We start from the raw sequence: 57671 nt of genomic DNA, 5'->3' as shown, positions 1-57671 counted from the left end.
TGCTCAAGCGGAAGCGGCGGGAGCAAGAATGCAGAGAATACCAAAGGAGAAGCCGCGCAGAGTTCGGCGGGAGGGTCGACCGATACGTTGGAGGCCTGGGGCAAAACCATCAAAGAGAAATACAGCGGCCAGGAGATTAAGCTGGCTTTTGCCAGTCATCCTTCGACAGAATCTTTCCAGAAGATGACCGGAGATTTTGAAAAGCTTACAGGCATCAAAGTGAAATGGGAGGTTATGGAGGAAACGTATCTCAAAAATAAGCAGCTGCTTGATTTCACCGGCAAAACAGGTTCCTATGATGTGCTGATGGTCGACGGCTTCTGGATGAGTGAATATGGAGCCAAAAAAGTAGTGGAACCTCTTGATACTTTTATCGGGAATAAAGACTTAACCCCGGCATGGTTTGATTATGAGGATATTGTGCCTGCCTACCGTAATGGCATCAGCAAATACAACGACAAGATCTATGGTATACCTACAGCGGGTGAGACCAGATTTGTGGCTTACCGCAAGGATCTTTTCGAGAAATATGACAAGCAGCCGCCCAAAACGATGGCGGAGTTCCTGGAGCTGGCTAAATTCTTCAATGGCAAGGAAAGCGGCTTGTACGGTGTATCCATGCGTGCCCAGCGGGGGATCCATGCGGCATCGGGATTGATGACGGTCATGTACAACTTTGGCGGCGGATTCATGGATCAGAAGACGGGCGCAGTGACGATGACAGACCCCAAGACGGTGGAAGCCATGCAATTTTATGTAGACCTGCTGAAGAATGCGCCGAAGGATGTGGCCTCCTACACTCATGAAGAAGCGCTGTCTGCATTTACAAGCGGCAAAGCAGCCATGTGGCTGGATGCAACAGCTTTGGCAACCAGAATCTTAGACCCGTCAAGCTCTCAGGTGTATGACAAGGTTGGATTTGTTCCAACACCGGAAGGACCGGCCGGCAAAGCAAGCGCGTTAGCAGGCTGGAATATGTCCTTGTCTGCACTATCGAAAAATAAAGAAGCTGCATGGGCATTTATCGTGTACATGAACAGCAAGAGCAATGCGAAGACCTATGTACAAGGCGGCGGGGTGCCCGTCCGGACATCCATCTATAAAGATGAAGAACTGGTTGCTGCTGATCCCTCCTATCCTGTACAGCTGGAAGCCCTCAATGATGCGAACGTACTTGTGGAAAAAGGAATCTCGTGGATTCCGCCACATGAGAAGCTCGGCCAAATCCTTGACCGTGTCGGTTACTACGTGAGTGCAGCGATGACAGGCGAGATGACGGTACAGGAAGCGGCTCAAAAATCACAAACAGAGCTGGAAGATATTGTAGGGAAGTAAGTGTTAAGGTTCAGGCCGCTCAAGCGGCCTGGCATGCTACTTGGGGGAAGGTGATAACATGATCCGCACTTATTTTCAAAAAAATCCGCATCTTGCTTACATTATGCCTGCCATGATCATTCTTGGGACACTTACCTTTATTCCAACCTTGTTTCTATATGTGCTGAGTGTTTCGGATTACGAGTTGGGCTATCCGGCCTTTCAATTCGTAGGGCTCGATAATTTTATCCGGTTATTCTCTGGAGGAGATGCGGAATTCTGGTATTCCGTTACGATCAGTCTTGGCTTCATGGGTATTGTAACGGTGATAGAGCTGCTGCTTGGATTTTGGCTGGCTGTCCTGCTGGACCGTGAATTCAAGCTGAAGTTTCTCGTGTTCGCCTGCATGATTGTCCCGATTGCTATGACACCAAGCATTACCGGGCAAGTGTGGAAGCTGATGATGAATGCGGAGTCCGGAGTACTTAATTATCTCCTGCATTTTATTGGAGGCAAGGTGATCTGGTTATCGGGAGAGAATGCATTTTGGTCAACGGTACTTGTGGACGTATGGCAGAATACGCCGTTCGTAGCACTTATCATCTATGCGGGAATCCGCTCGCTGCCAACCGATCCTTACGAGGCGGCGGCAATAGACGGTGCAAGCCGTGTTCAGATTTTCCGTAATATCACTCTGCCGCTCCTTTGGCCTATGATATTGCTGGCTGTGATCTTCAGAGCGATTGATTCTTTGAAAACATTCGATATCCCGTACTCTCTGACACAGGGAGGACCCGGAAGTGCTACTGAATTCTTAAGTCTGCATGTCTATCGTCTTGGCTTTGCACAGACAGGCTGGGTGGGGCGGTCTGCAGCGGTATCCGTTATTCTGCTTATTCTGACCACAGGGATCAGCATGCTGCTCATCAAGGCTTACCGGAAGGGGGTTGAGAATAAAGGATGAATCTGAACGGGCATAAAAAGCTTAGTGTAGTGACTGCTATTATTCTGCTCCTGGTGTGTATCGCTAGCGTGTTCCCATTGTTCTGGATGTTCATTATCAGCCTGAAAACAAAGACGGAGACCTATAATCCTGCAATTTGGTTCTTTACCCCGACCTTCGAAAACTACAAATCCATATTTGAAAATAGAAATGCTATTAACTATTTGAAGAATAGTTCGATTGTTGTCGTGCTGACTACCCTATTCTCTATTTTCATTGGAGGTTTGGCGGCTTACGGATTTGCCAGATTTGAATTTAAGAAAAAGGAGAACCGGGCGTTCTGGGTGCTCAGCCTGAGAATGCTTCCACCTATGGCGTCGGTGATTCCTATCTTTGTAATGGCCAGCTTTCTAGGACTGCTGGATACTCATGTGGTGCTTATTGTTTCTTATATGCTTTTTAATATTCCGTTTACGATATGGATGATGCGCAGCTTCTTCGAGGAGATTCCCGTGGCGCTGGAGGAGGCGGCCTTTGTTGATGGTGCTTCACGGTTTCAGGTGTTTATTCAGGTGATTTTGCCGCTGGCTCTGCCCGGACTGATTGCGACTTCCATATTTTGCATTATTAATTCCTGGAATGAATTTGTATTCGCCTTGTTCCTGACAAGCTCGGATGCAAGCACTTTACCAACCACGGTCACTTTGTTCTTATCTGTCAGCGGCGTGGTATGGGGTGAAATGTCCGCCATTGGGATTGTAACGATTATGCCTGTGTTAATCTTTGCGATGGTTGTGCAGAAGTATATGATCCGTGGACTGACCTTTGGCGGCGTGAAATAAAGGATTCTAATAGGGTATGAAGGGTGATGGAAACATGACGGTTATTAAAATGGGTATAGTAGGAGCAGGAACCTGGGGAGAAACCCATGCATTTATCTATAATGATCATCCCGGTGCGGAGGTGACTGCCGTATGTGATATGAACATTGAACGGGCGAAAGCGCTGGCCGACAAGTTCAATATCCCTGGCAATCATGTCTTTACGGATCATAAGGAGATGCTTCGCAGTGCAGACATCGATGCTGTTGCCATTGTAACCCCCGACTTTGCCCATACGAGGATTGCGGTGGATTGTGCGAATGCCGGTAAGCATTTTATCATCGAGAAGCCCCTGACGACCAGCCGCGAGGAAGCTGACGAGATCGTAGAGGCGGTGGAGCGGAACAATGTGCGGATGATGGTCGATTTACACAGCAGATGGAGTCCGCTCGTGGCAATTCCCAAGAAGAGTATTGTTGATGGTGATATCGGCAAGCCATATAGCGCTTATTATCGGCTGAATGATATTAAATGGGTTGCGACGGACCTGCTTCCTTGGGCGGCCAAATCTTCTATCCTCTGGTTTCTGGGCTATCACAGTGTAGACGTTCTGCGCTGGTTGTTTGATGATGAGGTTGAACGCGTCTATTCCGTCTCCCGTGAAGGCGTACTGCAGGGCGAGGGTGTGGATACGGTGGACATCTATCAGACGATACTGGAATTCAAGAATGGTGGCATTGCCACGATGGAGAATGGTTGGATTACCCCGAACTCTAATCCGAATGTAAATGATATGAAGTTGAACATCACGGGAACCAAAGGCATGTTCAATATTGATCCAACGCATAGCCAAATGATGGAGCGGTTCACGGAAATGAAGGCAGACCGCCCGGATCTGCTTGTCCGGCATTTTATCCATGGCAAGCCCAAGGGGTTTGCTTACGAGAGCATCCGCCATTTTATAGACCATTTGATATCGGGGGAACCCTTCTATGTCTCGATGGAGGACGCCTACAATACAACAATGGTTATTCTCGCCATTATGGAATCTGCCAAGACCAGAACTCCTGTGAATGTTGTGTATTAAATAGTACCGGAAAAATATGAAGACCCTGCTGACACTCCTTACGGGACTGTCAGCAGGGTCTTCTTCCTGTTGAGAGGAGCTATGAATACAGGTTGCAGATGCGTTCCACACTTCTACATAAAATCAAAAAAATAACGGATCACATGGAAAAACACCGGCGAGGTGTAGGCCAGACTGTCCACGCGGCTGAGGTAGCTTTTCTGCAGGGCTGCGAACTTGTCGTCATCCCCGATGAGCAGATCGCGCTTCAGTACGGACACCGTCAAGCTGCCGAAGAATCCGGCCAGGCTGATCAGCACGCCGGAGAAGAACCCGAATACCGGGGTCAGCGGCGTCAGGTAAGGGTAGATCAGATATGAGACTCCGGTAGTGACCGCAAATGCACAGGCGAAGCCTTCCCAGGTCAGATTCGGGTTGGCGGTCGGCACGACCTTGCGCTTACCGAAATAGATCGAGGCCAGGTAGTGTACGGCATCATTCAATTGGGTCAGCACTACCAGGAACAGCACGAGCCCTGCGCCGTACTCCGGTGTGGCAAACTGGAAGTAAGCCAGATGGCTGAGACCGAAAACCATGAGCATCAGCCCCCACTGGGTGGCGCTTACGCTCCGCAGGAAGCCAAGGGTGCCTTTGTTGATCAGCCGGGGCAGCGGCAGGAGCAGGAAGACGTACACCGGAATGAAAACGATGAACATGCCGTACCATTCGATATAGATCCAGTAGAACTGCAGCGGAATGGACAGGTAGGCCCACAGGAACAGCCTCCGGTCCGCTTTTCGCGTACGGATCATGGAGAAATATTCTTTCAGTGCGAAGAAGGCAAGCACCATCAGGGACAGCAGGGATACGACCGGGTTGAATAACGTGGCCAGGCAGAAGATAAAGACCATGCCCCACCAGGTTTTGATGCGGAAGCCGATCCCCGTGTAGTCCTTGTCTTTCTGCAGTCTGCTCACCAGCATGTAGATCAAATGGACCGCGGATAAAGCTGCGAATATAAGTATTAATGTAACCAACGAGCTGTTCAAGCCATCACCAACTTGCTGCAGGATAGGATTCCAACAAAGGGATCATATGTTAGAATAGAAAAAAGCACAAGCTGCATGTTAAATTTTTACACTGCGATAAGGGGATATTCTGTACATGGAAGCAGATCATTCGGTCTTTATTTTGCTTACGAATACGGGAACGCTGTTTACAAAACTCATTCAAGGTTATACCAAAGCACCCTACAATCACGCCTCAATCGCGTTTGACCGGGAGCTTAAGGAGCTGTACAGCTTCGGCCGGAAGAATCCGAGCAATCCCCTGAACGGCGGTTTTGTGCATGAAGATCTGCGGACAGGCACCTTCAGCAAGTATCCGGATACCACCTGTGTAATCTATGAGCTGCATGTCTCTGAACGCGAGGTGGAGAAAATGCGGCGGGTCCTGCACGTTTTTATCCGCAGCCGCCAAAAGTACCTCTACAATATGCTGGGGGTCATCGGCATCGCCCTCAAGGAGCCTGTTGAATTCAGCAACTCCTATTTCTGCTCGCAGTTTGTTGCGGAAATTCTGGACCGTTCCGGCATCAAGCTGTGGAACAAGCTGCCCGCACTCGTCACCCCGGATGATTTCCGGCAGAGCGACCGGCTGGAGCTGATCTATCAAGGGAAGCTGAGAGAATATGCGCCTCGGCAATAATTGCCCGTCAACCCTTCTATAACCGGTTCTTCTCCATCCATGCAGTGGCCCAGTCCACCAGAGGACGCTGCTCCATAAACCGGATTTCGGCCTTTCCGGCCTGATGAACCTTGAGGTTCATTTCTTTATCGTATTCTTCGCCCAATCGGATAAAATCCTCGTCGTTCACAGCCTGGGTTTCGTAAGTCACCCACTTGCGTCTGCCCTCCACCATGACCGCACTGCTGTCATAGACCCGCTTCTTGGCGGGGAAATCAGCCCGGGCTTCTGCCAGATGCAAGGATGTGTTTTTATCATGGCCGACGCCTGCCAAGAGAACATAACCATTTAAATGATACAGCTTATCCAGCGGTGAGCCAATCCCAAAAATATTGCTGAGGTCATGGTTTTGCGTCAGATATTCCGCATGTTTGCCCACGGCGGCGACGGAGCGTGCGGGATGGTCTGATCTTGCGGCCCCCGGCCATTTGCGGAACATTTCCGCCACCACGCCCATCCCTATTGCCGGAGTAATTTCTTTATCATAGGCAGGCCAATGCTGCCGGATCATCGGCCACCATTCGGCGGACTCTTCCCAGTGGACGCCAGTTGAGGGATCGAGATTTTTCCAGGTCTGGGACGGCATCATCAAGGTTCCTTCTTCGCCCACAATCTCAAGCAGAGCACGGATGAATGTTTCGGCTCCGCCGATAATAAAACCAAACTTGCTTAAGGATGTATGCACCAGGATGTGCTGTCCTTTGGTTAGCCCGCAGCTGGTAAATTGCTTGATCAAATCCTCTTTCGTAAAGATCATTCTGGTTTCATTGCTTCTGGTCAATGTGGACCTCCACCTTTTCATCAGAATAAGACAACCCCGCTGCAAGCAGCGGGGTTGTCTCCAGCGTAGCCAGGGATCAGTGCCCTTGAATTAATTATCCATACTATACCAGCCGGATTCATTTACGGCAATAGCGGACAAGCCAATTTTAGGCATTGGCATGAAAACGGATACAGACCGGTATCATAATGAATCCGGCACCACCACGCGAATATGGCGGGGAAGGACGCTCAGCCTGATCGGCAGAGCCGGTCCTTCTTCACCGTCCACATTGGTTCGTACGGTATCCGATGAGCTTATTGTGACTTCGCCCGCGGTGAAATATTCCACGTCCTTATGGTTCTTCAGATTGCCCAGCAGTACGGAAAGGCTGACTGTAAGCGTGTTGAAGAAATGAAGATCCTTAATGATGTAGCAATGAATCAAGCCGTCGTCGACAGCGGCTTCGGGAGCCAGTTTCTCGAAGCCGCCTACCGAGTTGGTCAATGCGGCGAGGAAAAGCGGAGTCTCCCCCGCCCAGGTCTCCCCGTCATGCTGTATGGTGAGGGGGTGGGATGCATTGCCTGCAAGCTCTTTGATGCCCTCCTTGAAGTATGCCAGCGCGCCGAGTCTGGACTTGTCATCCGAAGATACGGAGGTGAGCGATTCAGCAAGCTTCCCTGCGGCGACCACGTTGATGAACAGGCCGTTGTTCAGCCTGCCTGCGTCCACTAGCTGTACCCGGGTGGAAGCCAGCGTCCGGACGGCTTCTTCGGGAATCAGCGGGATCTGCAGCGCGCGGGCGAAATCATTCACCGTGCCGAGCGGAATAATCCCCAGCTTCGGCTGATGTGCCTGGCCGGAGAGGCCGTTGATCGTTTCATGAAGCGTGCCGTCCCCGCCGATGGACACGATCATGTCGGCCTCCGCTTCGCATGCAGCGATGCTGTAACCGGTGGCATCGCCTTCTTTTTGCGTCTCCTTGACCGTAACTTCATAGCCATGACTCTGCAGCAGCTCTTCCACACTCCTGAGATAGTCGAGCGCTTCCTCCTTGCCCGAAGAGGGGTTAACAATGATCGTGGCCTGCGTCATATACAGTTTCCTCCCTGTTTGCAGATGTGTTGTACTTACCATTACCCCAAAGGAAGCCGTTGAACGATAGCAGACGCGGCGTCAGCGCGCAATATGTACAATCCGGTTGCGCCCTTTATTTTTGGCCTGATAGAGGGCCTGGTCCACATCTTCAAAAAGATTGCTGTTCAGCGAGAAATCATTGATAGTCAGGAGCCCCATGCTGATTGTAACCGTTACCGGATCGGCAGCATTGGCAATCGTGATCTGGTTCATTTCCACCGTTGCCTTGAGTTGTTCGGCTACATGCAGTGCCTCGGCTTCACGGGTATCTGGCAGATAGATAATGAACTCTTCTCCCCCGTACCGCGCTAAAACGTCAGTTTGGCGTAATTCCTGCTTAAGCACCTCCACCGTCTGGCAGATCACTTCATCCCCGGCCAAATGGCCGTAAGTGTCATTCACATTCTTAAAGAAATCGATATCCAGCAAAATAAGCGCGAAAGGAATGTGCTTTTCCCTGTTCAGGATCACTTCGTCTTCAAGCTGCTGCGTCAGATAATGGCGGTTATAGCAGCCGGTCAGGCTGTCGGTGATGGCCATTTGCTGCAGCTGACGGTTCGTCTCAGACAGCTCTTTTTGCACGGCAATCAATGAATGGTTGCGTTCCTGAAGAACCCTATTCTGTTGATGGGTTTCATGGATCAGCCTCTGCAGCTCCGTAATATCCTGGAACGTGACGATCCGACCCGCCCGTAACCCGCCGACCATAATGGGCGTTGCCTGAATTTTAAGATAACGCCGGATAACCGTATGGAGGATTTCAATTTCCATTCTCTCCAGCGGCCGTTCATGGTATCCCGATATAAACGCTTCAATCGCAGGCGAGCTTTCCGGAAAAATAATCCTGATATCGAACCGCTCCCCCCGGTGCAGATGCATATGGGGACCCAAGAAACGGTTAATCTCGACCACGTTGTCATATTCGTCAAGTACAAGGATGCCATGTCCGATCGTATCCATCACATCCTGATGGGCTATGGTCGCTATATCAAACACTTTGTCGCGGTTAATGGAAACCACAAAAAAGACAGCAGACAGTAAAATGCCCAGCGAGGTCATCCCCGGAATCACCGGCAGATAGGGGTCCAGGACCACATTCAGCACAATATCCAGCAGGATAAACACGGTTACCGCAAGAATCCCTTTCAGCACAAGCATCATTTGCTTTCGCACGCGGGGAGCCAGTTCCTGGACCAGGGCTGTAGAGATGACGTACAGTGAGATAACCGCCTGAATGATGATTACGGCTATGAAGAGCCAGAAGAGAGGACCATAGGTTCTTTGAATATATTCCTCATTTACCGGCTGCACAAACCAGCTGTTGGGGCTGAATAGAATACAGGCTGCCGAAAAAATAGCTGGAGCCGACAGCAGCAGCAGCATTTTCCGCCGCAGAAACCGGGTTTGTCCGGTCAACAGAATGGTGAAAAAGACCCAGCCCGTACTGAGAAGCGCCGAATCTACGAATGCAGCCTTAACATAAAATAATTGATATATGGGATTATCGGTAGTTTTGATGGCAAATTGGCAGAAGGGCCAGATCATCATTGTGAAGTGGAAGGCTAAATAGACTTTGTGCAGATTCGTGATGTTAACCGAAACGAAAATATAGACGAAAAGTGCAAACAGAACGAAAAATAAAATCAGATCAATCCATACCACAAAACCCAACAAGTTACACCTTCCTGCTATTATTAGTCAATTATGCATGGTTTTTGGGCCTAAAGTCTTGTATCTTGCTTCTAATATATAATTAGCTTGCCAAGAATACAACCACTTTGCAAGGCGCGGCAGGAGGAGCTGGAGGGGGTGAAAGTAAAATAAGCTGCCCCGTTAGACCGGGAACAGCTTATTCTGACAATGAGTGCAAGCGGCATAGGAGACAGCCGGATTGCCTTACCGGAGCTTAGTGCAGATTGGCATCCAGCCAGGGCTTCAGAAGGGGCAGGACATGCGCCGGCTGCATCGCCTGGGTATGATCCAGTCCCTCAAGCACCGCCACATCCCAGCCTAGCGCTTCGAGGGCAGACCGCTCTCTGATAAGCGGTCCGGCGATATCGACCCGCACGGCTCCCCAGCGTTCGCCATACTCGATAAGATCGGCGCTGCCGGCAAAGCAGAGGCGGGGGCAGGTGATCCGTTCCTGGGCCGTCCGGTCATTGAATGCCTGAAGCGCCTGGTACAACGTGACGAACTGTTTGGTCTGCGCCTCGCTCATCGTGACTTCAGCCTGTGACCAGTCGAATTCATCAGCGTTCTCGTCCCATGTGGCGGGGGAGGGGTCCGGGTTCTTCTGTGCCGAGACAGAGAGATGATAGGCAGCCATCGTGACCTTCAGCATTTCCTTATACGGACCGCTGACAGGCGGGAAGCCGCCCATCACAAGCGCCGATAGCCGGTCTGTGCGCAGGGCCAGCTGCATGCCGGACAAGGCCAGCCAGGAATAGCCGTAATAGGCGAATTGCTGCGCGGAAGTCGCATCGGCGATGGCCAGAAAGTCGCTGGACAGGTTATCCGGCGTCAGGGTATCGGGCTTGGCGCAGCTTTGAACATGGCCTTCATAATCGAAGGCGATGACCCGGCAGCTGCTGCTAAGCTGGTCAATCAGGGAGCGTCCGAGCGCCGGATCAACGCCCCACTTCATCATCTCGTCTGCCTGTGGTCCATCTATGGGCCGGGGGTTCACCGGAAGCAGCAGGCAGGGGCCTTCTCCTTGAATCTCCACCTCGATCCAGCTTGCATCATGCATTTGTACTCTAAGCATCGTTAGCCTCCTAATTCAGCATTTTGTTCATAAATCCTGTATATCTATCAATATATAACATTGATGCAAGTGGGAAGGTTCTGCCGATAAAGACCTGAGTATACTTGAGAAATCCGGTTACAGGTTTGTTAAAGCACTTAAAGGTTTTATGTGAAGGTTTGCAGGCGGTGCGGGTCTTTGGTAGGTTAGTATCATGCAGACTGCGGGTAACAGGAGGTGATTGCAATGCAATATTACAAGCCGGTTGAGATTGCATCGGTGCTTGGCATCAGTACCAGCGCTTTGCGGCATTATGAATCCTGGGGTGTGGTTCCTGCGCCGGAACGGGCAACGAATGGCTACCGTATGTATACGGAGCTGCATCTGGCCTACTTTCGCTGTCTTCGCGCCATGATTCCGGGGTTTGGCTACAAGATAACCTATGATGTGCTGCGCAACATCCAACAGGGGGACATGGATCAGGCCTTGTGGCTTGCAGGGGCAGAGCAGGCCAGGTTACAGGAGGAAAAAGCTGCTGCCGATCAGACGCTGGCGCTGCTGCAGGACCCGGAGATTAGCTCCATCAAAGGCAGACCCGTCAGCCACCGGATGTCAATCGGAGAAGCAGCAGCGATTGCGGGAGTTCAGCCCTCGGCCATTCGCCACTGGGAAAAGGAGGGGCTGCTGACTCCGCTAAGAAACCCGGAGAACGGCTACAGAATGTACACTGCGGTGCATTTAAGGCAGATTCTGCTGATCCGCACCTTGAGACGGACGGTATATTTTCTGGAGAGAATGAAGGAGCTTGTGGAAGCTGTGGAGCAGCACAGCCTGGAAAAGGCCAAAGAGGTAACCGAGCACGCGCTGGGCCGCATTCATCAGCGCAACCGCCAGCAGTACAGCGGCGTGCATCAACTGATGGAGCTTTGCGCTCAGGCGGGACTATTGAGGCCGGAGGATGCAGCCTCCCCATCCATGTCGACGTATCAAGGGAAGGAGAGGTGAATGCGTAGAAGTGGATAGTTACTCGGCAGGCCATACCAACACTTGTCCGCGAAAGGAACACACATCAGAACCTTCTACGAGAAAGTATGGCTGAGCTGGAAGGGTTGACAGTATATTATTTACAAATTATAGCACCTGTAGTATAATATGAATAACAGATCTCGCCACGCATACCTATTCAAGGTTGCGCACCAGGGCGAGACAATTTTTTTATATGGAGAAATTTATGATTCGTATATCCCATAGTCATAAACCATCTAAGACAGTTGAAGAACAATTGCAGATTTTTCAGTCCAGAGGCTTAATAATTGAAGATGAAGAGAACGCAAAGGAAATACTTAGTCGTATAAGTTACTACAGGTTTACTGCATATACTTTGTCGCTGAAAACCAATGATAAATTCTACGATAATGTTACCTTTAATCATATTTTTAGGCTGTATGAGTTCGATCTGAAATTCAGGTTGTTGCTAATGGAGTTAATTGAAGTTGTTGAGGTATCAATGAGAACTCACATTTCATTAGTTTTTGCTGAGAAATATGACGGTATGGGATATATTGATTCGGCTAATTTTTATGATTCCTTGAAACATGCAGATTTTATTAATGAATTAGAGAAATTACTTAAGCAATCCAAGGATGTTTTTGTGAAGCACTATTATGATAAGTACGCAGGAGAATTTCCTATTTGGGTAGCAATTGAGGTAACGACTCTTGGCATCTTATCTAAACTATTCAAAAACTTGAAGAAAAGCGATAAAAATGATATTGGAATGAAATTTTACTCAGGACTATCGGGCGAATTTATCGCAAGTTGGTTACATGCAATAAGTAATCTCAGAAATATCTGTGCGCACTATGGGCGTATATATAATAGGAATTTTCCAATTGCTCCAAAGTTATTTGCTCGAGACAAGAAAGGTATTATTGATAATAACAAGGTATATGCAATAGTCTACAATATGAAATATCTGATCAGTGACAAAAAGTATTGGAACAGTTGGGTTGAAAGATTAAGATCTCTGATAGATGAATATTCCGAGGTCGATCTTAGGCTGATAGGTTTTCATCAAAACTGGTACAATTTAATAAAGAAGTAGAGCAGACTCTGATAGGGTCTGCTCTTTTATTTTCTGAGTTAACTTTACTATGTGTACGTCAATCCTGCCCATTTCGCTCAAACAAAGCATATCCCGATTTTTAGTTGGGACGAATATTCTGCCAGCTGATTTGACCTGAAGCCAATAGAGCGTTAACAATTCAATGTTACGATGGAAAGACGCGCCCTGAATGAGGCGGAGAGTACCGGGAGAGGGAGGAATTTAGGTATGGAGACGGGAAGTCAGAGGCCGGTGGAAGCTGGCGGGACAAAGGGCAAAGGGGCAGCTCTGCTGGAGGTACTGGGTGTCTCCCTGAAGCTCGGGCTCACCTCCTTCGGAGGGCCGATTGCCCATCTGGGGTACTTTCATAATGAGTATATCCGCCGCCGGAAATGGATGGATGAACGCAGCTATGCCGATCTGGTGGCGCTCTGCCAGTTTCTCCCCGGACCAGCGAGCAGCCAGGTGGGGATTGGCATCGGTGTGGTCAGGGCCGGCTTGCTTGGGGGATTCATAGCCTGGCTGGGATTCACTTTGCCTTCAGTGATCGCTCTGGCCGTGTTTGCTTTAGTACTGCAGGGCGTTGACATCGCTGGTGCGGGCTGGATTCATGGACTGAAGATTGTAGCGGTGGCGATTGTGGCGCAAGCGGTGCTGGGAATGGGGCAAAAGCTTACACCGGACAGAGGAAGAGTTACCATTGCGGTGATAGCGGCAGTTTTTGCGCTGTCCTGGCATGCTGCCTACGCTCAAGTTCTAATCCTCGCAGCTGCCGGAGTGATCGGCCTTTGGTTGTATCGGGGTCAACCGGACCGGGGGCCTGACCTGCCTATCCGGATCAGCCGGACCGTTGCCGTCAGCTGTCTGGCGTTGTTTTTCCTTCTGCTTATAGCGCTTCCTCTTCTTAGAACGTCTGCAGGTGCTGGGGAATTTGCGCTTTTCGACAGTTTTTACCGTTCCGGTTCACTGGTATTTGGTGGAGGACATGTTGTGCTTCCGCTTCTGGAACATGAGGTTGTACCTGCCGGATGGGTCAGCCGGGAGGACTTTCTGGCCGGCTACGGAGCGGCACAAGCCGTTCCGGGGCCGCTGTTTACCTTTGCCAGCTATCTCGGGATGATGGCCGCAGGGTTCAAAGGCGGCATCATTGCGACGCTGGGCATCTTCCTGCCTGCATTCCTGCTGGTCATCGGTGCGCTTCCTTTCTGGAATGGGCTTAGAAGCAGTCCGAACGTTCAAGGGGCGCTCGCGGGCATCAACGCTGCTGTGGTGGGAATTCTGCTGGCAGCTCTATATGATCCGCTGTGGACCTCCGCCATTCTGAAGCCGCTGGATTTCGCGCTGGCCGCAATCTTGTTTGTGATGCTCTTTTTCTGGAAGCTCCCGCCTTGGGTGATTGTTCTGGCCGGTGCTGCGGGAGGAATGCTGATACAGCTTATCTAGACTATGTTCACAAGAGCGGTTTTTCGTACACATCCACCTCATTGCCGCGCTGATCTTGAGTGCTTTTGACGATGACATAGCCGTTCTTCTGCCAAAAGGCTGCGCCAGCCAGGTTCTCCAGCTGAACAGCCAGTCGGACCTGCGCTGCATTTTCCTGTCTCAATCTCCGTTCCAGAGCATTCAAAGCGATTGAACCAATCCCCCGCCCGGCGCAGCCGTGATGAAGAACAAAAAGACCGATCCAGCAGTGCTTGTCACCAGGATGGCTGGGCAGATAGGTAATGATGCCAATGTGCTTACCCTTTTCCACAATGAGCAGCATTTTCTCCCCCATCTCCTCCAGATTCTGCTTGTTCTCCTCGCGGATTTCCTCCGGGGTGAGATGCTCTTTATGCTGCACCATCAGATTGAACGTGGGCTGGGAGTTAAGAATTGCGGCCTGAAGCTCTACACTTTCTGCGGACATTGGGTCCGGTACGGCTTCTAAAATGATCATTAGTTACACCTTCCTTAAGTAAAAAGGGATTTGAATAGCAGATAATTCAATATATATCTAATTAGATATTAATTTAATTTACGTGTAAGTTCAAGTGGTATGCTACAATAAGAAGAATTTATGAGACGATGCTGTCGATAAGGAATGGAGAATGTGATCATGAATGAATTGCCAAACTGCCCGCAGTGCAGCTCGGAGTACACGTACGAGGACGGGATGCTGCTGGTTTGCCCGGAATGCGGACATGAGTGGGCGCAGAGTGCGGGAAATGCAAGCAGTGAGGAGAGCAAGGTAGTGCGGGACGCCAATGGCAATATTTTGAATGACGGGGATTCGGTTACTGTCATCAAGGACCTAAAGGTCAAAGGCAGTTCCTCCGTGCTGAAGATCGGTACCAAAGTGAAGAACATCAGGCTGGTCGAGGGCGATCATGATATTGACTGCAAAATCGACGGTTTTGGAGCCATGAAGCTCAAATCCGAATTTGTCAGAAAAGCATAATTGCATAATAAAATACGCTCGTATGGGGAGAACAGCTGTGATTTGGATGGCGGCTGTTCTTTTTTTCTGTTAAAGAGACATTTGCTGCATCTCGCCCCTATCGTACACAAATGCAGGTGATATCTTACTTGCGCTTGACTACTGTTCAAGCTCATTGTAAAATATAACTAGTTAGTTATAAAAGGAGGTAGCAATCATAGTATCAGCAGAGGGCAAACGAAGTTCGAAAATTTACGATGCCGCCCGAACCCAAGGGATCATCCTTGACGCTGCCGAGAAGATATTTGCCGAGCTTGGCTATTCGGCGGCACGGATTGATGTGATTGCGAAGGCGTCCGGGTACAATAAAAGCCTGATCTATCAGTATTTTGGCGACAAATTGGGTCTTTATACAGAAGTGGTCAAACGTGCGGATCAGATTGGCGAACAAATTACAGGCTCGTTTATTGCCGAATTATTGAAGAACGAGAAGCTTGTAACAGACCCTGCGGCGTTTAAGAGTTTTTTGGAAGCTATGACCCGTGAAATGGTATCCTTCCTTCTGGAGCATCCGAGCTATCTGAAAATTCTATTCTGGGAAGCCGCCGATGATTGGAAGACATGGAATCAAATCACCTACCGTCCGGACGATGGCACCCAGTTAAACGATTTGGCCATAGCCGCCAAGAAGAGCGGAATCCTCCGGCAGGATTTGGCCCCCGAGCTGTTTCCCATTCTGATTATGAATGTGACCACAGCTACCCTGCAATACACCTCGCGGTATGAACATTTGCTGGGTAAAAGGGACTCACCGCAACTAAAAGAGCGGTTGATTGAACAGATTGCAAAGTTTATCATCCATGGTGTAATGGAGCCGTCATTGCTGTAGGAGGCGGCTATTTTTTTAGAGAAAATATAAACAACTAGTTAGTTTTAAAATAGAATGGGAGTGATTGAATGGGCGCAATGATTCAGACATAAGGATTGACCAAGCATTTTGGGAGCAACCATGCTGTGAATGGACTGTCGCTGGAGGTGAACCAAGGAGAGATCTACGGATTTCTGGGGCTGAACGGAGCAGGTAAAACGACAACCATCCGTATGCTGCTGGGTATGATCCGGCCTGATTTGGGGTCCTCATATGTGTTCGGAGAGCGGGTCGATGCCGACAGCCATAAACTGTGGGCTAGTGTAGGCTACATGGTGGAAACACCGTACTCCTATCCTGAACTTACCGTCCGCGAGAATCTGGAGATTATCCGCAGGCTGCGGGAGAGGAGAATACACATTTACAATCTCTAAGCCGCATCCTTCCCTATCTCACTGGTGGCATTGGCATCGTAGGAACCTTAGGCTGGTGGCGGTATGCCGATCAAAAGTAAATCAGCCGGAATCTTATCATTAATGGAGGGGAATAGAATGGAGAAGATACCAAAGGGAACAATTCTAATCATGGCCATTTTAATTATCGGGTCTATGGTGGGACTGCTGAATCAATCCTCACTCAATACGGCACTCCCGAATATCATGGGGGATTTCGGGCTATCAACAAGTACAGCCCAATGGCTTACAACGGCTTTTGCACTGGTTACCGGGATTGTTGTCCCGATTACGGCTTTTCTTATTCAGAGATTCACAACCAAACAAGTATTTGTCTTTGCCATGGGAATGCTTACTGCTGGAACGCTCCTGTGCGCGGTTTCACCTAACTTCGGGCTGCTGCTCACCGGAAGAATGGTGCAGGCGGTTGGAGTGGGGATCATGCTTCCCTTGGTGCAGACGCTGACCTTCATCCTGATCCCGGTTGCCAAACGGGGGTTCACGATGGGAATGATTGGGCTCGCTATTAATTTCGCTCCGGCCATCGGACCTGTGCTGAACGGCTGGCTTGTAGAGGATCATTCCTGGCGCTTATTATTCTATGCTCTGTTTCCTTGCGCTCTATTGATTACCATCGTTGGATTATTTTTCGTTAAGAATGTTACCCCGCAGGTGAAGAGCAAAATAGATGCGTTATCCATGACGCTGTCCTCTCTTGGGTTTGGCGGCGTATTGTATGGGTTCAGCGTCTCCGGCAGCAAAGGGTGGGGGAGCACAGAAGTTCTGATTTCTTTGGTCATCGGGTTCATTGCACTTGGCCTGTTTGTATGGCGGCAATTGACCATGGAGAATCCCCTGCTGGAAATAAGAGTATTCACAAGCCCAGCTTTCACAATGGCTACAGTAATCAGTATGATCCTGATGATTATCATGCTGAGCGCCCAACTGCTGCTGCCTCTCTATATGCAGACGATGCTTGGTTATTCATCGCTCAAATCAGGCCTCATGCTGCTGCCCGGTGCGATTCTCATATGCGTTATGTCACCTGTAGCCGGGAAGCTTTTCGATAAATTGGGTGCCCGGATGCTGGTCATCACAGGGCTAAGCTTAACGGTAGTCTCCACCCTGCTGTTCACTAATTTAACGGAGAATACCTCATATGCCTTTTTGATGATCGGCTATTCCTTGCGGATGATTGGAGTCAGCCTGACCCTGCTGCCGGTCATAACCAGCGGTATGAATTCACTGGCGCCTGATCTGATCCGGCATGGGATTCCCGTTAACACCACTCTGCGGACAGTAGCCGGCTCCATTGGAACAGCGCTGCTTGTGACCATAATGACCCATAGCGGCGGCGGGCTGGGACAAACGAGTGATGTCCACGGCTTAATACACGGGATGAATGTGGCTTCAATGGTAACCGCCGGGAGTGCCGTTATTGCGCTGATCCTGGCCTTCTTTATCAAACGCAAGGAAGCTCCGGTCAAGAGTCCGGCGAACAGTATTCCGGTAAAATGATGTTAATTCCATGTTGGTTTACCTCAAGTAAAATACCTTTTCCTTCAGCAGATCGAGCGCCCGCTCGATCTCTTTGCGCTGCTCTTCTGTTAAATCCCCGATCCGTTCGGTGAACCGGATAGCGATATGCTGAAACGCTTCGTTCATCATGGCCTCTCCGGCGGGGGAGAGGGTAATCCCCTGCTTGCGGCGGTCGGCAGGATCGGTGATTTTGTCGCATAGCTGCTTCTCGCTGAGCTTCTTCAGCTCACGGCTGGTGTTCGGCATCGACATATGCATGCAATCGCTGATCTCGCTGAGGGTGACGGGCTGGCTGACGGCGATATATTCGAGAATTTTATATTGAAGGGGGGTCAGTGCTTCGGGTTTGATATCTTTGCTGATATCACTTGTAATTTGATGGACGGCGGTCGTAAAAGCTACAAATTTCTGAAATAATTCGTTGTCCATAAAGTTCACCTCAAAAGAAACCTTAACAAAAACATTATCAAATAACAATTATCATTTGACAACTAAAATAAAACCGTGATACCCTTTCGTTATCAAATGATAATTAAAGGAGTGGCGGCATGAATACATTGGTTATCTACACCCATCCGAATCATCAGAGTCTAAACTATGCCTTTTTACAGGAGGTGCTTCGGGGGAGCCGGGAAAATGCGAAGGTAAATGAGATTCAGGTGCTTGATTTGTATGAGGAGGGATTTAATCCGGTGCTGGTATTTAATGAGCATAAGCGGAGAAGGGACATGCACAGTGATCCCGCACTGGCTAAATACAGGGAGCAGCTGCTGTGGGCGGATAAGATCGTACTGGTCTACCCCATCTGGTGGGGGCGGCCGCCAGCTATGCTTATGGGGTATATTGACCAGATGTTTGCCTCGGGGTTCGCATACCGGGATAAGGGCGGACTGCTGCCGGAAGGGCTGCTGAAGGGGAAGTCGGTAGTGTGCATTTCCACCATGCAGGGTCCAACCCACTATCCGCTGCTGATGCTGCATAATGCGCACAAGGTATTAATGCGCAAGGTGCTGTTCAACTTCGTGGGCATCCGCAAAGTTAAGTTCTTTGAGTTCGGCAGCATGGAGAGCAAGCGGGGCAAGCACGCCCAGAAGCTGGAGCGGATCTACCGGTATTTCCAGACAGCTAATTAGTACGGTTTTCGACCACCCAGTCGATCAGTTTGCGGGCAATGCTGACAGGGGACGGAATGACAGGCAGGCGGTCCAGTTCGAACCAGTCGGCATGATCCAGCTCCTCCCCATCCACAGTAATTTCTCCGCTCTCATACTCGGCCAGAAAGCCTACCATCAGAGAGTGGGGAAAAGGCCACTGCTGGCTGGCAAAATAGCGGATATTCTTGACCTTGATGCCGACTTCCTCCATAGTCTCACGCTGTACGCAGTCCTCCAGCGTTTCGCCCGGCTCCACGAATCCGGCAATCAGCCCGTACATATTGTTCACAAAATGCGGGGAGTGTGCGAGCAGAATCCGGTTGTCCTTAAGAATCGCGGTAATGACCGCCGGGGCAATCCGGGGATAGCTGACCAGTCCGCAGGCCGGACAACTGCGTGAGTGCTCGGTCTGAACCAGCTCGGTAGCGGTCCCGCATCTGCCGCAGAACTGGTGGGTTTCATCCCAGGCCAGCATCTGAATGCCCTTGCCTGCGAGATGGAACAGATCTTCATCCAGAGATTCATACAAGGAGCGCAGCGGGCGGAAAGCCATCCCTTCGGGCTCAGGCGTTTCTGCCTGGACCTGTGCGGCGAAGCAGGCGATCCCTTCAAAGGTTCCCAGATACAGGGTTCTTAAGGGAGTCATGGATATCTGCTCAAGCGCAGGTATGAATGGGATGCCGGTGATCCCGGCGTTTTCGGTAACCAGCAGCCTGCCGGAATGAAAAATCAGCCAATAGGCGGAGCCGCTGAACTCTAGCGGTGGAGTGACGGCAGGAATATATCGCTTGTAAATGCTTGCTCTTGGTTTAGACATGGCGCAGAACCTTTCTGATTGCAGATCATTTCTTTTTTCAATTAAGAATAACAAAAACCGGCAATCCTAACAAATATCATGACGGGTCCAGTTTTACAGACCATACGGTGACATGAAAAATAGAAGCGCGCTCTTCAGTGAGCCGTTTTTTTATTTGACATTTCATTATCTTGTAACTATATTAGTTACAGGAAGAAAATCTGCAGCCGCCGCCCCCGGCCCCCGCAGGAACGACTATAAATGATATTTACTTTAGGAGGAAAAGAAATGAAGATTGCATTAACAGGAGCCACCGGACACTTCGGTTCCATCGTGGCCGAAACTTTACTGAAGTCAGTAGCGGCAGAAAACCTGGTAGTCAGCGTCAGAAACCCGGAAAAAGCGGACAATCTCCGCACACGCGGAGTAGACGTCCGTCATGGTGATTTCGACCAGCCGGAGACACTTGATACAGCATTTGCCGGTGTGGACCGACTGCTGATCGTATCGGCTGACGGGGACAACGACACACGGATCCGCCAGCACAAAGCAGCGGTCGATGCCGCAGTGCGCGCGAAAGTCGGCTTTATCGTCTATACCAGTGTCGGTCATGCCGACAGCAGCTCACTTTTCCTGGCACCGGTTCACCGTGCGACCGAGGAGTTCATCCGTGAATCCGGGATTCCGTACTCCTTCCTGCGCAATAACTGGTATCTGGAGAATGAGGTTGGCTCCATTCAGGCAGTTCAAGCCGGAGCCCCATGGGTGACCTCGGCTGGCGACGGCAAGGTGGGCTGGGCAACCCGCCGTGATTATGCAGAAGCGGCAGCAGCTGTATTGGCGGGCGAAGGCCATAAGAATACCGTATACGAATTGTCAGGCACACCGGCAACACAGGCTGAGCTGGCAGCAGTTGTCGGCAAGCTGCTGGGCAAGGAGGTTCCGGTTCAGCAGGTGGATGATGCCGTGTATGCCAATATTATGGCAAAAGCAGGCGTACCGGAAGCTGCACTCCCGATTGTAGTCGCTATTCAACAAGCGATCCGCGAAGGCGCGCTCGACATCGCCAGCAGCGACTTCACGAAGCTGCTGCAGCGCCCGCTTACACCGCTTAGTGAAGGTGTAAAGGATCTGCTCGGGAATTAAGGCCTAAGACAGTGTCCGGCCTTACTCCGCCGGAAGGCGGGCCGGATAAGCATAGTGAGCTTATCCTAATTATAATGAAGAGGCTTCCCGCAGACGGTCAATGGACTGGCGGGAAGCCTTTTTCTATTTAGGAAATTCCGATTTTCTTCTATTGTGGATAATGTGGGTAAGATGTGTATAAGGTTGGGGATAAGTGCTTTTTGATTGAATGCCGTTGCTGGAGCGCTGAAGGCCAGTTTGCCCGGAAACAACGGCAGAAATACCGTTGTTGGAGCGGTGAGGGCCGAGTTCTGAGGGGGTAGCCGGTCTAAATATCCTAATTCCAACTAACAAGTACTTACCGGTTTCTTCGCAGGTGCTAGTTGGAAAAAGGGAACTTATTTTTCCGAAAATCAAGAAATCCTGAGAGTTAAGTGGAAAAAGTAAACTTAATTGGGCTACATTTCTTGCCCAATGGCGAAATGGGCTGAATTAGTGTCCCTTTTTCCACTTCATCTGCCCGAGGATAGGGTACTTCGGCAAATTAGTGTCCCTTTTTCCACTTAAAGAGTTGCCGTAGGATTGACGGGCAATCGTTCTCCAGGTAACGTTAGAACCAAGACGGCTGTGCTGTCCCGTGGAGGACGGCACAGCCGTTTTGGTTCTGGGATTTTTTTACTGAAACTTAGCTGGCGCGGCTTCGAAATAGCCTCCCAGCAGCTCCCGGACCGCTTCAGCAACTGCCGCGCCGTCCCCGGCCTCCAGCCATTCCTGAGGAATCACAGCATAGCTTCCGGAGCTGCCTGTCAGATAGCTGTATATGATCTGGGCTTCATCCAGCTTATGGCGGCTGATTTCACCCGGCTCTCCGTGCGGAGGCTTGCTGAAGCTGTCCTGGACGGCGGCTTGTATGATCCCGCACAGCTGCTCTGCGTTCATCTGCCCGGCGTCCAGCCTGGCGCGGTCCAGAATCTCGCTGCCCCGGATCAGGATCAGCTTGAGCACCTGCTCCTGCATTGGCTCCAGCACCACGATGTTTTTGTTCTGCTCGGTGAAGCCGATCACCTTCTCCTTCTGCAGCAGGGAGCGGACGGCTGTGCAATAATCGCGGTATTTGGCGGCGGTTTCGAACTCGAAATTCTCTGCTGCCAGATCCATCCGCTGCTGAAGCTCCTCCAGAATACGGGGATCATTCCCGTTCAGCAGCCCGGCCACACTGTCTATAATCCCTTCGTACCGCTCCAGAGCCTCCCCGCCCCCGCACATACCGAGGCATAGACCCAGCGAGTGATTAAGACAAAGCGCGTTCCTGGCATGGGGTGTGCTGCAAAGGATTCTCTGGCTTTCTTTAATTCCCTGCACCGCCCGCTCAACCGTGCTTCTGCTGGTATAAGGGCCGAAATACAGGCTGTCCCCATACTCGGCCGGGTCATAGGTCACCGCCAGCTGCCGGTAGGCAGTATCCGTGCGAATCACGATATAGCTGTAGGCGAGCGGGTTTTTCATTTTTTTATTATACATCGGCTTGATTTCTTTGATCAGCTGGCACTCCAGCATGAAGGCTTCAAACTCCGTATCGGTCAGCTTGTAATCGAAGTCCCGGATGTTTCTGACCAGCTGCTTTACTTTAGGGGAATGGCCCTTGGCGTTATAAAAGTAGGACTGGACCCGTTTCTTCAGCTGTTTGGCTTTGCCGACATAGATAATATGGCCCAGACTGTCCTTCATCAGGTAGACCCCGGGAGATAAAGGAAGGGCCGCCACCTTCTCCGCCAAATTCATGAGGTTCACTTCCCAATCGTAGGTTCTTGTATTTTTTAGTATAAACGATCAACGATAGATTCGTCCTCTTCATGTGACATAATCCACAAACCCCCCTGCGGAAACCCTCTATCATAAAATACAGGATAAGATAGAGCTGCAAAGCTGGGGGGCTTTTATGAAATATTCTATCGGAGAATTTGCCTCGATCCTGGGTGTGACGGCGGATACCTTGCGGCTCTATGAGAAGCATGATATTGTGCGCCCGATGAAGGATCAACACAATAACTACCGTTATTTCAGTGATTTGGATGCGAGGAATTTATTGTCGAGCCGGTGGTACCGGAGTATGCAGATTCCGCTGCAGGATGTAGCCGGGCTGATCAACGATGCCCCTGCGGAGCAGGTCATCCAGTCTATTGCCGGCGCACGGCAGCAGCTGGAAGAGGAGATTAAGCGCAGTGTCATGCTGCTGGACAAAATCAATGAGATCCACGCGGAGCTTGGACGGATCGGGGAAGCCCTTTATGCCTGCCGGATCAGGGAAGTGCCAGGCATGTACCGTATTCAGCAGACCGACAAAAATCAGCTGCTGCAGAAGGAGTGTCTGAAACGGACGGTTCAGGCTTGGATGGAGCTGCTTCCCTTCACGTTCTATTCCTTCAGAATCGAAAACCCCGAGAGCGTTCTGGGAACGGAAGAGCTGGAATACAGCTGGGGGCTGGCCCTGCTGGAGACGGATCAGCGGAAGCTGGAGGTCGGCGTGAATGAGAGTATGGAGTATATCGGGCCGTCCACCTGCATATCCGCAGTCATTGCCAGCGCGTATGAGAAGGAGCTTGGCCGGGAGTCCTTTCAATTCATGCTGGATTTTGCCGGGGCAGAAGGCCTCGCCATCACCGGCGATATCCGCGGCAAGATTCTGTTCACCGAACGAATGAGCAGGGGAAATCAAACCTATCTGGAGATCGACATCCCCCTTGAGAATAATTTCACATAACATTCATTGACCTTGGTGCCGCACCAAGGTTTACACTCTGTGCGTAATCCGGCGGTCCTTCCAGAGAGAAAAGGGCTGCATACCAACCATACAGGGGGAGAACCAATGCGCAAGCAAGCACAGAGCAAAATATTCACGTTATCCGTGTGCCTCATCATGATGCTGTCGCTGATCAGCGGCTGCAGCGGCAATAATACTGCTGAACCGGCAGCTTCCGAGCAGCCGTCGGCGTCGCCCGAGGCGACTCAGCAGGCGGGGGATGACAACGGGGTGCCGGCTTCTTTTAAAGCAGGAACCTATAAGGCGGAGGCCGATGGAAAAGACGGAAAAATTCAGGTGGAGGTTACCCTGGATGCCCAATCCACAATCACCGACATCAAGGTGCTCAACCAGAAAGAGACGGCCGGAATCGGCGTTGAAGCGATCAACAAGATCAAGGATGAGATCATCTCAGGCCAGACGCTTGCGATTGATGCGGTCAGCGGGGCTTCCGAATCCAGCGCGGCCATTCTGACTGCTGTTGAGGATGCACTGAAGCAGGCGGGCGGCAACGTAGAAGCATTCAAGTCCCGGAAGGTAGCCAAAGCCGGTGAAGGCAAAACCGAGCAGCTGTCGGCAGATGTTGTCGTTGTAGGCGCAGGGGCATCCGGTGTTTCAGCAGCCGTATCAGCGGCTGACAAAGGGGCCAAGGTTATTATTATTGAGAAAACCGCCACCATTGGCGGAGCAAGCAACCTGTCCTGGGCGGGCAAGTTCTACAATTCCTCGGCTGCGGTCAGCAGCGGGCTTAAAGTGAGTGTGGAAAAGGAAATCTCCGACTGGATTGTGAATAACCACTGGAGAGTCGATGCGGCGGCGATCCGCCAGTATGTAACGAAGTCGGGGGAAACCTATGACTGGCTGAACAAAAAAGGCTACAAAACCACCTTCATCAACTTTGCCGGGGAACAGCTGCATATGCTTCCGGCCTACGAAACCCGCCAGCCCACACTGCGGGCGATGCTGGCAGCTTCGGTGGAAAAGGGCGGCGGACAAGTAATCACCGAAACGACTGCCAAAAAGCTGATGACAGGAGCAAACGGTGAGGTGACCGGTGTAGTTGCCGAGAAAGCAGACGGCACGACGCTTGAAATTACCGGAAAAAGCATTATTATGGCAACCGGCGGCTATGCCGGCAACAAGGAAATGGTCAAAGAGGCCTTCGGTTTTGAAGGTGTCAACGGGGGACTCGGCCAGAATATCGGCGAAGGCCTGAAAATGGCCTGGGATGCCGGAGCCAAGGTTCCTGATAACTTCGGCGGGCAGATGCTGCATCAGACCCTGGCCAGAGCCACGGAGAAGCTGAAGGCTGAATACACGCCGTTCGAAGCCAGCTATCCGCTGATGCTGTCCTACCTGCCTACCCTGATGAATGTCGGTCCTTCAGGAGCGAGATTCAGAGACGAGGCGGCGACGCTCACCTCCGTAGCAGCTGCCAATACCAGTGCTTTTAACGGAGCTTATCATCTGGTCATTATTTCGCAGGCGCAGATCGATGCTCTGAAGGCGAAAGGAATGAACGGTGTAAAAGCACCTTCCCTGCCGGGAATGCCGCCGGAATTCTACGCCACTTTTGCCGATCAGTTCAAGCTGGATACGCCGTGGAAGGATGCGGACAAGGTATTTGAATCCATGGTTGCCAACGGCGATGGCTACAAAGGCAGCACCATTGCAGAGCTGGCCCAGAATGCCGGTCTGGATGCAGAGGTGTTTGCACATGATTTCAACCAATACCAGGAAGCAACGAAGACCGGGGTAGATACCGAGTTCGGCAAAGCAAAGGAATACCTTATTCCTATGGGACAGAGCGGTCCATATTACGCGATCATCGCCGAAGTCAACAATCTGGGTTCGGTCGGGGGATTGCTGGTCAATACCCAGTTCCAGGTGCTGAATGACAAACGTGTGCCGGTCAAGGGGCTGTATGCGGTTGGCCTCGAATCCGAAGGCGTATTGTTCAATGATACCTATGTCGGCAACGGCGTAGGCCTGGGTTATTCCTTCACCTCCGGCCGTCTGGGCGGGGAAGACGCAGCAGCAGGGGCTTTGGCAAAATAAGCTTTAACCTTTTTTATGGAGAGCCCTATAGGAATTGACAGCATTCGACAACATTCTTCTGATAGAAATGGTATGGTGATCCTAAATTTCTCAGGAGGATCTGTGATGAAAAAAGTGTTGGCCAGAATTGCGGTGGCCCTGCTGGTGCTGACCATTGTGGCGATCGTCTTGTGCTTCTATTTTGACCATTTTATGTATGCGTACTCCTTAATTCTGGTGTTGTTCTTCATTTTTGCCGGAATGGGCCAACTGTACAAGCTGAAGAACGATGAGTATATGCACCGTAAATTGAATCAGCGCGATGAGTACGAGGATTATACCCGATAAGAGTATTTTTGCACCATATCCCATTCCAAACGCAATGTTCAAGCCAAATCTCCGGCAATACTCGCTTTTATAGGAGGCTGCCGGGGGTTTTGGCTTTTTTTATTGATGAATGGGAAGGGGCAGGCGGTATAGCGTAATCTCAGTCCGCAAAACCTATGGTCCTGCTCCATGCCGGGCATGCATCTCCGAAGCTTAAGTAATCGTTCTGTCCCGGCCGATATTAAGGATAACTTGCACTTTAGTGAAGAGAGGAGGAATGCTGTGTGTATATTCCTATTACAGGGATCAGCGGAGTTTCTTTGACCCGGCCGCCGCAGCAGCCAGAGAACCATTCGTCCACCCCGGCCTCTGCGCTCAGTTTTAACGAAACCCTGGCGGCGGTCAACGCGGCGACAATGGATCAGGCGGAGCGGCTAAAGCGGAAATATGGAGTTAGAGTGCGGATTCAGGCCGTGTCCAAGGGCGGAAAAGAATTGGAGCATTCCGGGATGAGCGGCGACGAACGGGAAATAATCATTGCGCCCAACATTCTGCAGCAGATGGCTAAGGACCCAGTCATGCGCAATAAAGTGTATGGAACCCTTGATCCATACGTTACTCAAGAACAGACAAGCCAGAATCCATTGCAGCCGCTGAAGGGCGGGAAGGGCTTAAACCACAGCCTGATTGTACATAAGGACGGTTCAGTTGCCCTATGGTCTGCTGCAGCCTCTCCGAGGGAAGCAGAGACAGGCAAGCATTTGGATATGGAGAACCGGAATGAACAAGCAGAGGAAAGCAGGACGGCTGCCGAGAGACGGCATGCCTGGGAGGCGGCCCTCCCGATTTTATCTAAAAATCTGCTTTCGGCTGCAGAAGCCTCTCTGCAAGGACAAGAGCCTGCTGCCAACCCGGTAGACGGAGTAGCTGCCCATGACTGGCTCCACCAGCTTCAACTGGTGCGGGCCAGAAGGTCTAACAAATTGCTGTAAAATGCATGGATGAACAACCGCCTATTCTCCCGCATACCCTATAGGACCAACCTGCAGGGTGAAGAGAGGGCGTGTTCAATAATGGGCATTCAGCTTACTGCGATACATTGGGTTTACCTGACCTTTATTGTGTTCATTATGGTGCTTATGATCCGGCGGCGCGATACGACGATGATCTGTGTGGCCGGGATTTTTGCCTTGGGGTTGCTTGCTGCTGAGTCGCTCAGCGGCTCGGTATCAGGGATTTTTAACTCTTTTGTCTATGCGACCAAGGAACTGCTGGGAACGATCATGATCATATCGATTATTGTGGCCATGAGCCGGATTCTGATGATTACCGGTATTAACGAAACGATGGTTGCCCCGCTTACCCGGTTCATACGCACACCGTGCATGGCGTACTGGGGCATTGGACTGATTATGATGGTCACCTCCTTTTTCTTCTGGCCTTCGCCTGCTGTTGCACTGGTGGGTGCGGTTCTGCTGCCGGTAGCTCTCCGGGTAGGGCTGCCTGCACTTGGGGCAGCGGTGGCGATGAACCTGTTCGGCCATGGAATCGCCTTATCGGGAGATTATATTATTCAAGGGGCTCCGAAGATCACGTCAGATGCTGCGGGTCTTCCGGTGGCCAGCGTGATGGAAGCGAGCATCCCGCTGGTGATTGTAATGGGGCTTGTGACTACAATCGCTGCATTCTGGATGATGCGCCGCGACCGGCAGAACGGCACCTGGAGAGACGGGCTGGTTTCCGTCCAAGGCAGCACAGGCAGGCTGAGGGGACCGGACGCCGCAGGGGGAGAAGAAACGCCTGTTCTGTTGCCTGCCCGTCTCCGCCAAGGGCTCGCCGTTGCCATACCTCTGCTTTTTCTGCTTGATGTGGCGGCGATGTTCGCGCTGAATCTGCAAGGCGGAGACGCGACGGCGCTGATTGGCGGCACCGCCGTGCTCATTCTGATCTCGGTCACACTGCTTGCCCACCGCAATCAGGGGCTGGAAAAGGTCACCTCCTACCTAATTGAGGGTTTTGTCTTCGGCTTCAAGGTCTTTGGACCGGTGATCCCCATCGCTGCTTTCTTCTACCTCGGCGACTCGGCGTTTACCGGGCTCTTCGGCAAGGTGCTGCCGGCCGGCTCGCACGGCATCGTGAACGACCTGGGCGTGGCCCTGGCGGATCACGTGCCGCTTAACGGGGCCGTGGGAGCCGTGACGATGACGGCGATCGGCGCGATCACCGGCCTCGACGGCTCCGGCTTTTCCGGCATCTCCCTGGCCGGCTCGATTGCCCAGCTGTTCGCCGCCGCCATTCACTCCGGCGCGGCGACATTGACCGCCCTGGGACAGGTGGCCGCCATCTGGGTCGGCGGCGGCACCCTGATTCCGTGGGCGCTCATTCCTGCGGCTGCCATCTGCGGCGTTAGCCCGTTTGAGCTGGCCCGGCGCAACCTGAAGCCGGTCCTGCTGGGGCTTGTGGCGACTACGATCGTCGCCATGTTCCTGGTGTAGGCGGCGTAGAGGCCGCCGCCCGGCCTGGCCCGGCCAGAGGGGCTTGCAGCAACGGCCAAATGCCGTTGAATGGGCCGCCCGGCCTGCCCCGGCCGGAGGGGCTCGCAGCAACGGCCGAATGCCGTTGAATGGGCCGCCCGGCCTGGCCCTGCCCTGCCTGATTGACCCGCTCTACCTTCCCCTAGCCCGGCTCTGCATAAGATATGCTCCCTCTATCCATCCTAAAGAGGATTGGACAGTAACCCTGAAGGGAGCGGTTGACAAGATGAAGCATTATGAATCCAGTCTGCGGACCAACAGTACCGTTGATCAGGCCCAGGACGCGGTGACACGGCTGCACAACTCCGTATCTCAGGCGCTTAGCCATCCGAACGATCAGACTATTTCCCAGGCGGAGAACAGTCTGCAACACGCGGAGGAGGCAGTCAGCCATGCTCCGGAGGGCTCGGTCGGCCGCCATGGGGTGGATCTCACCGAAGACAGACTGGCCGAGGAGAAACAGCGGCTGGCCCTCGCAGAAGCGGCGAACGGCGAGAACAAGCAATAGACATCCTTGCCGCTCTTTCGCGGCACCAACAGGTGATGAAAATTCAGAGAAGAGCCTGGAGCTGGGCTCCGCCGATTCGGGGCTTCCTCCAAGCTAAATACTCTGAACGCTCTGGCATTTCCGGCTTTATCCGGAAGTGCTTTTTTATTTTCAGGAAATCACGATTACTTTCCAATTTTCGATAAAATACTGTATAAAAATGGGGATGAGTGTCTTTTAGTTCAAATCGCTAAAGGACGAATGGACCGAAACAACGGCAGAAATGCTGTTGTTGAAGAGCCGAGGGTTGGTTAGCACGGAAACAACGGCAGAAATGCTGTTGTTGAGGAGCCGAGGGCTGGTTAGCGGGGAAACAACGGCAGAAATGCTGTTGTTGAAGAGCTAGAGGGTGGTTAGTACCGAAACAACGGCAGAAATGCTGTTGTTAAAGAAACTGGAGGGTGGTTTTGTTCCCGGAGGACAGTTGCAGGAGGAACACGGAACCTGGAAAGGCGAAGGCAGCAAGCTCCAGAGAAGGGAAGTGGAATAAGTACACTTAAAATGGACGATAAATCCTCTTGAAGCAGGGATAGTGGGAAAAAGTAAACTTATTTTAAGTGAATTCAGCTGTTAGAGTGGGAAACGGCCGGATTAGTTATCCTTTTTCCCACTAGGGCTTGCCGGGAGGCGCGATGCAGGGGAAATAAGTTCACTTTTTCCACTTAAGTTTGTTGCCGTTGTCTAAGCAAGAAGGTCAAGAGACTTCTTCAATCATTCAAGCTCCCCCAAACGGGTTATAAAATTAACAGAACCGATGGCCTGCATAAACGTACTATTTAAACAAACAAGTATCTTTAAGGGGGCTTAGATATGACGGAAACTGCTGGGGCCTATCCCCATCTGGAGACTGCAGAGGAGCTGAATGCTGCGCTTGCTGAAACAACGAAGTGGGAAAAAGAACAGAACAAGCTGATGATCTGGGACCATCTCACCCGTCTGCCATTCAAGGTGCTCGATAAGCTTACACCCAAATTTATTCATGAGAAGCTGGGCAAGCTGCTGGACGAGCTGGGGAGCTATATCCAGAATGGAGGCAACTACCTGGTGGCCGGACGCAAGGTTGGGTCGCTCATGCAGGCCGCAAGCCGCGCGGCTGGAGGAAGCGGAGAGGGCCCTTTTCCCCTGGCCGTTATGGATAAGGCTGCAGAGCAGCTGACACAGAGCAGCAGGAATGTTGCCACCGCGCAGGGAGCGACAACGGGGTTCGGCGGAGTGTTCACGCTGGCGGCGGACATCCCCGCGGTACTGGGCTTGTCTCTGAAGGTCATTCAGGAGATTGGCCTTTGCTATGGCTATAATCCTGCGGATAAGGCGGAGCGGATCTTTACCGTCAAGGTGATGCAGTTTGCTTCTTCGGATATTGTCGGCAAGCGGACTATTCTGAAGGAGCTCAACCTGCAGGCCGGAGGGAACGGGGATATTGCGCCGGGAACGAATGAGGCTGTCTCCAAGATCCAGGGCTGGAAGGAAGTCATTACGGTGTACCGCGACAATTGGGGCTGGAAAAAGATGCTGCAGGCCATCCCGGTAGCAGGGATGTTCTTCGGTGCCTATACCAACCGCAAGGCGCTGGAGGATGTCGCTGAGGCTGCCCGGATGCTCTACCGCAAAAGACGAATTATCGCCAGATTGGCGGAAATGGAATAAGACAGGCAGAACTATAAGGATGATTGATGGCAAAAAAGGCAATAATCCAGCTAGAGGCTGTGTTTATTGCCTTTTTGTGCAGGAACCCTAAGCATCCATAGTTCCGAATGCCAGCCCCTTGCCTCCCAACGGAACAAGCGGAATGGGCTCGACACCTGCAATCAGCGGCATGGCCCGCTGGATGGTGGCCCGGGTCGCCTCGTCTTTTAGTGAAGCCGAGTGTGCTTCTGCATTGCTCCATACCTCAGTGACCCAGAGGACATCCGGCTCACTCTCCGAAAGATTGACGATGTACAGCTCGCATTCTTTCACCGTCTCAGCTGCAGCCGCAGCTTCGAGCAGAATCGCCGCCAGCGCCTCGCGGTCTCCCGGTTTAGACGTGAACTTGGCATACATTCCGAATTTGCGCAAATTAGACCCCTCCTCAGATTTTTTTAGTTAGGCTGGTTATAACAGCATTTGCGGCTCACCGCAATGTTTTCATGCTGTAATATGCTATTATAGACACAAAATAAGATGAAATGAGATGATCTTTTGATCGGACGCAGCGGGAATCCCACGTTAAATGAAAAAACGTTTGAACGCGAAGAACGGTACTCCGGACAGGAGCGTATGAGCATTAACGGAACGGTCAACAAAACCTTTATTACCCTGACCATTCTGCTGGCAGGTGCCTTCAGCGCCTGGTCGATGTATTTTAACGGACAGGATGTATCTGCTTACGCGATCGGCGGGGCGCTGGCCGGATTCGTGTTAGCATTGATTATCAGCTTCAAGCCGACGGCTGCCCCTTATCTGGTACCGGTCTATGCGCTGGCGGAAGGGCTGTTTCTCGGGGCAATCTCAGCGTCATACGAAGGTTTGTATTATGGCATCACTTTGCAGGCTGCGTTATTGACCCTGAGCATCTTTGTCGCTTTATTGCTTGCCTACAAGACAAGAATAATTAGAGCGACGGAAAAATTCAAGCTCGGCGTATTTGCCGCCACAGCCGGAATCGCCATTGTATATCTACTGAGCTTTGTGTTGGGATTGTTCGGTGTAACCGTGCCCTATTTGCATAGTAACAGTCTGATCGGAATCGGCATTTCGGTCATTATTGTCATCGTTGCCGCGCTTAATCTGGTGCTTGATTTTGATTTTATTGAGCACGGGGCGCAGCAGGGAGCTCCGAAGTACATGGAATGGTACGGGGCCTTTGGTCTCATGGTCACGCTGGTGTGGCTCTATGTGGAGATCCTCAGACTGCTGTCCAAGCTGCGGAGCCGAAATTAAAGATCATAAGCCGGAGAGCGGCAATCTGGCCGGATTTCCCAAAAACAGCTACGGCGTCCTCAAGCAAGGACGGCGCGGCTGTTTCCCGCGGAAACGATACCGTCCTTTTAAAGGACGGCGCAGCCGTTTCTGCTTGAAATATTACGCCAGAATTTATATGTTTTGGGGAAAATGCCTTCCCCTTATTTAACTGTAATCCAGTGTGAAAAAATGTGGATATCTTGGAAGCCTCACAGGGTGTAAGCGATGCAGGAGGATAGGGCTCCATCCGCGGACTGAACGGACAGAGGAGCCCTTATTTTGCCAAAAATCTTACTTTATCTACAGTTACGGACTCAGGAGCCGTTATAACGTTCGATGGAGCCTGAAATAAAGGGGAAAGGGAGAAATAAAGGCATCTCAGTCCGTCCTGCGGAATAGCCGAATCTTCTATCCATAACGGCTCTCCTGTCCGTAACGGCTGCGGATCAAACAGCCGTTTCTGCTTATAATTTTTAAGCAAGCCTTGTATTTCGGAAACAGTCCGTGTATACTTCAAAGTGTGGTAGTGATTGACCAATAACCAGACGTTTTTATAAGACCGAACACCGGATTACAACAGGAGGCCGACATGACAAAGCGATCGGGAGACGTACGGACGAAGGAAGAAGCTGCCTCAGTGAACCGCCGGGAACAGATTTTGGAGGCCGCAGTAGTTGTATTTGCCGAGCACGGCTATTTCAAGGCGACAACCGCACAGGTGGCAGAGAAGGTAGGGATCTCCCAGCCGTACATTTTCAAGCTGTTCAAGAACAAGGAGGAATTGTTTGTGGCGGCGCTGGACCGGGCGTTTGAACGGACGATCCGCACATTCTCAGCTGTTGAGGCATCCGGAGATACACTTCTGGAGGAATCGATCCGGGTGTATGAGCAAATGATGGAGACTCATCCAAGTGAAATTATTCTGCAGGTGCAGGCCTTGGGTATTCGCGATGAAGCGATCCGCAGGTCCATGCAGACCGGAATGAACAAGGTGACACAGTTGATGGAAAATAAATTTACCGCTGCCGGGGTCGCTCACCCCGAGGTGGAGGTCAGTACATTCATGGCCAACGGCATGCTCTGCCATATTGCAATGGCGCTGGAGATGCCGGAGCTGAAGCCGAAGCATCTGAAGTGAGCCGGATCGTTAAATAACCAGCCGCTCACTCTAAGGGTCCCCCTTAGCTGCTTCATAACCTTCAGGTAGTGATTGATCAATCACAGCGAATAACAAGCACATGAATAGCAAGCGCATGAATGGCAAGCACATGAATAGCAAGCGTATAAATAGCAGCGCCTGAATAACAAGCGTATATGAAATGTTCATGTAGGCACAGCGGAGGTTTATTATTTTTTTGAATTTTAGTTATTGATTAATCACTAATAAATCAAACCCAAGGAGGAATACTAATGATGCACAATCATGTAAAGAAGGCTGTCGTATTAGGAGCAACCGGAGGAACCGGCACGGTTATTATTGCCGAACTGTTGAAAAGAGGCATCAGCACGGTGGCATTCGGAAGAGCTTTGCCTAAGCTGGAGCAGCTTGCTGCGAAACTGGGCAATCCGGCTGGACTTAGCCTGAAGACAGGGGATGTATTCAAGCCGGAGGATGTTTACCAAGCTGCGCAAGGGGCAGATGTTATTTTCCACTGTGCGTCGGTGCCGTACCACGAAATGAGCAGCAAGCTGCTGCCAATGGGCGAGGCTGTGATGGAGGCGGCGAACAGACTCGGTACCCGTGTGATTGCGATAGACGGAATTTATCCCTATGGACGAAGAAAGGATGAACAGCCAATCAGCGAGGACTTCCCCAAGAATCCGCATACGAAAAAAGGCAAAGTCAAGCTGGAGTTCGAGCGGATGTTCTTCAGCCCGCGTTGGAGCCGGACGGAGCGGATGATTGTCCGGTTGCCCGATTATTATGGCGCTGCCGCCAACGAAGCCTCTTACCTGGGTTCAACCCTTGAGGCGATTGCTGCAGGCAAACCGGGAATGTTCATCGGGAATATGACGGTGCCCCGTGAATATGTCTATCTGCCCGATGCGGCGGTGATGATCGTCGAGCTTGCCCTCCGGGAAGAGGCCTACGGGCAGAACTGGAACATTCCCGGAGCAGGCACGATCTCGGGCAAGGAGATCGTCCGCCTTGCCCGGGCAGCAAGCGGGAGATCCAAGCCGGTCATCCCGGTGGGAGCCTTCGGTTTATCGCTGCTGGGCCTGTTTGTACCGGTCATGAAAGAGATTGTGGAAATGCTCTATCTAACGAAGGAACCGCTGCGCTTAAGCGGCCGGAAGTATGAGCGTTTGGCCGGCCCCATCCCGGCGACTTCATTTGAGGATGGCATCAGGGAGACGATCCGTGCTATCCAGAGCCGGCAGGCCAAGGCTTTGTGAGCTCATTCCCAGAGCTCTCTGGCGCGGCCCCGCATGTCTGCTATCAGATACACTTATGACGAGTTCTACAGCAAGGCGTGCGAAATTGACGTTCAGGCCTAGAGAGGCTTAGAGCTGGGACTGCTGGGTTTCCGCAGCTTTATACCCGGGATGGGTTTGGGAGCCTCTATCCAGATTGTGGACCCACTCTTCGCATATGCCATGTCCGGTTACCCTGCTGATTGCATAGAGCACAGATCCGGTGACAGGAGTGAAGCGGGGCTCCACGATCGTGTATGTTTGGCTGCTGCCCTGCATTAAGAGAGCCGAGAGTTTTTCTTTGAAATAGCTGCTGTTAATGACGCTTCCAATGAATGAGACAAGAACAGTCTCCCCCGCCACAAAAGGCGCCAACAATTCGATGCCCACTTTAAGCTGATAGATTGCCCGGTCTGACACCCGTCCCGCCAGGGAACTTCCTTTGGAGGCTGCTTCGGTGATAAAAGGTGCGAACTGTTCGAATTTGCGGTCCCGGTTCCGGCGGTCTTCAATAAATCCTGTCCGGGCGAGCTGCCACAGCTCCTGAATTGTGCCTGCTCCCCAGTGACAGAGCATATCCTTGATCATTTCCCGATCTGTCTCATCCGTATGCCCCGCCAACATTTCATATGCGGCATCATAGGCCAGAAAGCGGGCTCCGCTGCCCGTATAATGGTGGAAATCATAGTTCCTGAGGTATTGCCCGTCTTCCTTCATGGCCATAATGATGGAGCCCGTGCCGGAAAGAGCAACAATGCCGGGCTTTGTCAGAAGAGCGCCGTAATGCGCAGCGACCGCATCATTGTAATGCCATTTGGGGCAGTCCAGTCCCTCCACAGCCGTTAGCGCTTGTACCCATTCCAGATCTTCCTGTGAATCGTAGCCGGCAATGCCGGCAGCAAGTCCTCTAACATCGCCCAGTGTTCTGCCCGCTACTTGCAAAGCTTCCTGTATCGCCTGTTTCACGTTGTGTGTGGCCTGCAAATCTTTTTGTACCCAAGCTGCGCCGCTCTCGACATAAGAGAGAACACACCCATCCAGGCTGCTGACCATTACACGAGTATGGGTACCGCCGCCATCTACTCCGATAACCACTTCCTGGTTCTCAAGCATAGAAGCCCTCCTTGGCTATATTCACGTCTATTATAGGGGGAAAGCGTCGGAGGATGAAAGAGCCTGACCTGAAACGATCAATGAAATGAGCGGGTTAGTCCACAATAGACTGGATGTTTGTAAAAAGCGGCAGAATCATAGAAGTAGCACTGCTGATCCATGGATGCAGAAGCTCCCCGTTGCTTAATCCGATGTATCTGTATAGTCAGGGTTCTGGAACTATGATACTATTTATGTCTATATACAAGAGGGAAGTGAGCTACAATGATCAGCATTACGATTCCAGCACCGGATGTTACCATTATGAAGCAGGAGAATCCTGTACTTAGCCATATCTACGGATTCACGGATTTTCACCTGATCACCCGCGAAAAAGGCGGCATCTTCATGTTCTACAATGACAAGGATGAACTGCTGTTTGTGGGCAAGGCCAGAAAGCTGAGACCGCGGATCAAAAAGCATTTTGAAGATAATGTTTCGGTGATGAAGCCGCACCGTGACGAGGTGGCCAAGATTGAGGTTTGCATCATTGATGATGCCGTCGACAGGGAAATCTATGAAACCTACATTGTGAACAAGCTTAGAGCCAAATACAATGTGGAGAAAGTCTTGTACAAATAAGCCTAACATATTGCTGGAGCGCGGTCCCGGGGGGATGGCGCTTTTTTTGCGCCTGAAAATATTGACATTAAATATTAAATGATATATAAGTTTAATATGATATTAAGTTTCATATTTTGGATGGAGGTCTTTGTATGTCAAGCAAGGTTGCAGGTTTCCGGGAAATCACGCCGCAGCTCCGGGAACAGGCAGGGGGAAAAGGGGCTATGCTGAGCCTGTTGTATCAACAAGGCTATCCCGTACCTGAAGGTTTTGTCGTGTTTCCTGAAGCGCTGCAGGGCGGGGTTATTGAGGAAGCAGTCCGGGAGGAGATTTTGGCACAACTATCGGCTATCCGCAGCAAGCACCCCGGCGCGGCCTTCGCCGTGCGGTCCTCGGGGCTCGGTGAGGATGCGGCGGGAGCTTCTTTTGCCGGGGAGTTTGAGTCTGTACTTGGCGTAGAAACGGATGATCAGTTGTGGGCTGCTCTGGATACCGTCTATCAGTCCCAATTTGCGGAAAGAGTTCAGGTCTACAACAGCAGTATTCAAGGGGATCATGAGGTCCGTTCCATGGCCGTTGTCATTCAGCGGATGATCCTATCCGAGCTGTCTGGAGTGTTGTTTACAGCAGATCCCATTACGGGCAGCCGGCTGGAGATGCAGGGGAACTATGTGCACGGTTTAGGAGAACAGCTGGTGTCCGGTGAGGCTAATGCAAATGTGTTCACCGTGTCGCGGCCTAAAGGCCGATATAAAGGCCCTCTGGAATGTAAAAAGATCGCAAGCCGGCTGTACCGTTACGCCCGCAGGATTGAACGTCAGACGGGCTGCCCCCAGGACATTGAATGGGCGGCTGTCCAAGGAAAGGTGTACTTGCTGCAGGCGCGTCCGATTACCACCCTGAGCGCAGGCAACCTCGACCATTTTGAATGCAACGATTCCATGACTGGAGATTTTCTCTGGACCAACACCAATGTAGGCGAATCGATTGCGGACGTGTTCACCCCGCTGAGCTGGTCGTTTCTCCGCGCCCTTGATGAAGAGCATAATGTCATTCCGGGCCACTACTTGTTATCCGGCAATATATGTGGACGGGTGTATTCCAACATCAGCTTGCCTGTTTCCGTCTTTTCCGCTTTTGGCTTGAAGGTGCAGCCGATCCTGCGTCAAATGAGTGACTTGTTCGGCCCAATCCCGGAGGGAGCCTCCCTGCCAAAGTACCCTTTTAATAAGCTGGAATTAATCAGGACCCTGCTGCCGCGAATCGTGTACAGTACCCGGCGCACCCGGGAAGCTGTGCGAAATTTGCCCCGGTTTGTAAAGGAAACACCGGAATGGTGCAAGCAGATCCGCACGCGGCTGGAAGAAACCGGGAGCAGGGAGGAGCTGCTTACCCTGTGGGAGCGTGAGTTGTGGCCAAGGAATGTAGCGGCATTATGGGCTGCGTTGGAAGGGGCCAGTGCCCCCATGCAGAAATTCGTGAAATTCAAGAAGAAGCTCATTAAGCAACTGGGTAGCGAGGATGCGGAAATTCTGCTGTCGAGCATTAGTGGAGGTACAGAACTGGAGAGTTTGGGTCCGGTGCTGGGCATTTCCAGAATTCTTAAGAATGAGATGAGCCATGAAGAATACCTGCAGAAATACGGGCACCGCGGACCCCATGAATTCGAACTCTCCATTGCGGAGCCTGCCGAAGATGAGTTCTGGCTGACCCGGCAGCTTGAACAATCTGGGGATTTGCCCATACAAGTGGAGGAGCTTGTCAACCATCAGCAGCAGCTCTATGATGCTGCCTGGAAGCGGGCGGAAGGGAAGATATCCATGAAGCGGGAACAGCTCCGCCGCCGGATACAGTCTGTTGCGGAAGGGCCGAAGGTGCGCGAGGCCGTCCGTTCGGAATGGACCAGGGTATTCCGGTTGAACCGGGCATTTGCGCTTAAGGCGGGTCAGCTTGCAGGCATTGGGGAAGAGGTGTTTTTTCTGTACCTTGACGAAATTCTGAAATGGCTGGCTGATGGCGATCTGCCGATGCTGCAGCATGTAGCCGCGCGAAAAGAAACCTATGCGAAATATCAGGCTCTACCGCCCCTGCCATCCGTGATCCGGGGAAGATTCGATCCGTTCCTCTGGTCGAAGGACCCTGACCGCAGAGTGGATGCTTATGATTCCGAGGCTCCCGTTCAGGCGTTTCGCAGTATGGATGCGGATGTCCTTAGAGGATTTCCCGGTGCGGCCGGGCGGGTTGAGGGCATAGTACGAGTGCTTGCCACACCGGCTGAGGGAAAGCAGCTGCTGCCGGGAGAAATTCTGGTGGCGGCGAAGACGAATGTGGGCTGGACGCTTTGTTTTCCTAAGGCGGCAGCAATCATAACCGATATTGGCGCACCTCTGTCCCATGCAGCTATAGTGGCCAGGGAGCTTGGTATCCCGGCAGTTGTAGGATGCGGGGATGCCTCTGTACGGTTAAAGACGGGCGACAGGGTCATTGTTGATGGTGCGGGAGGCAGCATACAGATTATTTCAGGTTCGGGCGGAGATCGTGCTAAACTGGAGGAGGACAAGAATCCGGGAATAATGATCGGGGAGTGAGCGGTTTGTCTGTGAAACCTACGCAAGCAGGATTGCGTGAACGCAAAAAGGCAAAAACGATGGCAAGCATTCAGCTGCATGCGCTGCAGCTTTTTCGGCAGTATGGCTATAAAGCAACAACGGTAGAGCAAATCGCAGAAGCGGCGGAAATTTCCTACAGCACTTTTTTTCGTTATTTTTCCACCAAGGAGGATGTGCTGCTCATCGATAATTATGATCCGCTGCTGGTTGCCTCCTTTGAGAGCCAGCCGGCTCACCTGACCCCGCTGATGGCGCTGCGCAATGCGATGCTGTCGGGGGCAAAGGAGATGACGCCACAGGAATTGTCGACAATGCGTGAACGCAACGAGCTGGTGATGTCAGTACCGGAGCTGCGGGCAGCGATGATTAATAATATGGTTAACATGATGGACCTGATCATCGAATTGACTTGCAGGCGTACGGGCAGAGAGCGGGAGGATTTGGCAGTGCGTGCTTTTGCGGGGGCGGTCATCGGTGTCAACATATCGGTGATGCAGTATTATGCAGAGCATCCCGAGGCGGATTTTCTGGCCCTGCTGGAAGAAGCACTGAACAAGCTGGAGGCCGGATTGCCGCTATAAACAGGAGCATTTTGTTAGGCGAAGAAGACATCCAGGAGGGTGTCTTTTTTTTTTGAAAATAGGCCTTTGGATACATTTAGGAAACTTAGATATAAAGGCTCACTTACAGACAGGCTAAATCAACTATAATAAATGCGTATAGGCTCGACATTTTTTGACAATATAATGAGGTGATAGCATAGATGGCGACCCCTTTTTTCAAGAAAAAGGACGCGGCGGCGGATAAGCAGCCCAGGCCCGGCGTGGTTCAAAAGATTCAATTGGCGGAAGACCCGCCTGAAGAAAAGGTGAATAATGAAACGGGCGAGAGCCTGTCCAGCCTCATTTCCACCGGCAAAGCGCAGTTGGATAAGAAATCGCTGGATCTTATTTTTGCTGTGGAGCAGATGATCCAGGCCAGAACCCATGCAGAGACGACCAATCATGAGCTTCAGGACCGTTTGACCCATACCAGCGGACATGTGGAGCGGCTGAACAAGGATCTGAAGAACCTGAATAAGGTTATTGAAGAGCGGGAGAAGAGTATTCTGGAGCTCGAACATAAGCTGGTGGAGCGCAATCTGAAGGTCGATCAGGTTATGGAGGACCACCGTGAAATGTACGGCACCCTGTCTTCGGAAATGGATGAGCTTAAGAGCACCATTGAGCTGGAACGGCAAAAGTATGCCAATCTGGTCCAGAAGCATAATGATGCCATTTCGGAAAAGCTGAAGAAAATGAACGAGCTGGAAGAAAAGATCGGCCGTCTCGAAACTGAAAATGCCCATGTGAAACAGAAATACGAAACAATCCGGCAGGAGAAAGCCTACCTCTCCAGCATGATTAACGATTTCGCCACACGGATGACAGTGCCCTTTGGGGGAAACACCCCAAGCGGAGAACACACAGACGGAAACGGGAATACATAGCATCTATGCCTCTTCTTGAACAACAAGCCGCGCTGATCGTAGAATTGCTGTCGCTTGAACATAAGCAGGACGGCTATCAGCTGGAGGTAGGTCTAACCGGCAGCGGCGGATTCACCCGAAAAGTTCTCCTCATCGATGAATTTACATACCTGCAAATGAATATGCTGGCCTCTTCTCAAGGACATAGAGTACGGTTGTCGCTTTACCCGAAGTGGGACCCCTTTCGCCGTACATATTTCAGCTCTCTTATCAAAATGAACAGTACCTACTCCGAGACACTGTATTTTGCCTGTTCGGAAGCTTACGTCTCGCAGCTGCTTCAATTAAAACAGCTAACCTTTCCGCCGCCTGAAGCAGACGCGGTTCCAACGGAGCTGCCTTCACCCGAGCCGCAGCAGACGGGGCCGCTCACACGCAGTGCCGGAACCTTCCGCTTGGCCCGGCCGATTGTCCTGAGGTGTATTTTATTCAGCTTGCTGTTCGTATTGTTCTTCCTGCGGATGGACGGCACCGTGTTCAACAGTGCTGAAGCCCATGAAAACTTCAATGAACAGGAGCTCTCTGCCCGTAGCAGTGTTCCGGTGGCCTATGTCCCTGAGATTCATCAGGCATCTTTTCAAGGTACCGAGGCTGTACCTGTGCCGGAAACCGGACAAGTGCTGGAGCCGGAAGGGGAGTCGGAACCAGAGGCAAAACCAGTTGTGGAACCAGAAGCGGAACCGGTTACAGATGCAGAACCGGATGCAGAGGCACAGAGTCCGCTGGTTGAAACCCTGGAGCTGGACGGAAGCGGCTATGAATATAGTCTGGCCAAAGGGTATGTGGCTTTATCCTTTGACGACGGCCCGTCGAAGTATACTCAGGAAATTGTCGATATTCTGCTGGCGCATGGAGTGGCGGCGAACTTTTTGTTCATCGGCCAGAACGCCCAGCATTACCCGCAGGCGGTCCGCTATGCCGATGAACATGGAATGCCGGTGGGGAGCCATTCCTGGGATCACAGCGACCTGACGAAGAATAGCAGTGGAGAGAATCACAATAACCTGCTGCGGTCAGTCCAGGTGCTGGAGCAGAATACCGGAAAACCGGTAACCGTGTTTCGTCCGCCTTATGGAGCTATCAACGGCTCCCTGGCCGCAGAAGCCGGGAAACAGAAGCTGAAGGTGCTTCTCTGGAACCGTGATCCTGAAGACTGGAAGGCGGATACTGCGGAGCAGATCACCCGATATTTTCACAATACCGATCCCTCCGGGGGCATCTATCTTCTGCATGAAAAAGCAGTAACGGTCAAAGCACTGCCTGCAATTATAGAATATCTTAAAAGCAAACAGCTGAAATTCGCCATTTTCAGATAAGGGGGCAGCGGCTGTTCATGTTACCAAAGCGTATCCGAAGTGGCGGGTACGCTTTTTATATGGATCAATGCTGCTTGGTTAATGGCTGGCTGCAGCGGATGTTGTACGGAATATTTTCTCATTGCAGGAACAGTGCACTTCATGAGGCTTGCAGCGTGTTGCAAATTGCGGTTAAAGCGGGAACAGCTGGGGATTCTTCTTGTTTTAATAAAAAAAATTTGAGACAATAAGTGCATGTTGTTAGACGGGGCTCTGCAAGGTAGAATGAATTGAACTTTATGTTTTGAAAAGAGGATAAATCATGGATAAACAATCCATTTATGGATTAACTTTGGAGCAAATGGCGTCCTGGCTCGTAGAGCACGGCCATAAGAAATCCCGCGCATCCCGGATATGGGAATCCCTGTACCGCCAGCGGGTGAAGGATTTTGCGGAAATGACCGGGGTGAACGGCGAGACGGTGCAGCTGCTGTCCGAGCATTTTGTTTTTCAAACGATGGATGAGCATGTGAAGCAGGAGTCGGCTGACGGCACTATCAAGTTCCTGTTCCGCCTGAAGGACGGCAATTTGATCGAAACGGTGCTGATGCGGCAGAAATACGGCTTGTCCGTCTGCGTGACGACACAGGTGGGCTGCAACATCGGCTGCAGTTTTTGCGCCAGCGGGCTGCTGGCGAAGAGCCGCGACCTCTCTAGCGGGGAGATTGTCGAGCAGATTATGAAGGTCCAGCATCATCTGGACGGGCTGGGGCTTGGTCAGAGGGTCAGCCATGTGGTGGTGATGGGGATCGGCGAACCATTCGATAACTTTACGAATCTGCTGAATTTCCTGACGATCATCAAGGATCACAAGGGATTGGCGATTGCCGGCAAGGGCATCACGGTGTCCACAAGCGGTCTGGCTGACAAAATCAGAGAATTCGCCGATGCCAATATGCAGGTTAACCTGGCGATTTCTTTACATGCGCCGAATAATGAGCTGCGGACACGGATCATGAAGATCAACCGCGCCATTCCTATAGAGAAATTAATGCCCGCAATCGATTACTATCTGGAAAAGACGAACCGGAGAATCACCCTGGAGTATATTCTGCTCAAGGATGTCAATGACCGCCAGGAGCATGCCCTGGAGCTGGCCGAACTGATCGGGGGCCGCCGGCAGATGGCCAACGTGAACCTGATCCCGTACAATCCGGTGGATGAGCACAGCCAATACCAGCGGAGCGAGCGCGAGTCCGTGCGGGCCTTTTTCGATACGCTCAAAAAGCAGGGCGTCAGCGTAAGCACCCGCCTGGAGCACGGCGTCGATATCGACGCCGCCTGCGGCCAGCTGCGCAGCAAGCAGATCCAAAAGGCCAAAGGCGGCGCTAGCCCGAGCGGCGTGGCTGCCGGGTAGACCGCGCCGCGGGCGGATGGCTGAAATCAAAGGTAAAAATACCTTTGAATGAGCCGCCCAGGCGCGGATGGCCGAAATCAAAGGTAAAAATACCTTTGAATGGGCCAGCTTGGCGCCGATGGCCGAAATCAAAGGTAGAAATACCTTTGAATGGGTCGCCCAGGCGCGGATGGCTGAAATCAAAGGTAAAAATACCTTTGAATGGGCCGCCCAGGCGCGGAGGCCGAAATCAAAGGTAAAAATACCTTTGAATGGGTCAACCTGGCGCGGATGGCTGAAATCAAAGGTAAAAATACCTTTGAATGAGCCGCCAAGGCGCGGAGGGCTGAAATCAAAGGTAAAAATACCTTTGAATGAGCCGCCCAGGCGCGGAGGGCTGAAATCAAAGGTAAAAATACCTTTGAATGGGCCGCCCAAGCGCGGATGGCCGAAATCAAAGGTAAAAATACCTTTGATTCAGCCGCCCCTTCAATTACAAAAGAGCGGTGCCAGGCAGTCATCCACCTGGCACCGCTTTTGTATTTACCGGCAGGCCGTTCCCAGTGGGCGTCACTGCGGTTTTTGCGCAAATGTACACTGCTCAGCGGTTCCTCCTTTTGCCAGTATAAACCGCCTTCTGTATATGGATCGGGTATAAAAGAATAGGCTATGCCCGAAGCTTATGAGGATGCCGGCATAATTGATGCGGAAAGTGGACAGTGAGCGGACTGATGGTGCCGCCTGAGCAGATTATAGGCAAGCAAGCTGGAATAACTGAGCTGTCTGCGGGATGAGATAGGGAAGCAGAATCAGCAGAGGCTGCAGCAAAAGCTTGTAGAGTTGGCTTTAACCGAAGCCCCTGTGCCGCTGGCGTGTAGTACATTGGTCATCATCCGGATTGCAGCGTAATCTCCATTGCCCAGAGTGATTTGTTCAGCTGCGGTAATTGTGGAAGCTTCTGCCGTGGATTGTATGATACAATAGCCAGATGATTGAAGAAAAGAGGAATGCGAAATGTTGACATTTACAAGCTACACCGTAGAGAACGTAAGAGATCCATTTGGGATTTTAAGCGGCAAGCGATATGAGTTCGTCATTAATCTGGATGTGCCGGAGGAGGATGAGCTGTATGAAGAAAATGGTGTATCCGCAAGGGTGATCGTGAAGGTAGAGGATGAGGAAGCAAGCATTATCAACTACGACCTGCTTGAAACCACAACCGGCCGGCTTCTGGATTTTGATATGGAAGAGGATGAAGAGGCAGCGTTGGTCCTGTTTTGTAAGGAGCACCTGCCGGCTTAAGCAGGCACATGTCTCGGCGGTTCCGCAAGGGCTGAACCAATGGATACCGAACAGATAGACCGCATACCCTGGGAGGGAGCGGTCTATTTGCGTTTATTGGACTGCCGCAAGGCGGCATGGATGTCTACTGACTAAATTAGTAGCATGATATACCTATAAGCACCCGCCTACATAATAATGAATCTGCTTGTTCCACCAGGGCCAGTCATGATCCACATCGTGGCCCCAGTACTCAATCTGCGCCGGAATGTGCTTGCGCTGGAGCAGATCCTGGAGCAAGCGGGTCTCATGGAGCATTTCGTCTTCATAGGCGCCCTGGCCGACGCAGAGAATAATCCGGCTGCTGCGGTAGGCGTTCAGGTAATCGTCATCGGTCAGGTTCGGCAGGTAATGCAGGGGGGAGTTCAGGTAGACCGTTTCGCTCATATAATCACCGAAGAAGTAATAGGTGGAATAGACACCGCTAAGCGCAATTAGGGTATCGAAAACATGCGGATGGCGAAAAAAGAAGCTGGCACTGTAGTATGCGCCCATGGAGCAGCCCGAAATGAGAAGCTTCTGGTCGCTGCCGCCGTTGTTCTCTTTGCTGGAATGGAGGATGCCTGGAATCAGCTCCTGCATGATATATTTGTCGTACTGCTCATGCCGGTACACCTTATCCTCATGGTTCCAGTGGCTGGAGAAGAAGGTCTCCTCATCAAGGGTGTCGCAGGCCCAGATCTGCAGCTTGCCGGCATCAATGAATTCCGAGAGCGTCTGAATCATGCCGGAATCTTCATACTGGTAGAAGCGCCCCAGTGAAGTTGGAAAGACCAGCATCGGCTTGCCGGCATGGCCATACACTTTGTATTCCATATCTCTGTGAAGGTGGTGGCTGTATTCTTTATGGTAGCTTATCCTCATCCGTCAACACATCCTATCCCTCTTCTTGTTGAATATAGTTCACGATGTCCCTGACGTCCGCCAGATCGGCAGAACGGAATTGATAGGCGCTGTTCCCCATGGCCCGGCTGAACACTTCTTCAATCCCGGCATAATTGACGATCTTGTCCCCATACATCCGGTAAATGTCCTCGTGGCTGTGGGAGTAATGCTTGTGCTGCTTGCGGCTGGCATAGCCGGTATAATATTTGCCTTCAAAAGGGCCGCTAACCTCATTGTGCACAACCATACGCGCCCACTCCCTGTATACGTCCACATCATAGGAAAAGTTGATCGCATCGGTCATCCAAGCGCCGGGTGGACGCATGTTCACTTCAAGGGCAATGATCCGGCCATCCATATTCGACTTGAACAATTCGATATGGAAGAAGCGCTCTTTAATATCAAAAGCCTTCAGAATGTTCCTCCCGGCCAGCTCAACCTCAGGACTGACGTCCTTAAGACAGAAATAGTACAGGTGGTTGTCCGTATTGACAACATCCATCACGCTGTTTTCGAACAGATGGCTGGCCGCGAACCGGACGTTGCCTTCAATATCAACCAGCCCGTCATAGGTCAGAATGACGCCGTCAATGAACTCCTCAATAATAAAGGCGACATCATCCGGCTTGGTGTCAAAAAACTGCTGCAGCTCAGCTTCATTATTGATCTTGTAGGTCATGCTGGCCCCGGAGCCGAGGTCGGGCTTCACCACCAGCGGAAAGCCGGTGCTGCGGATAAAGTCCTGGACGCTGTCCCGGGTAGTGCCGGTGGAGAACTGGACCGTACTAACCCCGCTTTTGCGAAAAAACTCTTTCATCTTGGATTTCTGCTTCAGGTTGTAGACAAAATCCGTCTTGGTGCCGTAAATGTTAAAATCCGTGCGGATCGCAGCGTCCTGCTCCAGCCAATATTCATTCAAGGATTCGAAGCGGTCAATTTTGCCGTATTGATGGGTAAAGTAGCCCACAGCCCGCAGGATCTCGCCGTGATTTTCCAAGCTGCTTACCTTGTAATACTCCGTTAATGCCGACTTCAGCTTGTCCTCCAGCTGATCATATTCGGCATCGCCGATCCCGAGTACCGTAGCGCCCTGCTGATGCAGCTGACTGCAGAAGTCCGCGCTGTTCCTGGGAAAATGAGGAGAAAAGAAGATAAAGTTCACGCTGCCCAGCCCCTTTGGCAATATTTAAGATGTCCGCATTATAATTCCGACTTATATTGTATGATTAATTCAATCTACCAGCTTCAGCCTCTTCCGTCAATCCTTTCGCATCGGCGCTGCGCTGCGCCAGTTTACGGTTCAGTCTGGCCAGCAGCCCGCTGAAGGTGTGGCAGTCCTCCGGGGACCAGTCGGCAAAGATCTCTCCATACCGCTCCAGACGGATGTTCCGTGCCTCTTCGAGCTTGCGTGTGCCAAGCAGGGTGATCTCAAAATAGCTTGATCTTCCGTCCATCGGATCAGGTACCCGGACGGCATAACCTTTGGCTTCGAGCACACTGGTCTGTCTGCTGATCGTGGAAGTGTCGAGGCCAAACTCTTCGGCAAGTGCCTTCACCCCAACCTTCTCATGATGAGCCAAATGGTAGAGCAGCGTATATGTCGAGCGGTCCAGCCCGCCGTGCTTCTTGTCCAGAGAGGACCGGCGGATGAGCGTCATCAGCTCATTGTTAAGAGACTCCAGGTTTTTGTCATCCTTTTTAACATCCATGGCATAGTTTCCTTCCTTTACTGAATACTCTTCTCCATTATTATAGTGAACATACCGGACCACAAGCAAAAACCGCAGCCAATGATGAAAGGGTATGAAACAAGTCATATTGACTTTCATGAATGTAGTTGTATAATACACATATAACATCTTGTTGTATTATACACCTAAATTGCAGAGGAAGCTGGTCTGATTTCCTTGTTTTTAACGGAGGAGAGAACGAATTGAATAATCACACGGCTCGTAATTCATCATTTTGGCTGATCATTTTAGCTGTTTTTTTCGGGAATTTCATGGCGATCCTGAGTACGACGACCATTAACGTGGCGTTTCCGGTGTTTATGAAGGATTTTCATGCGGAGATCGGGACCGTACAGTGGATGATTACCGGCTACCTGCTCGCTACAGGCGTAATCGCGCCGGTGGTGGGCTATTTTGGTGACAAATGGAGCTATAAATACCTCTATGTGTTCGCGTTATCGGGGTTCACGCTGTTCTCAGGGCTGTGCATGATCGCCTGGAGCATCCACTCGCTGGTGATTTTCCGTATTCTGCAGGGGGTATTCGGCGGACTGATCATTCCCACCACAATGACCATGATTTATCAATTTATCGAAAAGGAAAAGCAGGCATTTGCAATGAGTCTCTGGAGCTTATCCTCCATGCTGGCACCTGCTCTTGGGCCGACACTTGGGGGATGGCTCACCGGGTATTTTGGCTGGGAATCGCTGTTCATGATTAATCTCCCGATTGGAATCATAGCGATTGCTGTCGCGCTGAAGTGCCTGCCGTTCCAGCGTAACGCCGGAGAGACCAAAAGCTTCGATCTGCCGGGTTTTGTAACGGTTATTCTCAGCAGTGCATTCATTATCCTGGCCTTTAATAAAGGGAATAGCTGGGGCTGGACATCCTGGAAAGTACTGGCGTTGCTGATCATCGGAGCCGTTGCACTGATGTACTTCATCCGCAGGGAACTTTCTTTGAAGGAGCCGCTCCTGAATCTGAAGGTATTCCGGCAAAACCGCTTCACTTACAGTCTGATTATCAACTGCATCATCACGGTTGCCCTTTATTCGGGAACATTCCTGATTCCGGTCTTTCTGCAGGATATCCAGCAGTCCACTCCGCTCACAACAGCGCTGGTTCTGCTGCCGGGCTCCATCGCCATGGCCGTCATGTCCCCGGTTGTCGGCAAGCTCTACAGCAAGGTTGGGCCGTTCTGGCTCATTCTTGGCGGGATTCTGCTGCTGGCTGCCTCCACCTGGGAGCTGAGTCATCTAACACTTGCCACTACCCATGTCCAGCTCGCATGGCTGATGGCGGTGCGCAACATCGGGATTGCCTTGGCCTTTATGCCGGTTACGAATGCGGGAATGTCTTCCGTGCCGAAGCAGATCACCGGCCATGCTTCTTCCGTCACCAACTGGGTACGTCAAGCGACCGGAGCGCTGTCGATTGCTATCTTCAGCTCTCTGCTGGCATCGAGAGCCTTGACACATCAGAAGGAGCTTAGCGGCGGAGCTTCTGCGGCAGGGGCGCTGATTAAGGCGCAGGGCATGACAATGGGGGTTCAGGATGTGTTCCTGACCGCCACAGTGATCGGGATTCTGGCGATTCCCTTGACCTTCCTGCTCAGAACCGGAACAGCCAAACCCCAAGCGGCTGTACTGAACGTGGCAACCGTCAAGCGCGGGGCAAACAGTTAATATGCTGCCGGCAAGCAGGGGACAAACAGCCGGGCCGTCCTGGTCAAGCAACCGTCTCCGCTTCAGGCCGGATTGCTTGTAAATCCGCAAACAGCCCCTGCAGGTTCCTAGCGGACCTGCAGGGGCTGTTTTTGGTATAGACGGTGATTAGCCTACTGCAGGCTGATCTGATAATCCTTTTTCAGATAGGCACGGATTCTCTTGAAATCTTCCACATTCAAATCGTCCAGCCGTTTGCTCCGCTCCCGCCCCAGAATGATGCCGATCGTCTGAGCTGCTAAGGCGGTGGTAGGCATGATTCTTGCACTGCCATAGGCTTTGATGCTGGCGCCCACATTTTTTCCGGTTACGAGCACATTGTCATAGGATTTCAGCTCAAAGGAACGCAGCGGCAGCCCGTAACGGTCCGGCTTGCCGAAGCCGATTCCGGTGGGAATCGCCCGGGTTCCCTGCAGATCAATGGAATACCCGCCAATGCTCACGTTGTCCCAGAACATCCGGCTGGACATTAAGTCCGTGTACTCCAGAACGTATTTGGTCTCATAGCGGTTATAGTCACGGATATAGAGGTACTCGGGGAATCCGTTCAGTTCGGCTTTGGCGAACCCGGGGATATTCTTGCGCAAAAAGCTCAGAATGTAAGGGGCCTCCGCCTTCCCTTTTCGTACCGCAGATTCCACAGACTTAGGGTCTGCAGGATTGACATCATAAATCAGCAGGCCGTTGATGATCACCTGGCCATTTTTTTGGTAGGAAGCGTTTAATCCGCGCAGCCGGAGCTGCCTATCCTTGGTGGCGTATCTATTGGTAATGTTGCTGAACCCTGTTGCAAAGTGCCAGTCCACATAGGTGTTGGGGCCATATTTCTTGCGGACATTGGTGAGGGGATAATCCTCCAGAATGCGCTGATGCAGCAGGTTCCAGTCCACATTCTTGAAATTAAGCATATAGGTTGCCGCCATATAATCGGGCACTGTACTGTTATAGATCGTTTCCATTCCGGGAATCCGGGCTTCCTTCAATTTCCCGCTCAGGGCATTGTAATCGGTGTTCTCCACCCAATACCGGGACTGGATCGTAGCCTTGACGCCGTCTTTGCCGTGATAGGTGAGAGCACTCAGCATCTTCCCGCTGCTTGTCTCCTTGGTGTCCACCCGGTCCAGAACAATCCCGCTCTTCAGCGGAATGCCTTGCATTACCTTGTTATAATACTTTTGGAAATCGGCAGCATTGCGGATGGTTCCGGCTTTGTAGCCATTGAGGAGGTTTTTGATCTCGCCCTGTACGAGGCTTCTCTTCTGGTTGTCATTCACATCATCGAGAAAGAACATCTGCCCTTGAATCAGTTCGCCGCCCGGTTTGCTGCGGGGATCAAGCATCAGCACTTTCAGTCCGGCCTTGACGGCTTCCTTGGCGAGCAGTGCACCTTGAATTTCGCTTCCGATGATAACGACATCATAGCCCGCAGGCGCAGTGGATGTGGCTGCAGGCTTCGCCGCAGCGGTGGCAGGCAGGACTGCTGCCGACAGGAGAACCAGTGCGGCCAGACAGCTTTTAATACGGTGGAATTTACGGGATTGCATGAACATGGACTTCTTGTACTCCTGACTGTTGTGGATTGGGTACCATACTTGTACTTAAGCATTAAAAAGCACCTGTTAATATTCTAAACGATTTTGGGTGGTTTTACCTGTGCTGGATTTGTGGCAATTTGCGGCGGCGGCGCTTTCTCTTCGCATGTTAGCCGATTATGGGGTAGAATATATAATAAAGCGAGCGAAAGTAGGAGTTGCATACATGTCGAATGAAGAAGTGTTTCTGACAAAAGAGGGTCTGGCCAAGTTAGAGGAAGAGCTGAGGGATCTGAAGACCGTGAAGCGCAAGGAGCTTGCGGCCCGGCTTAAGCTGGCGATCAGCTACGGGGACCTTAAGGAGAACAGCGAATACCATTCGGCGAAGGAAGATCAGTCGTTTATGGAGACGCGCATCATGATTCTGGAGAAAATGCTGACCAAAGCACAGATTGTGGATGAGAGCAGTATGGATCTGAGCAAAGTCAGTGTTGGCTCCCTTGTCACCCTGAATGATGTGGAGTACTCTGAGAAGATTGAATATAGAGTCGTCGGACCGGCTGAGGCTGATGTGCTGGACAACAAGATTTCGTATGAAAGTCCGCTGGGCAAAGAGCTGCTCGGCAAAAAAGTCGGGGACATCATCAGCGTAAATGCACCCATGGGGATTATCCAATATGAGCTGCTGGAGATCAAGTTGCTGTAAGAAGCGGCCCCTGCAAAACCAAACCCTGCCTCCTGTATCGTTAAGGGGGCAGGGTTTTTGACGTGTTAGAAAGGAAATATTGTAGTCCCCGCAAAAATGCTTGAAGCAGCTTCCATGCAAAAGTTCCACTTGGTGGGAGGGGGGGATCTGGGGGGAATTGCCCAGGTTAAGCTCCTCTCCGCAAGCAGACCGGTCAAATCAGAGTGTGCCCGCCCTCTACATGAAGCACAGTGCCTGTTACGAAGCCGTTACGGATCAGATAGAGCACGCCTTCGGCCACGTCCGAAGCTGTGCCTACCCGCTTTACGGGCAGCTTAGCCGCTACGCTGCTGTAAAAAGCACTGCGGGCCTCTTCGGCCATTCCCGCACGGGAGGGGGTGTCGATGATACCCGGCGATACGGTGTTCACCCGCAGCGGGGCCAGTTCCAGAGCCAGGGTCTGGCCCAGATTGGCTACGGCTGCATTCACTGCGCCCAGTACAGACGATCCCGTCATGGCCTTGAAGGCTACAACCCCCGAGAACAGGGTGATGGAGCCGTGGGGGTTCAGGTGCGGCGCGGCGTATTTAGCCGCATAATACTGGCCCCAGAACTTATTGTCCATCAGTTGCCGCGCAGCACGGGTGGCTGTGGTGAGAAAGGGGCCACCGCTGGTCTCGGCTGCGGTGATCACCAGATGGTCGAAGGCTCCCAGCTCTGCGAATAAAGACTGCACTTGAGCCTCGGACGTAATATCCAGCGTATAGGTTGCCACGCTTGCAGCAGGCCCCAATGCCGCTGCGGCCTGCTCCAGCTTCTGTGCTGAACGGCTGGCGAGGACCACTTCGGCCCCTTCCGCAGCGGCGAGTTTCGCGGTTGCCAGACCGATGCCCGAGCTGCCGCCGATAATTACTATTTTCTGTCCTGTTAACATGTCGATTCCTCCTCAAAATGAACTGCCTTGTGAGGAGAGTATAATCCTAATACTTCCTTTGGGGAAGTAGTTACATTCTGCACATACAGTTACCCGGGAGGAAGTTTTGTGTGGGGGTTGAGCTGTCGGGTATGAACCTTTTATGCTGTTTCTACTCAGAGCGCAAGCCCGTATCTCTTGAGTTCAATAAAAATGCCCTCCAGCTGTTCCCCCTTCTTCGTCAGCGTGTACTCCACGCGCGGCGGCACCTCGGGATATACAGTGCGCATAAGAATCCCGTGGCTCTCAAGCTCACGCAGCCGCAAGGCGAGTGTCTTCGGACTGATGCCCTCCAGAGAGCGCAGCAGATCACTGAAGCGCATGGTGCCTTCGATCAGCAGATCGCGGATAATCAGGAACGTCCATTTGGTTCCGATGACATCCAGCGTTTTGGCAATGGGGCAGGCCTCGCCGGGGGTTCCTTTGGTCAGAATGACTGGCTCCGTGTTATCCATTTCAGTCAACCTCCTGTGATCATCACGATTTGTGCTAATCATACCACAATACTATCTTTTGGGAAGTAATATCGTTCATAGGCATTTGCTATTAAGCATATTGCTTCCGTATCTTAGACGGGCCCGGCCGTGGGGATTATAGTAAAAGTAATATTAGAATAGAGGAGTCCTCGCTATTGATTGACAAGGTATTGTCCACACTGGTCGAGGTGATTGTGCCGTTGTCCATTCCGGTCATATCAGGGGCGCTGCTGGGACGGTACAAAAACCTGGACACCAAACCGCTGTTAACGCTGTACCTATATTTCCTGAGTCCGGCGATTATTCTGGATACGCTCGCGACGGCGGAGATTTCCTTCGGTGACGTGTACAAAACATTAGCCTTCTCCCTGATGAACCTGCTGGTGCTGTGGGCGCTGGCTAAGCTGCTGGGCAGAGTGCTGAAGCTGGCCCCGGCTGAGGCAGCAGGCCTGACCCTGATCTCCACTTTCACGAACAGTGTCAATTACGGTCTGCCGCTGGTGCTGCTGGCTTTCGGGCAGCTGGGGCTGGATAAGGCCTCGGTCTATGTCATCGCCCAGATGGTCATTGTCAACACCATCGGGGTGTATTTCGCGGCAAGATCCCAGTTCTCTGCCGGCAGCGCCGTCCGCTCGGTATTCTCATTGCCCGCGATCTACGCAGCGATTCTTGCGCTGCTTCTGCGGGCGCTCGGCCTGCATATGCCGCAGGAGATTGCCTCGGGAGTGTCAATGGTGGCCGGAGCGTATTCCCCGGTGGTGTTGGCCATACTGGGGGTGCAGATGGTCAGGGTCCAGACCGCACAGGTTGCACGCAATGTGCAGCTGGCCTTCTGGACGGGCATGTCTGTCCGCCTGCTGCTGGCACCCTTAAGCGCTGCGCTGCTGCTGGTCCTGCTGAACATTTCGGGTACGCTGTTCGCTGTCCTGCTTATCCTGGCTTCCATGCCGGTTGCGGTCAATTCCGTGGTGCTGGCTGAGCGCTTCGGCAGCTCCCCCGCACTTGTGTCACGGTGCATTCTGTGGACAACACTCGCGTCCTTCCTGGTGCTGCCGATCTTGATCTCTATTGTAGGCAGCGTGTGACCTTATAGCGGTATGTGCTGAACCTGTGGATTTTTCTGTACTGGAGGGACCGGGAAAGGGCATTTCATGTGGCAGAGCGGACTACAGGGTCCTCAGGCAAGCTAACCCTTATAACTAAACCGGCTGCACCATCCAGGGAGGGATGGTGCAGCCGGTTTGTTCTTGTTAGGAAATTATGCAATGCAAAAAAATGTGGATATCTTGGAAGCCTCAGAGGATATAAGCGGTGCAGGAGGATTGGGCTCCACAGGAGGATTGGATTTCATCCGTGTACGGAAGCGGACTGAGGAGCCCTTATTTTGCCAAAAGCCTTACTTTTTCAGCAGTTACGGACTCAGAAGCCGTTATATCGTTCGATGGAGCCTGGAATAAAGGGGAAAGGGACAAATAAATGCATCTGAGTCCATTGTCCTGCGGAATAGACGAATCTTCCTTCAATAACGGCTTACCTGTCCGCAACGGCTGCGGATAGATCGCGAAGGAATAGGGCGATCCGTCTTTGCCGGCTTTTTCGCAGGTGCTAGTTGGAAAAAGGGAACTTATTTTTCCGAAAATCAAGAAATTCTGCGATTTAAGTGGAAAAAGTAAACCTAAATGGGCCACTTTTCCTGAACAATGGCGAAATGGGCTGAATTAGTGTCCCTTTTTCCACTTCATCTGCCCGAGGGTAGGGTACTTCGGCAAATTAGTGTACCTTTTTCCACTTAAAGAGTTGCCGTAGGATTCATGGGGAGTCGTTCTCCAGGTAACGCTAGAACCAAGACGGCTGCGCTGTCCCGTGGAGGACGGCATAGCCGTTTTTGTTCTTGTTTAGGAAATTATGCAATGCAAAAAAATGTGGATAACTCCGATGAAAAAGGTAGGAGGGATGAACGTGAAGAACCAGGAGACGTGGAAGAAACGAGGAATCATCCGGCAGATTCTAAAAGATCACTTTCATGGATTCATGGAAATGCACGGACATCACTTGCCCAAAGGACTTCATAGCAGCATCACGGAAACCGTGAATAAAGCGATACGCTGTGGCACACGGGATATGGGCTATGCCAGATATGAGTGCAAGGGATGCACGAAGGGAGCACCGGAGCCCGTGTTTATTTGCTTTACCTGTAAAAGCCGCTTTTGTCATGGATGTGGGAAGAAATATACGGATGAATGGGCGGAAAAGCAGCAAGAGCGAATCCTAAATGTACCTCATCGTCACATGGTATTTACGGTGCCGCAAGAATTGCGCAAGGTATTTTTTCAAGACCGACACAAGTTAAATGAACTGAGTAAGCAAGTGGCCAAGGTCATTCAATATTATTACCGGCGGAAAAACAAGAGCAAGAAATATGAAGTCGGTGTCATTACAGTGATTCATACGTTTGGAAGAGATTTAAAATTCAACCCACATATCCATACATTAATCACAGAAGGTGCGCTAGAGCAGAACAAGGAGTGGAAAAAGGTAGAGTATATCTCCTATGAGTACTTGCGGAAAGCGTGGCAGAAGCTACTTCTGGATTTAATGATGAAATGGTATCCGAAGGAAGAATGGATAAAGGGACTGGTGAATGAGCTATACCAGCGTTATCCGCAGGGGTTCTACGTAAATGCGGAGCAGCGGATGAAAGATGCCCGGGGAGCCGCGAAATATATAGGGCGTTACTTAGCGCGCCCGGCGATTGCAGAGTACCGTGTAGTCAGCTATGACTACCACAAGGTACACTACTGGTACAAGGATCACCGAACAGGGAAACGGGTGGACGTCGTGTCGCCAGTAATGAAATTTATCTATGATTTGGTCCAGCACATCCCCCCGAAGCATTTCCGGATGGTGGGCCGCTATGGTCTATATAGCAGAGGAAAAAACAAAGAGTCGCAGAAGGTGATTAATCTGTGGCGGTTCATGGTACATAAACAAATCGAAATGACGTTTCCTGCGGAAGAACGAAAGAAAAAAAGTTACCGCCAGCGGATGTTGGAAAGCTACGGGCGAGACCCGATGCGCTGTCCATGCTGCAAGCACCGGATGTTGCTTGTGGTGATTTGGCATGCAGAATATGGGCGAATTTATTATTATGACGAGGAGCGAGAATACGCAAACCAAAAGAAATGGGGGATGAGAAAAGGTGGGAAAAGTACGAGGACAAAAGAACGAACAGGATAACCCGAGCGAATGGGATTTGTGGGAGCCATGGGAGGAAGAACCTGAGGTATGGATTGATTATGTCTGCGTAGAATGTGGGATGGTAGATCCTGTCCCTGAATTTATAGTGGCAGAGTGTTCGTATGAACTTGAAGCTGGAGCATCCCCGGAGTTCTTCTGTCCGGTTTGTAATGGAACCTTGGTGAGAAAAGAAGAGCCAGCGGACAAATGACCGTTGGCTAGAAGGTTATTCACCCGCCAGGGTGATTTTGTTCTATTTATTCTATAGAGGTTGAACTTAAAATTAGAAAAAAGGATAAAGTGATGAGGGAAGTTTGGAACTATAGGAGCGTTAGCGTCCGCCTTTGTCTGTGGATTTCCACCACGGACAGCGGTACAAATCCAAGAAATCTGCAGATGGACAGCGGCCGAAAGTCCCAATATTCCCCGGAGTCACGCAACGGCAGAAATACCGTTGATGAAGCGCCGGAGGGCAGGTTTGCCCGGAAACAACGGCAGAAATACCGTTGTTGAAGCGCCGGAGGCAGGTTTGCCGGAAACAACGGCATAAATGCTGTTGATGAAGCGCTGGAGGCAGGGTTGCCCGGAAACAACGGCAGAAATACCGTTGTTGAAGCGCCGGAGGCAGGTTTGCCCGGAAACAACGGCAGAAATGCTGTTGTTGAAGCGCCGATGACGGGTTTGCTCAGATATAAGGCTTCAAGCGCTGTGTCAGAGCGGGCTCAGAAATCAAAATGGTCCGGATCGGGACCGGTCCGCTTGTCCTGGTTGAGCCCGTCAATCCGCTCCATATCCCCGGTGCTCAGCTCGAAATCGAACACGGAGGCGTTCTCGATGATCCGGTGTTCCTTGGTTGATTTGGGTATGGTAACTATTCCGTGCTGCAGATCCCAGCGCAGGATTACTTGAGCTACCGATTTGCCGTGTGCGGCGGCAATCTCCTTAAGCACAGGCTGGTCAAGCAGCTGTCCCTGCATGAGGGGCGACCAGGCCTCAATCTGGATGCCCTGCTCTTTGCAGAAGCGGCGCAGTTCGCGCTGGGACAAGTAAGGATGCAGCTCCACCTGATTGACCATCGGTGTGATCTTCGCATCCCGGATCACATCCTCCAGATGATGAATCTGGAAGTTGCTGACTCCTATGGCTTTGACCCGTCCGGACGTATACAAGGTTTCGAGCGCTCTCCAGGCGTCCTTGTATTTGCCCTGTACCGGCCAATGAATCAGGTATAAATCCAGATAGTCCAGCCCCAGCTTCTCCAGACTGGCATCATAGGCGGCAAGGGTCGCCTCATATCCGAGATCGGCGTTCCACACCTTGGAGGTGATGAACAGATCTTCGCGGGCCAGCTGGTTCTCGGCCAGAGCTTCCGCTACAGCCTGGCCCACACCGCGCTCATTCTGATAGATGGCAGCGGTATCTACGCTGCGGTAGCCGTAGGCAATAGCGGATTTTACCGCTTGTATCAATTCTGCGCCTTCTTCCACTTGAAAAACCCCCAGCCCGAACCAGGGCATATTCACACCGCTGTTCAAGCGGGTCGTATCCTGTAAGTGTAATGCCATAATGAAAAAACCTCCTGAATGGGTATAGTATGAGAATGCATGAAGCTGAGATGAGCAGAAATAGATCCCTCAGAGAGAATCCTTATCCGCAACAGAGAGTCCTTATCCGTAACTGAGAACTCTTATCCGCAACAGAAAGTCCTTATCGGCTACCTTGTTAAGGATCAGGCGGCCTGGCTCTGGAGCTTGCGCCCGTCCCTATTTTCGAGCGCCCGGCTCCAGGCGGTAAGAACCACTGCCCCCAATACCATGATAGAGCCGATCCATGGAGTATGGACCAGTCCCAGATGGTCGGTCACCAGTCCTCCAAGATAGGCGCCGATAGCGATGCCTGCATTAAAGGCAGCTATATTCACCGCCGAAGCGACATCTCTTGCACTGGGTGCGAA

55 protein-coding genes (2 of these 55 only partly in view) are annotated in these 57671 nt (G+C 51.6%); 36 read left to right on the top strand and 19 right to left on the bottom strand.

Going from position 1 to position 57671, the window contains the following annotated elements:
- The 4 genes in view from PRIO_RS32465 to PRIO_RS32450 are tightly spaced (at most 58 nt apart) and all read left to right on the top strand, a layout consistent with a single transcriptional unit that may run on beyond the window.
- Positions 1-1335, top strand: the 3' portion of a protein-coding gene (locus PRIO_RS32465; RefSeq protein ID WP_020431534.1) for an extracellular solute-binding protein. It extends 63 nt beyond the left edge of the window; 1335 of the gene's 1398 nt are visible here — the last part of the coding sequence; the start codon falls outside the window, past its left edge; the stop codon is at positions 1333-1335.
- Between the two features lie 58 nt (positions 1336-1393).
- Positions 1394-2278, top strand: a complete 885-nt coding sequence (locus tag PRIO_RS32460) for a carbohydrate ABC transporter permease (RefSeq protein ID WP_020431532.1) — start codon at positions 1394-1396, stop codon at positions 2276-2278.
- Positions 2275-3099: a carbohydrate ABC transporter permease gene (locus PRIO_RS32455; RefSeq protein WP_020431530.1), complete on the top strand. Its 825-nt coding sequence runs from the start codon at positions 2275-2277 to the stop codon at positions 3097-3099. The genes PRIO_RS32460 and PRIO_RS32455 overlap by 4 nt, the downstream gene beginning before the upstream one ends.
- A 34-nt stretch (positions 3100-3133) precedes the next feature.
- Positions 3134-4165: a Gfo/Idh/MocA family protein gene (locus PRIO_RS32450; RefSeq protein WP_020431528.1), complete on the top strand. Its 1032-nt coding sequence runs from the start codon at positions 3134-3136 to the stop codon at positions 4163-4165.
- Between the two features lie 113 nt (positions 4166-4278).
- On the opposite strand, the gene PRIO_RS32445 is transcribed toward PRIO_RS32450, so the two are convergent.
- Complete coding sequence (locus PRIO_RS32445) at positions 4279-5193, bottom strand: phosphatidate cytidylyltransferase (RefSeq protein WP_020431526.1); 915 nt, start codon at positions 5191-5193, stop codon at positions 4279-4281.
- 115 nt (positions 5194-5308) lie between these two features.
- Between PRIO_RS32445 and PRIO_RS32440 the strand changes: the two genes are divergently transcribed.
- The gene (locus PRIO_RS32440) at positions 5309-5851 is read left to right on the top strand and encodes a hypothetical protein (protein WP_039834733.1); all 543 of its coding nucleotides are present in this window, start codon (positions 5309-5311) and stop codon (positions 5849-5851) included.
- Positions 5852-5867: 16 nt separating this feature from the next.
- Here the strand turns inward: PRIO_RS32440 and PRIO_RS32435 are convergent, their stop codons facing one another.
- From PRIO_RS32435 to PRIO_RS32420, 4 genes are all read right to left on the bottom strand, one after another.
- On the bottom strand, positions 5868-6647 hold the full coding sequence (locus PRIO_RS32435; RefSeq protein WP_039790590.1) for an AAC(3) family N-acetyltransferase: 780 nt from the start codon (positions 6645-6647) through the stop codon (positions 5868-5870).
- 207 nt (positions 6648-6854) lie between these two features.
- A complete protein-coding gene (locus PRIO_RS32430; RefSeq protein ID WP_020431516.1) occupies positions 6855-7745 on the bottom strand; it encodes a diacylglycerol/lipid kinase family protein in 891 nt (296 codons plus the stop codon).
- A gap of 81 nt (positions 7746-7826) precedes the next feature.
- Positions 7827-9461, bottom strand: a complete 1635-nt coding sequence (locus PRIO_RS32425; RefSeq protein WP_020431514.1) for a histidine kinase N-terminal 7TM domain-containing diguanylate cyclase — start codon at positions 9459-9461, stop codon at positions 7827-7829.
- 232 nt (positions 9462-9693) lie between these two features.
- The gene (locus PRIO_RS32420) at positions 9694-10551 is read right to left on the bottom strand and encodes an alpha/beta fold hydrolase (RefSeq protein ID WP_020431512.1); all 858 of its coding nucleotides are present in this window, start codon (positions 10549-10551) and stop codon (positions 9694-9696) included.
- Between the two features lie 225 nt (positions 10552-10776).
- On the opposite strand from PRIO_RS32420, the gene PRIO_RS32415 reads away from it, so the two are divergent.
- The 3 genes from PRIO_RS32415 to PRIO_RS32405 all read left to right on the top strand — a co-directional run bounded on the left by PRIO_RS32415 (position 10777) and on the right by PRIO_RS32405 (position 14077).
- A complete protein-coding gene (locus PRIO_RS32415; RefSeq protein WP_020431510.1) occupies positions 10777-11535 on the top strand; it encodes a TioE family transcriptional regulator in 759 nt (252 codons plus the stop codon).
- A gap of 214 nt (positions 11536-11749) precedes the next feature.
- Entirely contained in the window at positions 11750-12634 is an 885-nt protein-coding gene (locus PRIO_RS32410) for an Abi family protein (protein WP_082118159.1), read from the top strand.
- 228 nt (positions 12635-12862) lie between these two features.
- Complete coding sequence (locus PRIO_RS32405) at positions 12863-14077, top strand: chromate transporter (protein WP_020426213.1); 1215 nt, start codon at positions 12863-12865, stop codon at positions 14075-14077.
- A gap of 7 nt (positions 14078-14084) precedes the next feature.
- Here PRIO_RS32405 and PRIO_RS32400 read toward each other — a convergent pair whose 3' ends face one another.
- Positions 14085-14573 carry a GNAT family N-acetyltransferase gene (locus PRIO_RS32400; RefSeq protein ID WP_020426212.1) on the bottom strand — a complete coding sequence of 163 codons (489 nt, stop codon included), beginning with the start codon at positions 14571-14573 and terminating at the stop codon, positions 14085-14087.
- A 159-nt stretch (positions 14574-14732) separates the two neighbouring features.
- On the opposite strand from PRIO_RS32400, the gene PRIO_RS32395 reads away from it, so the two are divergent.
- From PRIO_RS32395 to PRIO_RS32380, 4 genes are all read left to right on the top strand, one after another.
- Complete coding sequence (locus tag PRIO_RS32395) at positions 14733-15074, top strand: zinc ribbon domain-containing protein YjdM (protein WP_020426211.1); 342 nt, start codon at positions 14733-14735, stop codon at positions 15072-15074.
- A 193-nt stretch (positions 15075-15267) separates the two neighbouring features.
- Entirely contained in the window at positions 15268-15942 is a 675-nt protein-coding gene (locus PRIO_RS32390; protein WP_081487086.1) for a TetR/AcrR family transcriptional regulator, read from the top strand.
- Positions 15943-16067: 125 nt separating this feature from the next.
- Positions 16068-16355: an ATP-binding cassette domain-containing protein gene (locus tag PRIO_RS32385; protein ID WP_231869787.1), complete on the top strand. Its 288-nt coding sequence runs from the start codon at positions 16068-16070 to the stop codon at positions 16353-16355.
- 117 nt (positions 16356-16472) lie between these two features.
- Positions 16473-17891, top strand: a complete 1419-nt coding sequence (locus tag PRIO_RS32380) for a DHA2 family efflux MFS transporter permease subunit (protein ID WP_020426208.1) — start codon at positions 16473-16475, stop codon at positions 17889-17891.
- A gap of 18 nt (positions 17892-17909) precedes the next feature.
- Here the strand turns inward: PRIO_RS32380 and PRIO_RS32375 are convergent, their stop codons facing one another.
- On the bottom strand, positions 17910-18341 hold the full coding sequence (locus PRIO_RS32375; protein ID WP_020426207.1) for a MarR family winged helix-turn-helix transcriptional regulator: 432 nt from the start codon (positions 18339-18341) through the stop codon (positions 17910-17912).
- 119 nt (positions 18342-18460) lie between these two features.
- On the opposite strand from PRIO_RS32375, the gene PRIO_RS32370 reads away from it, so the two are divergent.
- On the top strand, positions 18461-19045 hold the full coding sequence (locus PRIO_RS32370) for an NAD(P)H-dependent oxidoreductase (RefSeq protein ID WP_020426206.1): 585 nt from the start codon (positions 18461-18463) through the stop codon (positions 19043-19045).
- On the opposite strand, the gene nudC is transcribed toward PRIO_RS32370, so the two are convergent.
- Entirely contained in the window at positions 19038-19883 is an 846-nt protein-coding gene (nudC, locus tag PRIO_RS32365) for an NAD(+) diphosphatase (RefSeq protein WP_039785549.1), read from the bottom strand. The two genes, PRIO_RS32370 and nudC, sit on opposite strands and share 8 nt — an antisense overlap.
- A gap of 267 nt (positions 19884-20150) precedes the next feature.
- Between nudC and PRIO_RS32360 the strand changes: the two genes are divergently transcribed.
- Positions 20151-21008 (top strand): SDR family oxidoreductase, encoded by an 858-nt coding sequence (locus PRIO_RS32360; protein ID WP_020426204.1) that lies wholly within the window; start codon positions 20151-20153, stop codon positions 21006-21008.
- A gap of 654 nt (positions 21009-21662) precedes the next feature.
- Here the strand turns inward: PRIO_RS32360 and PRIO_RS32355 are convergent.
- Positions 21663-22769 (bottom strand): UvrB/UvrC motif-containing protein, encoded by a 1107-nt coding sequence (locus PRIO_RS32355; RefSeq protein WP_020425982.1) that lies wholly within the window; start codon positions 22767-22769, stop codon positions 21663-21665.
- Between the two features lie 157 nt (positions 22770-22926).
- Between PRIO_RS32355 and PRIO_RS32350 the strand changes: the two genes are divergently transcribed.
- The 7 genes from PRIO_RS32350 to PRIO_RS32320 all read left to right on the top strand — a co-directional run bounded on the left by PRIO_RS32350 (position 22927) and on the right by PRIO_RS32320 (position 30879).
- Positions 22927-23748, top strand: coding sequence for a MerR family transcriptional regulator (locus tag PRIO_RS32350; protein WP_020425983.1), 822 nt, complete (start codon positions 22927-22929; stop codon positions 23746-23748).
- 105 nt (positions 23749-23853) lie between these two features.
- Positions 23854-25845, top strand: coding sequence for an FAD-binding protein (locus PRIO_RS32345; RefSeq protein WP_020425984.1), 1992 nt, complete (start codon positions 23854-23856; stop codon positions 25843-25845).
- A 105-nt stretch (positions 25846-25950) separates the two neighbouring features.
- Positions 25951-26172: a hypothetical protein gene (locus PRIO_RS32340; RefSeq protein ID WP_020425985.1), complete on the top strand. Its 222-nt coding sequence runs from the start codon at positions 25951-25953 to the stop codon at positions 26170-26172.
- A gap of 263 nt (positions 26173-26435) precedes the next feature.
- A complete protein-coding gene (locus tag PRIO_RS32335) occupies positions 26436-27143 on the top strand; it encodes a DUF6033 family protein (RefSeq protein ID WP_020425986.1) in 708 nt (235 codons plus the stop codon).
- An 81-nt stretch (positions 27144-27224) separates the two neighbouring features.
- On the top strand, positions 27225-28646 hold the full coding sequence (locus PRIO_RS32330) for a hypothetical protein (protein WP_020425987.1): 1422 nt from the start codon (positions 27225-27227) through the stop codon (positions 28644-28646).
- A gap of 43 nt (positions 28647-28689) precedes the next feature.
- Positions 28690-29193 carry a hypothetical protein gene (locus PRIO_RS37140; RefSeq protein WP_231869786.1) on the top strand — a complete coding sequence of 168 codons (504 nt, stop codon included), beginning with the start codon at positions 28690-28692 and terminating at the stop codon, positions 29191-29193.
- Positions 29194-30042: 849 nt separating this feature from the next.
- Positions 30043-30879 carry an EcsC family protein gene (locus PRIO_RS32320; RefSeq protein WP_020426168.1) on the top strand — a complete coding sequence of 279 codons (837 nt, stop codon included), beginning with the start codon at positions 30043-30045 and terminating at the stop codon, positions 30877-30879.
- 87 nt (positions 30880-30966) lie between these two features.
- Here the strand turns inward: PRIO_RS32320 and PRIO_RS32315 are convergent, their stop codons facing one another.
- A complete protein-coding gene (locus tag PRIO_RS32315) occupies positions 30967-31290 on the bottom strand; it encodes a putative quinol monooxygenase (RefSeq protein ID WP_020426167.1) in 324 nt (107 codons plus the stop codon).
- Positions 31291-31413: 123 nt separating this feature from the next.
- On the opposite strand from PRIO_RS32315, the gene PRIO_RS32310 reads away from it, so the two are divergent.
- The 3 genes from PRIO_RS32310 (at position 31414) to PRIO_RS32300 (ending at position 34572) form a co-directional block, all read left to right on the top strand.
- On the top strand, positions 31414-32154 hold the full coding sequence (locus PRIO_RS32310) for a Bax inhibitor-1/YccA family protein (protein ID WP_020426166.1): 741 nt from the start codon (positions 31414-31416) through the stop codon (positions 32152-32154).
- Positions 32155-32764: 610 nt separating this feature from the next.
- Positions 32765-33313 (top strand): TetR/AcrR family transcriptional regulator, encoded by a 549-nt coding sequence (locus PRIO_RS32305; protein WP_020425980.1) that lies wholly within the window; start codon positions 32765-32767, stop codon positions 33311-33313.
- 275 nt (positions 33314-33588) lie between these two features.
- Positions 33589-34572: an NAD-dependent epimerase/dehydratase family protein gene (locus PRIO_RS32300; RefSeq protein WP_085981497.1), complete on the top strand. Its 984-nt coding sequence runs from the start codon at positions 33589-33591 to the stop codon at positions 34570-34572.
- 108 nt (positions 34573-34680) lie between these two features.
- Here PRIO_RS32300 and PRIO_RS32295 read toward each other — a convergent pair whose 3' ends face one another.
- A complete protein-coding gene (locus PRIO_RS32295) occupies positions 34681-35703 on the bottom strand; it encodes an N-acetylglucosamine kinase (protein WP_020425978.1) in 1023 nt (340 codons plus the stop codon).
- A gap of 264 nt (positions 35704-35967) precedes the next feature.
- Between PRIO_RS32295 and PRIO_RS32290 the strand changes: the two genes are divergently transcribed.
- The 8 genes from PRIO_RS32290 (at position 35968) to PRIO_RS32255 (ending at position 44436) form a co-directional block, all read left to right on the top strand.
- Positions 35968-36324 carry a nucleotide excision repair endonuclease gene (locus tag PRIO_RS32290; protein ID WP_020425977.1) on the top strand — a complete coding sequence of 119 codons (357 nt, stop codon included), beginning with the start codon at positions 35968-35970 and terminating at the stop codon, positions 36322-36324.
- Positions 36325-36458: 134 nt separating this feature from the next.
- Positions 36459-38894: a PEP/pyruvate-binding domain-containing protein gene (locus PRIO_RS32285; RefSeq protein ID WP_020425976.1), complete on the top strand. Its 2436-nt coding sequence runs from the start codon at positions 36459-36461 to the stop codon at positions 38892-38894.
- A gap of 11 nt (positions 38895-38905) precedes the next feature.
- On the top strand, positions 38906-39496 hold the full coding sequence (locus PRIO_RS32280) for an acyl-CoA-like ligand-binding transcription factor (RefSeq protein ID WP_331709827.1): 591 nt from the start codon (positions 38906-38908) through the stop codon (positions 39494-39496).
- A 182-nt stretch (positions 39497-39678) separates the two neighbouring features.
- Complete coding sequence (locus PRIO_RS32275; protein ID WP_020425974.1) at positions 39679-40404, top strand: hypothetical protein; 726 nt, start codon at positions 39679-39681, stop codon at positions 40402-40404.
- Between the two features lie 5 nt (positions 40405-40409).
- Positions 40410-41759 carry a polysaccharide deacetylase family protein gene (locus PRIO_RS32270; protein ID WP_020425973.1) on the top strand — a complete coding sequence of 450 codons (1350 nt, stop codon included), beginning with the start codon at positions 40410-40412 and terminating at the stop codon, positions 41757-41759.
- A 301-nt stretch (positions 41760-42060) separates the two neighbouring features.
- Complete coding sequence (rlmN, locus tag PRIO_RS32265) at positions 42061-43155, top strand: dual-specificity RNA methyltransferase RlmN (protein WP_046506088.1); 1095 nt, start codon at positions 42061-42063, stop codon at positions 43153-43155.
- A 67-nt stretch (positions 43156-43222) separates the two neighbouring features.
- Positions 43223-43792: a hypothetical protein gene (locus PRIO_RS32260; RefSeq protein WP_046506085.1), complete on the top strand. Its 570-nt coding sequence runs from the start codon at positions 43223-43225 to the stop codon at positions 43790-43792.
- 356 nt (positions 43793-44148) lie between these two features.
- Positions 44149-44436, top strand: a complete 288-nt coding sequence (locus PRIO_RS32255; RefSeq protein ID WP_020425842.1) for a DUF6509 family protein — start codon at positions 44149-44151, stop codon at positions 44434-44436.
- Between the two features lie 153 nt (positions 44437-44589).
- Here the strand turns inward: PRIO_RS32255 and PRIO_RS32250 are convergent, their stop codons facing one another.
- From PRIO_RS32250 to PRIO_RS32240, 3 genes are all read right to left on the bottom strand, one after another.
- The gene (locus PRIO_RS32250; protein ID WP_231869785.1) at positions 44590-45291 is read right to left on the bottom strand and encodes an esterase family protein; all 702 of its coding nucleotides are present in this window, start codon (positions 45289-45291) and stop codon (positions 44590-44592) included.
- Between the two features lie 61 nt (positions 45292-45352).
- Complete coding sequence (locus PRIO_RS32245; RefSeq protein WP_020425840.1) at positions 45353-46522, bottom strand: ATP-grasp domain-containing protein; 1170 nt, start codon at positions 46520-46522, stop codon at positions 45353-45355.
- Between the two features lie 64 nt (positions 46523-46586).
- Complete coding sequence (locus PRIO_RS32240; protein ID WP_046507768.1) at positions 46587-47069, bottom strand: MarR family winged helix-turn-helix transcriptional regulator; 483 nt, start codon at positions 47067-47069, stop codon at positions 46587-46589.
- A 224-nt stretch (positions 47070-47293) separates the two neighbouring features.
- Between PRIO_RS32240 and PRIO_RS32235 the strand changes: the two genes are divergently transcribed.
- A complete protein-coding gene (locus tag PRIO_RS32235; RefSeq protein WP_020425838.1) occupies positions 47294-48775 on the top strand; it encodes an MDR family MFS transporter in 1482 nt (493 codons plus the stop codon).
- Between the two features lie 152 nt (positions 48776-48927).
- On the opposite strand, the gene PRIO_RS32230 is transcribed toward PRIO_RS32235, so the two are convergent.
- Entirely contained in the window at positions 48928-50364 is a 1437-nt protein-coding gene (locus PRIO_RS32230) for an FAD-dependent oxidoreductase (protein ID WP_020425837.1), read from the bottom strand.
- Positions 50365-50572: 208 nt separating this feature from the next.
- Here PRIO_RS32230 and greA point away from each other — a divergent pair, with 208 nt between their 5' ends.
- Positions 50573-51052, top strand: a complete 480-nt coding sequence (gene greA / locus PRIO_RS32225) for a transcription elongation factor GreA (protein WP_020425836.1) — start codon at positions 50573-50575, stop codon at positions 51050-51052.
- Between the two features lie 193 nt (positions 51053-51245).
- Here greA and PRIO_RS32220 read toward each other — a convergent pair whose 3' ends face one another.
- Positions 51246-51965 (bottom strand): SDR family oxidoreductase, encoded by a 720-nt coding sequence (locus PRIO_RS32220; RefSeq protein WP_020425835.1) that lies wholly within the window; start codon positions 51963-51965, stop codon positions 51246-51248.
- Between the two features lie 155 nt (positions 51966-52120).
- Positions 52121-52459 (bottom strand): winged helix-turn-helix transcriptional regulator, encoded by a 339-nt coding sequence (locus PRIO_RS32215; protein WP_020425834.1) that lies wholly within the window; start codon positions 52457-52459, stop codon positions 52121-52123.
- Between the two features lie 176 nt (positions 52460-52635).
- Between PRIO_RS32215 and PRIO_RS32210 the strand changes: the two genes are divergently transcribed.
- Both PRIO_RS32210 and PRIO_RS32200 read left to right on the top strand, forming a co-directional pair.
- On the top strand, positions 52636-53565 hold the full coding sequence (locus tag PRIO_RS32210; RefSeq protein ID WP_020425833.1) for an AEC family transporter: 930 nt from the start codon (positions 52636-52638) through the stop codon (positions 53563-53565).
- 850 nt (positions 53566-54415) lie between these two features.
- The gene (locus PRIO_RS32200; protein WP_456238464.1) at positions 54416-55717 is read left to right on the top strand and encodes an IS91 family transposase; all 1302 of its coding nucleotides are present in this window, start codon (positions 54416-54418) and stop codon (positions 55715-55717) included.
- A gap of 722 nt (positions 55718-56439) precedes the next feature.
- On the opposite strand, the gene PRIO_RS32195 is transcribed toward PRIO_RS32200, so the two are convergent.
- Positions 56440-57282, bottom strand: a complete 843-nt coding sequence (locus PRIO_RS32195) for an aldo/keto reductase (RefSeq protein ID WP_020427430.1) — start codon at positions 57280-57282, stop codon at positions 56440-56442.
- Between the two features lie 164 nt (positions 57283-57446).
- On the bottom strand, positions 57447-57671 hold the 3' portion of the coding sequence (locus tag PRIO_RS32190) for an MFS transporter (protein ID WP_020427429.1). Its footprint extends 981 nt past the window's final position; 225 of the gene's 1206 nt are visible here — the last part of the coding sequence; the start codon falls outside the window, past its right edge — the gene reads right to left on this strand; it ends in the stop codon at positions 57447-57449.

The sequence above is a fragment of the Paenibacillus riograndensis SBR5 genome, assembly GCF_000981585.1.
GTDB lineage: Bacteria > Bacillota > Bacilli > Paenibacillales > Paenibacillaceae > Paenibacillus_AQ > Paenibacillus_AQ riograndensis.
Note: the sequence above shows the minus strand (reverse complement) of the source record. Positions and strands in the feature narration are given on the sequence as shown.

What these genes read in the sequence shown, in the direction of transcription:
- PRIO_RS32375 (WP_020426207.1), bottom strand. Translation starts at nt 18,341, where the DNA reads ATGGACAACGAATTATTTCAGAAATTTGTAGCTTTTACGACCGCCGTC.
- PRIO_RS32370 (WP_020426206.1), top strand. Translation starts at nt 18,461, where the DNA reads ATGAATACATTGGTTATCTACACCCATCCGAATCATCAGAGTCTAAAC.
- rlmN (WP_046506088.1), top strand. Translation starts at nt 42,061, where the DNA reads ATGGATAAACAATCCATTTATGGATTAACTTTGGAGCAAATGGCGTCC.
- PRIO_RS32300 (WP_085981497.1), top strand. Translation starts at nt 33,589, where the DNA reads ATGCACAATCATGTAAAGAAGGCTGTCGTATTAGGAGCAACCGGAGGA.
- PRIO_RS32430 (WP_020431516.1), bottom strand. Translation starts at nt 7,745, where the DNA reads ATGACGCAGGCCACGATCATTGTTAACCCCTCTTCGGGCAAGGAGGAA.
- PRIO_RS32220 (WP_020425835.1), bottom strand. Translation starts at nt 51,965, where the DNA reads ATGTTAACAGGACAGAAAATAGTAATTATCGGCGGCAGCTCGGGCATC.
- PRIO_RS32360 (WP_020426204.1), top strand. Translation starts at nt 20,151, where the DNA reads ATGAAGATTGCATTAACAGGAGCCACCGGACACTTCGGTTCCATCGTG.
- PRIO_RS32305 (WP_020425980.1), top strand. Translation starts at nt 32,765, where the DNA reads ATGACAAAGCGATCGGGAGACGTACGGACGAAGGAAGAAGCTGCCTCA.
- PRIO_RS32290 (WP_020425977.1), top strand. Translation starts at nt 35,968, where the DNA reads ATGATCAGCATTACGATTCCAGCACCGGATGTTACCATTATGAAGCAG.
- PRIO_RS32260 (WP_046506085.1), top strand. Translation starts at nt 43,223, where the DNA reads ATGGCCGAAATCAAAGGTAAAAATACCTTTGAATGGGCCAGCTTGGCG.
- PRIO_RS32435 (WP_039790590.1), bottom strand. Translation starts at nt 6,647, where the DNA reads ATGATCTTTACGAAAGAGGATTTGATCAAGCAATTTACCAGCTGCGGG.
- PRIO_RS32355 (WP_020425982.1), bottom strand. Translation starts at nt 22,769, where the DNA reads ATGAATTTGGCGGAGAAGGTGGCGGCCCTTCCTTTATCTCCCGGGGTC.
- PRIO_RS32450 (WP_020431528.1), top strand. Translation starts at nt 3,134, where the DNA reads ATGACGGTTATTAAAATGGGTATAGTAGGAGCAGGAACCTGGGGAGAA.
- PRIO_RS32295 (WP_020425978.1), bottom strand. Translation starts at nt 35,703, where the DNA reads ATGCTTGAGAACCAGGAAGTGGTTATCGGAGTAGATGGCGGCGGTACC.
- PRIO_RS32420 (WP_020431512.1), bottom strand. Translation starts at nt 10,551, where the DNA reads ATGCTTAGAGTACAAATGCATGATGCAAGCTGGATCGAGGTGGAGATT.
- PRIO_RS32215 (WP_020425834.1), bottom strand. Translation starts at nt 52,459, where the DNA reads ATGGATAACACGGAGCCAGTCATTCTGACCAAAGGAACCCCCGGCGAG.
- PRIO_RS32410 (WP_082118159.1), top strand. Translation starts at nt 11,750, where the DNA reads ATGGAGAAATTTATGATTCGTATATCCCATAGTCATAAACCATCTAAG.
- PRIO_RS32400 (WP_020426212.1), bottom strand. Translation starts at nt 14,573, where the DNA reads ATGATCATTTTAGAAGCCGTACCGGACCCAATGTCCGCAGAAAGTGTA.
- greA (WP_020425836.1), top strand. Translation starts at nt 50,573, where the DNA reads ATGTCGAATGAAGAAGTGTTTCTGACAAAAGAGGGTCTGGCCAAGTTA.
- PRIO_RS32275 (WP_020425974.1), top strand. Translation starts at nt 39,679, where the DNA reads ATGGCGACCCCTTTTTTCAAGAAAAAGGACGCGGCGGCGGATAAGCAG.
- PRIO_RS32200 (WP_456238464.1), top strand. Translation starts at nt 54,416, where the DNA reads ATGAAAAAGGTAGGAGGGATGAACGTGAAGAACCAGGAGACGTGGAAG.
- PRIO_RS32255 (WP_020425842.1), top strand. Translation starts at nt 44,149, where the DNA reads ATGTTGACATTTACAAGCTACACCGTAGAGAACGTAAGAGATCCATTT.
- PRIO_RS32380 (WP_020426208.1), top strand. Translation starts at nt 16,473, where the DNA reads ATGGAGAAGATACCAAAGGGAACAATTCTAATCATGGCCATTTTAATT.
- PRIO_RS32285 (WP_020425976.1), top strand. Translation starts at nt 36,459, where the DNA reads ATGTCAAGCAAGGTTGCAGGTTTCCGGGAAATCACGCCGCAGCTCCGG.
- PRIO_RS32250 (WP_231869785.1), bottom strand. Translation starts at nt 45,291, where the DNA reads ATGGAATACAAAGTGTATGGCCATGCCGGCAAGCCGATGCTGGTCTTT.
- PRIO_RS32395 (WP_020426211.1), top strand. Translation starts at nt 14,733, where the DNA reads ATGAATGAATTGCCAAACTGCCCGCAGTGCAGCTCGGAGTACACGTAC.
- PRIO_RS32415 (WP_020431510.1), top strand. Translation starts at nt 10,777, where the DNA reads ATGCAATATTACAAGCCGGTTGAGATTGCATCGGTGCTTGGCATCAGT.
- nudC (WP_039785549.1), bottom strand. Translation starts at nt 19,883, where the DNA reads ATGTCTAAACCAAGAGCAAGCATTTACAAGCGATATATTCCTGCCGTC.
- PRIO_RS32330 (WP_020425987.1), top strand. Translation starts at nt 27,225, where the DNA reads ATGGGCATTCAGCTTACTGCGATACATTGGGTTTACCTGACCTTTATT.
- PRIO_RS32440 (WP_039834733.1), top strand. Translation starts at nt 5,309, where the DNA reads ATGGAAGCAGATCATTCGGTCTTTATTTTGCTTACGAATACGGGAACG.
- PRIO_RS32345 (WP_020425984.1), top strand. Translation starts at nt 23,854, where the DNA reads ATGCGCAAGCAAGCACAGAGCAAAATATTCACGTTATCCGTGTGCCTC.
- PRIO_RS32195 (WP_020427430.1), bottom strand. Translation starts at nt 57,282, where the DNA reads ATGGCATTACACTTACAGGATACGACCCGCTTGAACAGCGGTGTGAAT.
- PRIO_RS32230 (WP_020425837.1), bottom strand. Translation starts at nt 50,364, where the DNA reads ATGTTCATGCAATCCCGTAAATTCCACCGTATTAAAAGCTGTCTGGCC.
- PRIO_RS32320 (WP_020426168.1), top strand. Translation starts at nt 30,043, where the DNA reads ATGACGGAAACTGCTGGGGCCTATCCCCATCTGGAGACTGCAGAGGAG.
- PRIO_RS32405 (WP_020426213.1), top strand. Translation starts at nt 12,863, where the DNA reads ATGGAGACGGGAAGTCAGAGGCCGGTGGAAGCTGGCGGGACAAAGGGC.
- PRIO_RS32350 (WP_020425983.1), top strand. Translation starts at nt 22,927, where the DNA reads ATGAAATATTCTATCGGAGAATTTGCCTCGATCCTGGGTGTGACGGCG.
- PRIO_RS32240 (WP_046507768.1), bottom strand. Translation starts at nt 47,069, where the DNA reads ATGGATGTTAAAAAGGATGACAAAAACCTGGAGTCTCTTAACAATGAG.
- PRIO_RS32270 (WP_020425973.1), top strand. Translation starts at nt 40,410, where the DNA reads ATGCCTCTTCTTGAACAACAAGCCGCGCTGATCGTAGAATTGCTGTCG.
- PRIO_RS32455 (WP_020431530.1), top strand. Translation starts at nt 2,275, where the DNA reads ATGAATCTGAACGGGCATAAAAAGCTTAGTGTAGTGACTGCTATTATT.
- PRIO_RS32340 (WP_020425985.1), top strand. Translation starts at nt 25,951, where the DNA reads ATGAAAAAAGTGTTGGCCAGAATTGCGGTGGCCCTGCTGGTGCTGACC.
- PRIO_RS32460 (WP_020431532.1), top strand. Translation starts at nt 1,394, where the DNA reads ATGATCCGCACTTATTTTCAAAAAAATCCGCATCTTGCTTACATTATG.